Origin of the sequence: Aequorivita vitellina (assembly GCF_022008365.1) — a bacterium.
Lineage (GTDB): Bacteria > Bacteroidota > Bacteroidia > Flavobacteriales > Flavobacteriaceae > Aequorivita > Aequorivita vitellina.
The window spans coordinates 57672-106672 of record NZ_JAIRBA010000010.1; the positions used below are offsets into that span (position 1 = coordinate 57672).

General features: G+C 38.4%; 47 protein-coding genes and 1 pseudogene (1 of these 48 only partly in view). All 48 read right to left on the reverse strand.

Features of this window, described 5'->3' with window-relative positions; genetic code table 11:
• Positions 1-1425 carry the 5' portion of a heavy metal translocating P-type ATPase gene (locus K8089_RS07005; RefSeq protein ID WP_237602570.1) on the reverse strand. 1104 nt of this gene lie to the left of the window's left edge, so the window shows 1425 of its 2529 coding nt (coding positions 1-1425); its start codon is at positions 1423-1425; its stop codon lies beyond the left edge, outside the window.
• Between the two features lie 6 nt (positions 1426-1431).
• The gene (locus tag K8089_RS07010) at positions 1432-1785 is read right to left on the reverse strand and encodes a SpoIIAA family protein (protein ID WP_153267950.1); all 354 of its coding nucleotides are present in this window, start codon (positions 1783-1785) and stop codon (positions 1432-1434) included.
• 44 nt (positions 1786-1829) lie between these two features.
• Positions 1830-2252: a Fur family transcriptional regulator gene (locus tag K8089_RS07015; RefSeq protein WP_073217630.1), complete on the reverse strand. Its 423-nt coding sequence runs from the start codon at positions 2250-2252 to the stop codon at positions 1830-1832.
• 15 nt (positions 2253-2267) lie between these two features.
• Positions 2268-2606, reverse strand: a complete 339-nt coding sequence (locus tag K8089_RS07020) for a P-II family nitrogen regulator (protein WP_237602571.1) — start codon at positions 2604-2606, stop codon at positions 2268-2270.
• Positions 2607-2722: 116 nt separating this feature from the next.
• On the reverse strand, positions 2723-3976 hold the full coding sequence (locus tag K8089_RS07025; RefSeq protein WP_110473894.1) for an efflux RND transporter periplasmic adaptor subunit: 1254 nt from the start codon (positions 3974-3976) through the stop codon (positions 2723-2725).
• Between the two features lie 17 nt (positions 3977-3993).
• On the reverse strand, positions 3994-8409 hold the full coding sequence (locus K8089_RS07030; protein ID WP_237602572.1) for a CusA/CzcA family heavy metal efflux RND transporter: 4416 nt from the start codon (positions 8407-8409) through the stop codon (positions 3994-3996).
• A 117-nt stretch (positions 8410-8526) separates the two neighbouring features.
• On the reverse strand, positions 8527-8922 hold the full coding sequence (locus K8089_RS07035; protein ID WP_226789943.1) for a hypothetical protein: 396 nt from the start codon (positions 8920-8922) through the stop codon (positions 8527-8529).
• 59 nt (positions 8923-8981) lie between these two features.
• The gene (locus K8089_RS07040) at positions 8982-9188 is read right to left on the reverse strand and encodes a GDCCVxC domain-containing (seleno)protein (protein WP_084709024.1); all 207 of its coding nucleotides are present in this window, start codon (positions 9186-9188) and stop codon (positions 8982-8984) included.
• Positions 9188-9753 (reverse strand): annotated as a pseudogene (locus K8089_RS07045) (helix-turn-helix domain-containing protein). Before K8089_RS07045 ends, K8089_RS07040 begins: the two are co-directional and overlap by 1 nt.
• A 58-nt stretch (positions 9754-9811) precedes the next feature.
• Positions 9812-11083, reverse strand: coding sequence for an MFS transporter (locus K8089_RS07050; RefSeq protein ID WP_237602573.1), 1272 nt, complete (start codon positions 11081-11083; stop codon positions 9812-9814).
• On the reverse strand, positions 11084-13201 hold the full coding sequence (locus K8089_RS07055) for a copper-translocating P-type ATPase (RefSeq protein WP_456237143.1): 2118 nt from the start codon (positions 13199-13201) through the stop codon (positions 11084-11086).
• A gap of 80 nt (positions 13202-13281) precedes the next feature.
• Entirely contained in the window at positions 13282-13575 is a 294-nt protein-coding gene (locus tag K8089_RS07060) for a hypothetical protein (RefSeq protein ID WP_045079578.1), read from the reverse strand.
• A gap of 6 nt (positions 13576-13581) precedes the next feature.
• A complete protein-coding gene (locus K8089_RS07065) occupies positions 13582-14226 on the reverse strand; it encodes a hypothetical protein (protein ID WP_008616394.1) in 645 nt (214 codons plus the stop codon).
• Positions 14223-15116 carry a ribose-phosphate pyrophosphokinase gene (locus tag K8089_RS07070; protein ID WP_237602574.1) on the reverse strand — a complete coding sequence of 298 codons (894 nt, stop codon included), beginning with the start codon at positions 15114-15116 and terminating at the stop codon, positions 14223-14225. The genes K8089_RS07065 and K8089_RS07070 overlap by 4 nt, the downstream gene beginning before the upstream one ends.
• Before the next feature lie 10 nt (positions 15117-15126).
• Positions 15127-16629, reverse strand: a complete 1503-nt coding sequence (locus K8089_RS07075) for a thymidine phosphorylase family protein (RefSeq protein ID WP_237602575.1) — start codon at positions 16627-16629, stop codon at positions 15127-15129.
• Positions 16630-16657: 28 nt separating this feature from the next.
• Positions 16658-18034: an MBL fold metallo-hydrolase RNA specificity domain-containing protein gene (locus K8089_RS07080; protein ID WP_237602576.1), complete on the reverse strand. Its 1377-nt coding sequence runs from the start codon at positions 18032-18034 to the stop codon at positions 16658-16660.
• Between the two features lie 15 nt (positions 18035-18049).
• Positions 18050-18304, reverse strand: coding sequence for a hypothetical protein (locus tag K8089_RS07085; protein ID WP_237602577.1), 255 nt, complete (start codon positions 18302-18304; stop codon positions 18050-18052).
• 41 nt (positions 18305-18345) lie between these two features.
• Positions 18346-19188 carry a restriction endonuclease gene (locus K8089_RS07090; protein ID WP_237602578.1) on the reverse strand — a complete coding sequence of 281 codons (843 nt, stop codon included), beginning with the start codon at positions 19186-19188 and terminating at the stop codon, positions 18346-18348.
• 2 nt (positions 19189-19190) lie between these two features.
• The gene (locus K8089_RS07095) at positions 19191-20021 is read right to left on the reverse strand and encodes a universal stress protein (RefSeq protein ID WP_237602579.1); all 831 of its coding nucleotides are present in this window, start codon (positions 20019-20021) and stop codon (positions 19191-19193) included.
• A 19-nt stretch (positions 20022-20040) separates the two neighbouring features.
• Positions 20041-21036, reverse strand: coding sequence for a 2-hydroxyacid dehydrogenase (locus K8089_RS07100; RefSeq protein ID WP_237602580.1), 996 nt, complete (start codon positions 21034-21036; stop codon positions 20041-20043).
• 10 nt (positions 21037-21046) lie between these two features.
• Positions 21047-22312, reverse strand: a complete 1266-nt coding sequence (locus tag K8089_RS07105; protein WP_237602581.1) for an MgtC/SapB family protein — start codon at positions 22310-22312, stop codon at positions 21047-21049.
• Positions 22313-22316: 4 nt separating this feature from the next.
• Positions 22317-23291 carry an ATP-dependent 6-phosphofructokinase gene (locus tag K8089_RS07110; RefSeq protein ID WP_237602582.1) on the reverse strand — a complete coding sequence of 325 codons (975 nt, stop codon included), beginning with the start codon at positions 23289-23291 and terminating at the stop codon, positions 22317-22319.
• On the reverse strand, positions 23281-24198 hold the full coding sequence (locus K8089_RS07115) for an alpha/beta fold hydrolase (RefSeq protein ID WP_237602583.1): 918 nt from the start codon (positions 24196-24198) through the stop codon (positions 23281-23283). The genes K8089_RS07110 and K8089_RS07115 overlap by 11 nt, the downstream gene beginning before the upstream one ends.
• Positions 24195-25538, reverse strand: a complete 1344-nt coding sequence (locus tag K8089_RS07120) for a dicarboxylate/amino acid:cation symporter (protein WP_237602584.1) — start codon at positions 25536-25538, stop codon at positions 24195-24197. The genes K8089_RS07115 and K8089_RS07120 overlap by 4 nt, the downstream gene beginning before the upstream one ends.
• A gap of 8 nt (positions 25539-25546) precedes the next feature.
• Positions 25547-26608 carry a class I fructose-bisphosphate aldolase gene (locus K8089_RS07125; protein ID WP_034892092.1) on the reverse strand — a complete coding sequence of 354 codons (1062 nt, stop codon included), beginning with the start codon at positions 26606-26608 and terminating at the stop codon, positions 25547-25549.
• An 11-nt stretch (positions 26609-26619) separates the two neighbouring features.
• Positions 26620-27633: a type II glyceraldehyde-3-phosphate dehydrogenase gene (locus tag K8089_RS07130; RefSeq protein WP_237602585.1), complete on the reverse strand. Its 1014-nt coding sequence runs from the start codon at positions 27631-27633 to the stop codon at positions 26620-26622.
• A gap of 20 nt (positions 27634-27653) precedes the next feature.
• Entirely contained in the window at positions 27654-29009 is a 1356-nt protein-coding gene (locus tag K8089_RS07135; RefSeq protein WP_237602586.1) for an NAD(P)/FAD-dependent oxidoreductase, read from the reverse strand.
• A gap of 20 nt (positions 29010-29029) precedes the next feature.
• A complete protein-coding gene (locus K8089_RS07140; RefSeq protein WP_237602587.1) occupies positions 29030-29491 on the reverse strand; it encodes a universal stress protein in 462 nt (153 codons plus the stop codon).
• 12 nt (positions 29492-29503) lie between these two features.
• Positions 29504-30118 (reverse strand): lycopene cyclase domain-containing protein, encoded by a 615-nt coding sequence (locus K8089_RS07145; protein ID WP_231556198.1) that lies wholly within the window; start codon positions 30116-30118, stop codon positions 29504-29506.
• Between the two features lie 114 nt (positions 30119-30232).
• Positions 30233-30511: a DUF5676 family membrane protein gene (locus tag K8089_RS07150; protein ID WP_008616426.1), complete on the reverse strand. Its 279-nt coding sequence runs from the start codon at positions 30509-30511 to the stop codon at positions 30233-30235.
• 17 nt (positions 30512-30528) lie between these two features.
• Positions 30529-30717: an SHOCT domain-containing protein gene (locus K8089_RS07155; RefSeq protein WP_237602588.1), complete on the reverse strand. Its 189-nt coding sequence runs from the start codon at positions 30715-30717 to the stop codon at positions 30529-30531.
• Positions 30718-30768: 51 nt separating this feature from the next.
• The gene (locus K8089_RS07160) at positions 30769-30987 is read right to left on the reverse strand and encodes a heavy-metal-associated domain-containing protein (protein WP_008616428.1); all 219 of its coding nucleotides are present in this window, start codon (positions 30985-30987) and stop codon (positions 30769-30771) included.
• Positions 30988-30994: 7 nt separating this feature from the next.
• The gene (locus K8089_RS07165; RefSeq protein ID WP_008616429.1) at positions 30995-31264 is read right to left on the reverse strand and encodes a hypothetical protein; all 270 of its coding nucleotides are present in this window, start codon (positions 31262-31264) and stop codon (positions 30995-30997) included.
• 24 nt (positions 31265-31288) lie between these two features.
• Positions 31289-31768: a hypothetical protein gene (locus K8089_RS07170; protein WP_237602589.1), complete on the reverse strand. Its 480-nt coding sequence runs from the start codon at positions 31766-31768 to the stop codon at positions 31289-31291.
• 75 nt (positions 31769-31843) lie between these two features.
• Entirely contained in the window at positions 31844-32425 is a 582-nt protein-coding gene (locus K8089_RS07175; protein WP_237602590.1) for a helix-turn-helix domain-containing protein, read from the reverse strand.
• Between the two features lie 203 nt (positions 32426-32628).
• Positions 32629-34422: an efflux RND transporter periplasmic adaptor subunit gene (locus tag K8089_RS07180; protein WP_237602591.1), complete on the reverse strand. Its 1794-nt coding sequence runs from the start codon at positions 34420-34422 to the stop codon at positions 32629-32631.
• Between the two features lie 12 nt (positions 34423-34434).
• Complete coding sequence (locus K8089_RS07185; RefSeq protein ID WP_237602592.1) at positions 34435-34917, reverse strand: DUF305 domain-containing protein; 483 nt, start codon at positions 34915-34917, stop codon at positions 34435-34437.
• A gap of 20 nt (positions 34918-34937) precedes the next feature.
• On the reverse strand, positions 34938-35648 hold the full coding sequence (locus tag K8089_RS07190; RefSeq protein WP_237602593.1) for a PepSY domain-containing protein: 711 nt from the start codon (positions 35646-35648) through the stop codon (positions 34938-34940).
• An 826-nt stretch (positions 35649-36474) separates the two neighbouring features.
• The gene (locus K8089_RS07195) at positions 36475-37038 is read right to left on the reverse strand and encodes a DUF3347 domain-containing protein (RefSeq protein ID WP_237602594.1); all 564 of its coding nucleotides are present in this window, start codon (positions 37036-37038) and stop codon (positions 36475-36477) included.
• A 22-nt stretch (positions 37039-37060) separates the two neighbouring features.
• Positions 37061-37513 carry a heme-binding domain-containing protein gene (locus K8089_RS07200; RefSeq protein WP_237602595.1) on the reverse strand — a complete coding sequence of 151 codons (453 nt, stop codon included), beginning with the start codon at positions 37511-37513 and terminating at the stop codon, positions 37061-37063.
• A 92-nt stretch (positions 37514-37605) separates the two neighbouring features.
• Positions 37606-38235, reverse strand: a complete 630-nt coding sequence (locus K8089_RS07205; RefSeq protein ID WP_237602596.1) for a DUF3347 domain-containing protein — start codon at positions 38233-38235, stop codon at positions 37606-37608.
• 58 nt (positions 38236-38293) lie between these two features.
• Complete coding sequence (locus K8089_RS07210; protein WP_237602597.1) at positions 38294-38680, reverse strand: DUF302 domain-containing protein; 387 nt, start codon at positions 38678-38680, stop codon at positions 38294-38296.
• A gap of 5 nt (positions 38681-38685) precedes the next feature.
• Positions 38686-38877, reverse strand: a complete 192-nt coding sequence (locus tag K8089_RS16635) for an SHOCT domain-containing protein (RefSeq protein WP_338149241.1) — start codon at positions 38875-38877, stop codon at positions 38686-38688.
• A gap of 79 nt (positions 38878-38956) precedes the next feature.
• Entirely contained in the window at positions 38957-39484 is a 528-nt protein-coding gene (locus tag K8089_RS07220; protein WP_237602598.1) for a hypothetical protein, read from the reverse strand.
• A 72-nt stretch (positions 39485-39556) separates the two neighbouring features.
• Positions 39557-41959, reverse strand: a complete 2403-nt coding sequence (locus K8089_RS07225; RefSeq protein WP_237602599.1) for a multicopper oxidase domain-containing protein — start codon at positions 41957-41959, stop codon at positions 39557-39559.
• 63 nt (positions 41960-42022) lie between these two features.
• The gene (locus tag K8089_RS07230) at positions 42023-43264 is read right to left on the reverse strand and encodes a TolC family protein (RefSeq protein ID WP_338149242.1); all 1242 of its coding nucleotides are present in this window, start codon (positions 43262-43264) and stop codon (positions 42023-42025) included.
• Positions 43265-43266: 2 nt separating this feature from the next.
• Entirely contained in the window at positions 43267-47067 is a 3801-nt protein-coding gene (locus K8089_RS07235; RefSeq protein WP_237602600.1) for an efflux RND transporter permease subunit, read from the reverse strand.
• Between the two features lie 135 nt (positions 47068-47202).
• Positions 47203-47619: an HYC_CC_PP family protein gene (locus tag K8089_RS07240; RefSeq protein WP_237602601.1), complete on the reverse strand. Its 417-nt coding sequence runs from the start codon at positions 47617-47619 to the stop codon at positions 47203-47205.
• Positions 47620-49001 lie beyond the last annotated feature (1382 nt).

The window sequence follows — 49001 nt, forward strand, 5'->3', positions numbered from 1 at the left end:
GGCACTAAACGGTTCGTCAATGACCAGAAAGGCAAAGAGTAGGATACCAACCAGTATCAGTACGGATGGCACAAAGTATTTTTCGAACTTATCGGTCAGCAGTTGCGTGGGGGACTTCTGGGTCTGTGCCTCGTTGACCAATTTGACCAGTCGGGACAGGGTAGAGTCTTTGGCTTCTTTGATTACCTTTATTTCCAGCGTGTTATTACCGTTGATAGTTCCGGCAAATACCCGATTTTCATCCTTGATATCATCGTCTGCCGAATAGTCCCTGCCTGTATCTTCCACGGGAAGTTTATCCACGGGTACACTTTCCCCAGTAATAGGGGCCTGGTTTACACTGCTTTTTCCGTTGACCACGACGCCATCTGCGGATATTTTACTATTGGGCTTGACCACTATAATATCGCCAATACTCAATTGCTCAATTCCAACTTCTTCGGTCTTGCCATCTTTTTTAAGCAATGCTGTTTTTGGTGCAAGGTCTGCAAGCGCAGCAATGCTTTTTCTTGCTTTGTTCATTGCGTAATGTTCCAAGGCGTGCCCAAGGCTAAATAAAAACAACAACAGTGCACCTTCTGCCCATTCTCCCAGAATGGCGGCACCAATGGCAGCGACCAGCATTAAAAAATCAATTTCAAAACCACCCTTGGCCACAGTTTGAACCGCTTCCTTGGCCGTAAAGAAACCACCGAAAAAGTACGCGCCAATGTACAAAGTAAGACTGACCCAATCCGGGATGGATTCCACATAAGAAAGCCCGAAACCTATCCCGAGAAGTGCCCCACAGATAATGGAAAAAATAAGCTCCGTATTTTTACCGAAAACCCCACCATGGGCGTGCTCTTCTCCTTCCTCGTGGGTCTCGCCCTCCTTGTGCTCGTGGCCCTCTGTGGAAGTTTGCTCTTTAGTATCTTCCTTCTTTGAACGTTCCTGTTTTTTTTTGGATGCTTCGGTGTAATTATTTTCGTTTGAAGAACTCCGCTGAACCTGAAGGTCTTCCTTTTCAATCTGTTTACTTATTTCATCAAAATTTGTTTGCTTTTTATCAAACTCAAGGCGCACCATTCCAGAGGCCGAAACGGAAGCCTCCAAAACCCCATTGATTGCCAAAAGACTTTTCTCTATGGAACGTGCCTGTCTTGTATGTCTGATTCCTTTTACCTCAATGAGCAAATGCCCATATTTTTCGGTAATCTCGGCACCTGTCTGTTCTGCGAGAGATTGAATGCGGTCTATGGAAATGATATCTGGGTCATAATGAAAACAGAGCTGTGGCGTGGTATCTTCCTTTGTATCGGTAACGTGTACTTTTTCGATACCCTCTTTGGCCTGTAGTTCTTGAATAAGCCTTTTAACACAAGTGTCTTTTTCGTTTGGAACTTGCGGTAGGATAACCGGGATTTTTAGTTGTAGTTTTTTCATTTTTCACTATTTTTTTTTAATCCATTCTTTGGCATCGTCTTTTTCTTCTGGCTTATAAAATTTTATATGAGCTTCTGAAAAAGGAAGCAATACCTCGGTAAATTGCTCCTGCCATTTAACGCTACCCACTAAAGCAACACGCTTTAAATGTGTTTCATTCGGAAGATTCAATTCAATGCCCTTCCAATAGGCACTTACCGTCCAGCCTTCAAAATTTTGCATTTCAATGTACCAGAACACTTCCTGATAGGCATTTATATGTTCTGTTAAGACCGGTATCAAGTTCTCATAATCCTTGGCATCCAGCTTGTTTTCAGCCACCATATATACCGTAGCTTCTTTTTTATAGATTGTTATCATTGCTCATTATTTATAAATGATGATTGAATTGAAAAACCAAACGTTTAATCCAGATTGTCGCTGCATTTTTCGCAAATACCCTTTACCACCAAGTTAATGTCCTCGGTAATGTAGCCATCAGGTAAGTTGATATGAGGGATTTTATGCTCTGTTAAACAGACAGTTTCATTACAATTGTTGCAATGAAAGTGTAAATGAAGGTCGTTGCCAACCTCGCACTCACAATTTTCTTCGCAAAGGGCGTATTTTATAACACCTGTCCCATCCTCAATTTGATGTACAATACCTTTTTCCTCAAACGCTTTCATAGTCCTAAATAGGGTGCTTCTTTCACTGACCTTAAAATCCTTTTCCAAATCGCCAAGACTGATGGCCACCTCTAATTCTGCCAAACGTTTGTAGGTCATTAGGCGCATTGCCGTAGGTCGTATTCCTTTGCTTTCCAGAAGTTGGACTATTTTTTCCATTTGCACTAAAATGTTTTATAGGTCGTACCGTTTTAAGGAATCTCCCGTTTTAATCTGAAAGGCATTCTCTATATTGGCTATGTATATGATACCATCTCCTGGTTCTTCAGTTTTACCATTTTTTAAAATTGTTTCAATGGCTGCTTGGGCTTCCTCATTTTGGCAGACCAGTTCCAGCTTAACCACTGGACTGTCTGTAACGTGAAAATCCAGCGACGGTCTTGCACCTTTTGATTTGAATGCACCAGTGCCTTCAGCTTGTGAAAGGGTCATACTTTTGAACCCATTATCAGATAGTGCTTCAATGACTCTTTGGATTCGGTTCGGTTTTATAAATGCTTTTATTTCCTTCATATTATGAATTTTTTAAATTTTTAATCGATTTTGAACCGAGCCTGTTTTCTAATTTTTAACAAACTAATTAAGACGATAAAACAAACTCGGAATCAAAACCTTTGGTTTTTCTTGAATTAATGGTCGTGTTCCAGTTCGCCTTTAACCATTTCAGAAGACAGGTTATAAGCTCCTTTGATGACCACTTTGGCATCCGTTGAAACTTCGGCAGGAAGATTGACTTCAACAAAGCCCAAATCAGTTAGTCCAACCGTTACGGGTACCATTTTAAATTTCATTTTGTTCGCTTCCATTGCTTCATCTTCATCCAAAATAAAAATAAAGGATTGCTCGCCTTCTTTTATAATGGCAGCTTCCGGTACTGCAAAACCTTTTTTCTCGCCCTGCACTATGCGTCCTTCCACGTACATACCCGGCAACAGGTTTTTATCCTTGTTCTCAATATCTGCCAAAACTTCCAATGCTTTTGGGTCAGTATTGAAGGTTTTGCCAACAGACCTAACGGTTGCCTTAAGCAGTTCGTCCGGACGAGAAGCCGTTGAAAAATATATCTGTTGCCCTTTCTTGATTTGCTTTATGTCCTTCTCATATACTTTGAAGTTGACATAAATCTTTGAATTATCGCTTATTGAGAACATTTTGGATTGTTGTGCCACATAATCGCCCAGACTAATCATTACTTCATCCACATAGCCACTTATGGGCGTGATAATGGGAACTGCGGAATATATTTGGCCTTCAGCCACCTTGTCCGGGTTGATGCCCAACAGTCTCAATTGGGAACGCAAACCATTGACGCTGGATGTTGTGGAACGAAATTTTGACTGCGCCATCTGAAATTCCTTGCCAGAAGAAACACCTTTATCATAAAGAGTCTGCTTACGCTCAAAATCCTGTTTCAAAAAGACCAGTTCATCATTTTTTTCCTGATAATCCTGTTGAATTGCAATGATATCTGGATGCTCAATATACGCAAGCACCTGTCCTTTGCTTACGTTATCTCCAGGTACAACTTTTATGGAACTCACATTTCCACCAACAAACGGACTGATGTTCGCCTTGTCCTGTGGGTAAAGTTCCAGCGTACCCGTTACCTTAATGTTGTTCCCTAAATTCCGTTCCTCCAGAGGTTTCATTTCCAAACCGATGGTTTCAGCCTGTTGCTTTGTAAGTTCTACAACGCCTTCTTCCTCACTATGGCCTCCTTCTTCTTCGTCGTGACCTTCTTCGCCGTGTGCATCTTCGCCACCTGCTTCGGTTTTTGATACGCCTTCAGCTTCGTTATGCCCAAGTTCAGATTTTTGGCCATCGTTACAACTCATAAACATAAGTGTAAATAATACGGTACTTACTAATAGTATATTCTTCATTTTTCTTCTTTATTATATTATAGATTACCCAACTGATATTGTACCTCAATAGATTGTTGGTTGTATTGATTGATGTATTCCAAATGTGTTTGCTTTATCCTGATGGCACTGTTAAGGATGGTTATATAGTTGACATAATCTATTTCGCCTTCCTTGGATGCCAATTCTGCGGTGGTTATTTGTTCTTCCGCCAAAAGCAATGCGCCTTCTTCATAATACTGCAATATTTTCCGCGTTTTTTCAAGGGATTTGAACAATTGCGACACCCTACTTTCGGTGGTTGCCTTTTGCTCCAAATATTGATTTTCTGCGACCATTGCATCTGCCTTGGCTGCCTTTACCCTTGATTTCTGCGGAAAAAACCACAACGGAATACTGATACCTGCCTGATAGGTATTAAAGCCTGAAACATCATCCACAACTTGCCGTCCGAACGATAAATTAAATTTCGGTAGGAATTGGGATTTTTCAACGCCCACATTTGCTTTACTTACTTCGGCGTTCTGCAACGCATATTGCAACATTGGGTTGTTTGTCACCGAGGTTGAATCCAACGTTGCCATAAAATCCAATGGCTCGTAAAAACCATCAACTGTTTCGATGGTTTCATCCGTTCCCAAATATTGTTTTAAGGCACGTTTGGCAATTTCAATATCGTCATAGGCTTGTTGTTTTAATACTTGTATTTGCTGATATTCCGAAGATGCTGCAATAAATTCCAATTTCCCGGTTTCCCCTGTTTCATAACGCAATTCAGCAGCCTCCCTAAAATTAATATAAACACTATCCAGCTGTTCTGCAAAACGCAACTGTGCCTTGTAATAATTAATTTGGTCATAGGCTTGCATCACATTGCGCACCAACTGTTGTTCATTGGCCACATAAAACTTTTCTCCCAAGGCAATACGCTCTTTGTAAAACTTCGATTTTGAAAATCCTGAAAGCAAATCAATGTTGCCCTGTTGCACACCAATGGTAGTCTGTACTCCGGGAAGATTATTGCCATATTCTTCCTTTCCCGTAAAAACTTGCGTACTGCCCAAGTCGAAACTTGTGCCTTTCATAGCCTGTTCACGTTCTATAAAGGCTTGACTTTCTTTAAGAGAAGGATAATTCTGTTTTGCCAAAGCGATGGCCTCATCCACGGTCAAGGTTTTTGGAATTGTTCCATCTGCATTGGTGTCTTGGGCAAAAGCAGTTCCAGAAGCCATCAAACCGCCAACCATCAATAATACGGTTACAATGTTAGTTGATTTGTTGACATAGCTTATAGCTCCATCGTTATTGTTTCGTTCTTTTCTCGATTCGAGCCAGTAATAAAGAATAGGAATAACCACCAAGGTCAGAAAGGTTGCCGTAAGCATTCCTCCAATCACTACTGTTGCCAATGGTCGTTGTACTTCGGCACCACCAGAGGTGGAAACCGCCATTGGGATAAAGCCCATAATTGTTGTAATGGCTGTCAATAAAATTGGACGTAAACGTTCGTGCGTAGCTTCGTATATACGTTTTTTTATATCTGTCATTCCACTGTCTTTTAGTTCATTGAATTTGTTTATAAGAATCAAGCCGTTTAATACGGCAACTCCGAAGAGTACGATAAACCCGACTCCCGCCGAAATACTGAAAGGCATTCCACGAATCCACAAAACGAAAACGCCACCTATGGCTGCCAAAGGTACCGCCATATAGATCATCAAGGCTTGTGAAAATGAATTCAAAGCAAAGTAAAGCAGAACAAATATTGTTATTAAAACGATTGGGACTACGATCATCAATCGGTCTGACGCACGTTGCAGGTTTTCAAATGACCCTCCGTAAGTAACATAATATCCCGGTGGCAGTTTCACTTCCGTTTCCAGTTTTTGCTGAATCTCCTCAACCATCGATTTTACATCTCGCCCACGAACATTGACACCAACCGAAATACGCCGCGAGGTATTGTCCCTTGAAATCTGCATTGGTCCTGGTTTGTAACTGATGTCCGCGACTTCCTTTAAAGGCACTTGCGCTCCGTTTGGCAAATCGATATACAAATTCTTAAGGCTGTTGATGTCTTGCCTAAAGTCTTCCGCCAAACGAATGACTACATCAAAGCGTTTTTCGCCCTCAAAAATCACACCTGCGGCTTCTCCTGAAAACGATGCACTCACATAATCATTCAGCTTGTCAACGGTTACTCCGTATTGAGCCATTTTTGCGCGGTTATACACCACGGTCATTTGGGGCAAACCACTTGTAGCCTCTACGTTAAGGTCTGCAGCACCCGGAACTTTCCGTATGACCGCAGCAATTTCCTGAACCTTATCTGCCAACACGTTTAAATCTTCTCCATATAATTTGATGGCTACGTCCTCACGAACGCCAGTCAGCAATTCATTAAATCGAAGTTCAACAGGTTGTGTAAACACAAAGTTTACACCAGGCACTACTGAAATTTTTTCTTGTATTTTTTCTATGAGCTCCTCCTTACTATCTGCGGAAGTCCATTTACTCTTGTCTTTTTCAAGAATAATGTAACTATCCGCAATATCCATAGGCATTGGGTCTGTTGGTATTTCGGCCACACCAATCCTTGAAACTACCGTTTTTACTTCTGGAAATTCATTGATTAAATTCTGAAGTTTTTTTGAAGCCTCAATAGATTCTGTAAGACTGCTCCCTGGTTTTATCAAGGCTTGAAAGGCAATATCGCCTTCATCAAATTTCGGGACAAATTCTGCTCCCATATTGCTAAATACAAATCCTGCAATTAATAGCAATGAAACCGCTCCTATAACCACACCAGCCCTAAAGCGAAGTGCAAAATTAAGTATGGGTAGATACGCGCGATTTAAAAAATCCATAATTTTATCGCTTATCCTATCCATCTGGTTTTCAAATTTGGCAAACCAACTATTTTGATTTTTAGCAGGTTTTAAAAATAAGGACGACATCATTGGTACGTAGGTAAGGCAAAGAATAATTGCCCCTAAAACGGCAAATCCAAAAGTGAATGCCATAGGTCGAAACATTTTTCCTTCTACACCTGTCAAAAACAGAATCGGTGTGAAAACAATGAGTACGATTAATTGACCGAAAAAGGCAGAATTCATCATTTTACTTGCAGAATCGTAGGTTATTTCATCCATCTCGGATTGTCCTATGATAGCCTTGGATTTTTTCATCCGTTGATGTATGTGGAAAACCGTACCCTCAACTATAATTACCGCACCGTCAACAATAATCCCAAAATCAATTGCACCCAATGACATCAGGTTTGCCCAAATGCCAAATTGTTTCATCAAAATAAATGCAAATAATAAGCACAAAGGGATTATCGAAGCAGCTATCAATCCTCCACGGAAGCTCCCCAAAAGCAAGACCAAAACAAATATAACAATAAGCGCTCCTTCTATTAGGTTTGTTTTTACGGTACTTGTGGTTCTTCCTATCAATTCACTTCGACTTAAAAACGTATCTATGTAAACGCCTTCCGGTAAGGATTTTTGGATTTCTACAATGCGCTTTTCAACATTTTCTATAACGTTACTTGGACTTTCGCCTTTCAGCATCAGTATTTGTCCACCAACAGATTCGTGGCCATCTTGGGTAAACGCACCATATCGCACCTGATTCCCATAGCCCACTTTTTCAGCGACATCCCGCACTAAAACAGGGCTTCCGTTTTGTGTGGTTACAACGGTGTTTTCCAAATCTTCAATGCTACGCGCCAAACCTTCTCCGCGAATGAAATTTGCTTGGTGGTTTTTCTCGATATAAGCACCACCTGTATTGGCATTGTTCACTTTCAGGGCTTCAAAAACCTGATTCATTGTAATGCCAAAACTTTTTAATTTATCAGGATTTATGGCCACTTCATATTGTTTCACATACCCTCCAAAAGCATTGACCTCGACGACTCCGGGGACTAATGCCATTTGTCGTTTTACAATCCAATCCTGTATGGTACGAAGCTCCATAGCATCGTATTTATCTTCGTAGCCTTCTTTTACTTTTAGGGTGTATTGGTAGATTTCGCCCAGACCCGTAGTTATTGGTGCCATAAATGGTGTGCCGAAGCCTTCGGGGATTTCTCCAGCAACTTCGGTTAATTTCTCCTGCACCAATTGCCGGGGAAGATAAGTACCTGCCTCGTCCTTAAAAACAATGGTAACCACAGAAAGACCAAAACGGGAAACGGAACGCAGCTCGATAACGTCAGGAAGGTTTGCCATTGCCAATTCTACCGGATAGGTAACAAATTGCTCAATGTCTTCAGTACCTAAATTTGGGGCAACTGTAATAACCTGTACTTGGTTGTTGGTAATATCGGGTACAGAACCCAGATTTATAGTGGCCATAGACCAAATGCCCGTACCTACAAGTGCCACTATAAAGAGCCCAATAATAAACTTGTTATTAATGGAAAATGAAATGATTTTGTTAATCATAGAAAAAGTATTAATTCAGTTTAAACATCGCAATGCAAAGAGATGCAATGCGTTTATGATGCGATACTTACTTTTAAAAGCATCACGGTAGGATATAGCTATCCTAAAAAAACTGAATTATACTTTAGGGGGTTGGAAAAGCGATTCCAGATATCTGGAAGTGAAGTTTACTTTATGTAAGTTAAACTGTTTTTTCTCTTCAAACTTTAGTCGATTGGTTAAAGCCGAATTGTTGTTCGCAATAATTAATACTAAAGGGTGACAACATTGATGATGGGAATGGACTGGTGTATTCTCCTTATCTGGGTTATTATGATGCCCTTCATTTTTTGCATCATTGTCAATGTAATCTTCAACTACATATTCAAGGAAAGAGTCTCCATAAACTTTATGGTCTTGATAATGGGTAATAATGCTTGAAATTTCTTTAATTGGTCCACAAAAGTCCATATCAATGCTAATTCCCTGAAAAAAGAATAAAATTGACATTGATATGGAAAAGAATATTTTCATAAATTTTGACAAAGATACAAATTAATCGATGCACAGGTTGTGCAAAGATTATTCAGATGTTAGCAACAATATTTATTTTCTTGAATTGGTGGACAAGGAACTGTTCCATAAGAACAAAACACACAACAATCTCCATCATAAGGCTTCAAGACTGTTTTACAATTCTCACACTCGTAAAAGAATTGACAAGCGTTTGTTGGCATCTCTTCTACTTTTTTGTGTCCGCAGTTTGGACAGGTAATCTCTGATTTTAATTGAATTTTCATCAAATCTCATCTAATGACTTACGGTTTTTATTAGTACTTTTTTTAAATTCCGAAGGGGTCATTCCTGTTAGCTTTTTAAACTGATTGCTTAAATAAGCGACGCTACTGTAATTCATTCTTAGGCTATTTCACTCAAGGTTAATTCATCATAAACTATTAGTTCCTTGACACGTTCAATTTTTTGGTTGATGATATATTGCTCAAACGTGATGCTTTCTACTGACGAGAATAGGGAACTTAAATATTTGTAATCCAAATTAAGTTCACCACTTATAATATCTGCCCATTTTAAATCGGTTTCGTCGTTGGAATGATGTATTTTCTCAACAACCAAAGTTTTCATTTGCTCAATAAGTTGACTTTTACGGTCGTCAATCAAACTAAAGCCAGAATTTTGAAGAGCTTTGGAAAGATTATTTTTGGTTTTGGCATTCAATGTTGAAAGTAATTTGACCTCCCCCAATTTTATAGAAACATACGGTATTTCAAGAAGTTCCAAAGTATTGGATACTGCCGAAATACATCTCGGGCAGACCATATTTTTGATATGGATAATCTCATTCATAGTGTACTTGTTTCATAATAATGTTAATGTCGCGGCACTATATTCTCTATTTGTTTGTTTAGGGTCCATCGTTGCTCTTTTTTTGTTGGCCCACCAATAAGGCCCCATTCATCCCCCTGCTTTGTTGGTTAAGATAATAAACCAAACCTATGGCAAACAAAACAACCATTCCAGCAATTATGAATGGATAATAAAAACTACCTGCTAGCATCCAAGTTCCTAAAATGGGACCTAAAATCTGACCAATACTATTGGTTGAACTTTGTATGGATATATTTCTGCCTGTATTGTTCTTTGATAGTAATGAAACTGCTGATAATAAATTAGGTGTTACCATAGCAACACCAGTGGCAAAAACAATGATTAATCCATATACCATAAATTCATTATTTAAAAATGGAAAAACAATCAAGGATAATCCAGATATGAACAATCCTAGCGCTATTTGTTTTTTTGTGGATAGAACTTTCTCTCCGTAAGTTGCGAAAACAGGCTGTAGAACAGCCATTATTGCGCCACATAGCATAAAACCTATACCGATTTGATTACTGTTAAATGCCAATTCATCTTTACCATAGATTGAAAAGACAGTTTCAAACAAGGTGACTGCAAATTGAATGACAAAAGATAATAACAGTAATACGATAAAATATTTAGTAAATGTGAATCGCAAGCTCACTTTTTGTGTTGTAAACTTAGGAACACGAGCAGTGTTTTTAAGCCATTTCGTCACAACAAACAAGACAATCAACCCGAGTAGGGAGGCGAATAAAAAGGGAACTGAAAATCGGTCTAAATGTAGCAGACCTATAGTATATTTTATATGAATATCGGTCTGGGACAGAAAGCTTCCAATGGCAGGGCCAAAAATAACCCCAGAGCTAATGGCAACGCCTGACCAGGCCATTATTTTTGTTCTCCGTTTTTCAGAAGTAATGTCGCTTAAATATGCGTTGCTAACTGGAATAACTGCTGATGTGAAAATACCACCAAAAATTCGAGCAACATAAAGCATTGTTAGAGATGTGGCAAGACCAGTGAGCAATTGCATAATTACAAAACCGATTAGTCCACAAATGATTATAGGTTTTCGACCATATTTATCTGAAAGCTTTCCCCAAACCACTACGAATAGTAATTGAAAAAATGGATAGATGCTCGTAAGCAATCCAATATGGAAGTTGATAAGGTCGGTGTCGAGATTGCCCTTTATTGCTAGCCTTTCGGTATAGTAAGGAAGGGTTGGCAATAATATACCATAGCCCAACATCACTACAAATAAACTCAACAGAATTAAAAATATCCTGTTGAGTTTTTCTTTTCTTTCCATTTATTTTTTACCGATTTTTCGCTTTAATAATTGCGCATTAATGGCCACTATAATTGTACTCAAACTCATAAATACAGCTCCTACCGCAGGTCCTAAAACAAATCCTGAAGAATACAGAACTCCAGCGGCTAATGGTATTGCAACAACGTTATAACCCGTTGCCCATATTAAGTTCTGTATCATTTTATTGTAGGTAGCCTTTCCAAATAAAATTAAGTTCGCAATATCCTGTGGATTACTGTTTACCAAAATAATGTCTGCTGTTTCTGCTGCCACATCGGTTCCCGAACCTACGGCAATACCCACGTTTGCTTGTGCCAAAGCGGGTGCATCATTAACGCCATCTCCCGTCATAGCCACAAATTCTCCTTTACCTTGCAATTCTTTTACGATTTCCACTTTTTGGTGTGGCAATACTTCGGCATAATATCCATCCAATCCAAGTTTATCGCTTACGGCTTTGGCGGTTTTTTCGTTATCGCCAGTTGCCATCAAGACTTTTATGTTGTTCTCTTTAAAGACCCTTATGGCTTCGGCAGATTCAGGTCTTATTTCATCAGCAAGAGCAATGTATCCTGCTAACGCACCTTCAATTAACACAAATACGACTGTTTCGGCAGCGTCACTATACGCATCTTCAGGAATGGTGATTTTTTCATCCCTCAAATAACCAGGGCTCACTACTTTCACCTGCTTGCCTTCTACATTTGCCTCTACACCTTTTCCTGTAATCGCATTAAAGTTTTCAGGATTGGGAATAGCAACCTTATCTTCCTTAACCCTTTTTATAATACCAACGGCAATAGGATGTTCCGAGCTTTGCTCCAAGGCACTTGCAAGTCTTAATACTTCATCTGATGTATATTTTTTATCTACCGATTCAATTCGGGTAACGCCAAAATCCCCTTTAGTCAATGTTCCTGTTTTGTCAAAGAGCAGAGTGGATATTTTGCGTGATTCCTCAAATGCGGTTCTATTACGAATCAATAGCCCATTTTGAGCAGATACTGCGGTAGAAATCGCAACTACAAGTGGAATGGCAAGGCCAAGTGCGTGTGGACAAGCGATGACCATAACGGTAACCATTCTTTCTAATGCATAAACGAAAGGGAACCCTAGAATTAACCAAACTGCCAACGTACCAAATCCTATAGACAAGGCAATATAAGTCAACCACTTTGCTGCTCTATCCGATAGATTTTGCATTTTGGACTTGGTCTTTTGTGCTTCCTCAACCATTGTGATAACCTTGTTGAGATAACTGTCTTTTCCTGTATGTACCACTTTTACCTTTATGCTGCCATTGCCGTTTACAGAACCTCCAATTACTTTATCCTTTTCTTCTTTTTTTACTGGTTTTGATTCTCCTGTTAGCATTGATTCATTCAAGTAACTGGAACCTTCAACAATGATTCCATCAGCTGGAACTTTCTCGCCAGGCTTTACTAAAATCACATCGCCTTTTAACAAATCTTCCAAAGGAATGTCTTCTACGGTATCATCCTTTACTCTATGCGCTTCAGCGGGCATCATACTTACTAAAAGTTGTAAAGCTTTGGAAGCACCCAAAACACTTTTCATTTCTATCCAATGTCCCAATAGCATTATAGCAATTAGTGTAGAAAGTTCCCAGAAAAAATCCTCTCCACGTAAGCCAAAAACTGTCGCGGTGCTATAAAAGTAGGCAACACTTATAGCCATAGAAATTAGGGTCATCATTCCTGGTGCACCTTTTTTTACTTCAGACCAAAATCCTGTTAAAAATGGCCAACCACCGTAAAAATAAACTACGGATGAAAGTGCAAAAAGGATATATTGGTTTCCGGGAAGCAAAAACTCATATCCAAAAAAGTCCTGAATCATCGGCGAGAAGAACAGTATGGGAATAGTAAGTACAAGGGTTACCCAAAACCGTTTCCTAAAATCGGCAATCATCATCTTATGATGGTCGTGGCCTGCCATACCCATTGGTATGCTTCCGTGGTCGTGTTTCATCTTTGAATGGTCCATTTTACTGTGGTCCATCTTGCTATGGTCGTCCGATTTTGGGTCTTCCATTTTTGAGTGGTCCATCTTTGAGTGGTCCATTTTTGAATGGTCGATGTTATCTTCATTCATTTTAGAATGGTCCATCTTCGAATGGTCCATTTTTTTGTCCTTGTGATTTTTGTTATTGTCCATATAGTTCTATTTAAGTGTTATCGTAATTTTTTCCGCATTGCTTCAGAAATGTTTTCGGCATATACGCCGTAGGCATCCACCAAAAGACCCTTAATTCCGTTTTTTGATGAAATGGCGTATAAAATGCTATTATCATCGGTACTGCTCATACCTTCAAAACGATAGGTTTTATCTACTTTGAAATCCTCTGGATGAATCTCAATTTCCAGTGAAGCACATTCCAGGCATTCAGGTTTTAAGTTAAAATCATAAGGATATTCACTTGCCTGTAAATCGTTAATAGCTTCTGATAGTGTATCGTAATTTTTCATCTGTCTTTATTTATAGTTTATTGTAAAATAGCTGTTATCTGCTTCTGAAAATTTCTGAAAAGTCAATAATCCTTTTTCATTTAATTTTTCAATAACAGTATAATTGAATTGCTTGATGCGAATACCCCAGGCATAGGCCTTAATATTTATTTTTGATTTAATAGTGTTTTTGCCAGCTTCTAATTTTCGATCGTAAATTTTTATGATGCTTTTTGAACCGAAAAAATTCAACAAGCCCGAGTCAAAACTCATTTCCAATTCAATATTTTTCAGATTATCCAAATTGTATAGTTCTTTAAATTTCTTTGAAGTGGTGTTGATTTCTGTTTTCTTTGATTTTGGATTGGAAAACGGGAAAGCCATTACCACTACACTTGCTTCATCAGGCTTGCAACGATAGGTTGTGGTGTATTTATCGGTCAATTTTTTGTCTTTATCAAACAATTCCGTAACTACCTCAATTTCATAGTATCCATTTTTCTTTATTGTTTCACTGGCTTTGAAAGTTTGTTTATTTAAAAAAGAACCATTTTCATCAAAGTTTTCCCGAATAACAACTCTGCCTGAAATCTGCCCAATGAGCATTTCAGTTTGTCCAGTCATTGTGATGCTGAATAAAGTGATTAGTACTATAAAGCCTTGTTTTCTCATATCTGGTGCATTAATTTTTTCACCTCTTTTGCCATAATATCACTTAAATCTATTCCATTTGTAGGATGCGGGATGGTATTACAAGTCACTATTTTTTCCACCCCGGAACCCAATAAATCTTTATAGGAATTTCCTGAAAAAACGGCGTGAATGCCTACGCAGATAGGTGGTTTCATTCCTGCTTTTTTCAAATGTTGTACGGTTTCAATCATTGTTCGGGCTGTGGAAATAATATCATCTACCAAAATGGGTGTAGCATCTTTATATATATCCACATCGGGAACAGAGACCTCTACATCACGGTCACCGTGGCGCATCTTTTGTAATACTATAAATGGTGCTCCAGCATTTTTGGCGACTTCTGAAACCCATTGTTCACTTTCCGAATCAGGTCCGATAAGTACCGGGTTTTTGATGTTTTCCTTGATCCAATTTGAAATGGCATCGGCAGCGTGAATCACTTTGTTTGGAATTTGATACACTTCACCCAACGAGCTAATTCTATGTAAGTGCGGGTCAACTGTGGTAATGCTATCGGCGAAACCAGAAATCAATTTTCCGAAGAAACCGGAAGTCACTCCTTCTCCTTCATTAAATACTTTGTCCTGCCGCATATACGCCAAATAAGGTGCTACCAAACAAGTACACATAGCGCCTAATGATTTGGCTGTGTGACTTAGAAAATAAAGCGGTAATAGTTTTTCATCCGGTTCGTGTAAGGTACATACCAGTACCACACATTTATCTTTAACATCAGACAATATGCGCGTGTATGATTCTCCGTCAGGGAATTTCCTTAATGTGGCTTGACCCACTTCAGCATCCATTTTTGTAGCCATTAGTTCTGTGAGTTCTTCATTTCCGGGAAGACTGAATAATATTGTTTTCATAGTATGTTCTTTAATTTATAGTTATGATGTCGTTATGGTTGTTTTCATATTCCAAGGCATAATTAAGTTCACCTTTGGATTCAGCATATATGGTATAAAGCAGTTGGTTCTCTTCGATTTGTTCTCCCAAATGCACATTTAGAAGAATCCCTGCCGATTTAGATTGTGGTGCTCCAGAAAGCTTGGCCAGTTTTGCAATTTTACGGTTATCAATTCGTTGCAAAACGCCTGACTTTTCAGCTTTAATTTCAATTTTATAAGGTGCTAAAACTGGTTTTGAAAATTGACCTTGCGCCTTACAAATGGCTATGAATTTTTCATATGCTTTTCCAGATTTGAGAAGTTGATTTGCGGTTACTAATCCTTTCCCTTTTTCTACTTTACCAGAAAGCTCTATTAGTTCAGCGGCTAAAAGCAATGCTCTTTCTGTTAAGTCTTTAGGTGCATCTGCTTCATTTTTCAATACTTTTAAAATATCAATGGCTTCTAAAGTTGGACCGATACCCCTTCCAACAGGCTGCGTGCCATCCGTAACTACAACTTTTACATTCAACCCAACAGCAGTTCCAACAGTTTCCATATGATTTTTTAGTTTTTCTGCCATTTCGGTACTGCGAACCTTGGCGGTTTCTCCCACGGGAATATCAATGACCACGTGAGTAGAACCAGCTGCTGCCTTTTTAGAGAGTACTGAAGCAATGAGCTGACCTTCACTATCGATATCCAAAGCTTTTTCAATTTTAATGAGCACATCGTCGGCAGGACTTAATTGCGCTGTACCTCCCCAGACAAAACATCCTCCTTCTTTTTCGACTACAGCTTTTATTTCTTCGGAAGAGAGCGTTACATTGGTCAGTACTTCCATTGTATCTGCTGTGCCTGCTGGCGAAGTGATTGCCCGTGAGGATGTTTTTGGCATAGTAAGACCATACGCGGCAACAATGGCAACTACCAATGGTGTTGTCCTATTGCCAGGCAATCCGCCAATACAATGTTTGTCGACCACGATATCCTTGTTCCAGTTCAGTTGCTTTCCGGAAGCAATCATTGCTTTAGTAAGGTCACTTATTTCATCAATATCCATTCGGTCGCCAGCACAGGCAGTAATAAATGCCGAAAGGTGGATGTTGGAATAATCGCCTTCCACGATATCGGTTATGATGTTGTTATAGGCCTTATAATCCAGTTTTTTGTTATAGATTTTTGCCCTGACGTGGCTTAAGGATTCAATAGGCTCTAAATGGGAAACATATAATGTATCGTTTGGGGAAACATTGAGTTTTTTCGCAGCAGCATCTGATAGTCCGATTTCATTAGGCAACAGAATATCAGAATTCAGGACATTAAGACTTGCTACGATTGATGTATTTGCATTGGATATTCTTATTCGGGTAAGTGCCTCAAACCCTTCTGAAATACAGACGTGGCAATCTTCGCGCATATACACTACATTTTCGTTTTGGGTATAGATTCCGAGATGTTTATATTTTAATATGTTTGAGTGTGTGTCCATATTTTATTGGTTGTTGTGATTTTTCGATTTATTCTATTTCTTCGATAGTGTATAATTGCGGAATTTCTGCATCCCACCCATAGGTTTCCTTGATGCCTTTTTGCAATGCTTCTGCACTCTCTTTTTCACCGTGTACAATGAAAATACGTTCGGGTTTGTTTTTTATCTTATCCATCCAGTCCATAAGTTCTGCGTGGTCTGCGTGTGCCGAAAGCCCTTCAATTTCTACTACTTGCATTTTAAACGGCACCCATTTTCCATATACTTTTAGTTCTTTTTCACCTTCCAATAATTTTCTGCCACGAGTGCCTTCAGCTTGATAGCCTACAAAAAGTAAGGTGTTATTTGGATTTTGTGCCTGTGTTTCAAGATAGTTTAGCATTCTTCCCCCTGTGAGCATTCCGCTTCCTGCAATCACGATTTTGGGTTTATTATCAGTCCGTAATTCCATAGTTTCTCGATAACTGCTTACAACGGTAAAGTGTGAGCACATTTCATCACATTCATTATCTTCTAATCGATGCCAATCTCTGGTGCGGTGGAACAGCTCCAATACATTCGCTCCCATTGGGCTATCCATAATCATTTGTACTTTGGGTATTTTATTCTCCTTGAGCAATCTCCAGAATATAAGCATCATCAGTTGGGCACGTTCTACCGAAAAACTTGGAATAAATAAGCTGCCACCTCTATTGACAGTATCATTGACCAATTTTTCAATCTGCGGAAGCGCTTCCACTTCATCAGGATGAAACCTTCCACCATAAGTGGATTCAATAAATAGTATATCCGCCTTTTTTGGTTTTAGAGGTTGATAGAGCAATAAATCATTGGTTCTTCCAATATCTCCCGAAAAGACAAAACGTTTTCCGTGTATATCCAACTCGATGTAGGTAGCGCCAAGAATGTGTCCGTTGTATTGGAATCGAGCCCTGATACCATCAAACAATGGAATCCATTGGGATTGCGGAATACCCTTAAAATGAGGGATAGTTTTTTCTACATCCTTTAGGTCGTACAATGGTTCAGCAGGATTATGTTTGGAATAGCCTTCTTTATTGGCACGTTCTGCTTCTTGTTCCTGAATTTTTGCACTATCATTCAAAATGATTTTTGCGATGTCCAAGGTGGGATTGGTGCCGTAAATGGGCCCTTTGAAACCTTGTTTTACCAATCTCGGCAAATATCCTGTATGGTCCATATGGCCGTGGGTAAGCAAAACAGCGTCAATATCAGCAACATTAACGGGTGGATACTCCCAGTTTTTAAGGCGTAATTCTTTTAACCCTTGAAAAAGTCCGCAGTCTATCAGTATTTTTTTATCTCCTGTATCCACTAAATATTTTGAGCCAGTTACCGTGCCTGCCGCTCCTAAAAAGTGAATGTTTATTTTATTGTTTTTCATCTTTGTAGTACTTATTTAGTGTCCTCCACAGCAGGAAGGTGTGTTTCCTTTATCTTGATTTGATTTGCTCAATTCCGCTATCTCATTATACAGATTACGGGAATCTTCTTTGATAAAAAGCGCCAATTTCTTAACGGATTCAGGTTCAAAGTTTACCATCCCCAATACTATTTCAAGGGCTTCTTCAAGTAGTTTTGGATCATCTTCCAATGCTTGGTAAAATGGCTCCAAATCTATTGTGTTCTGTTTTTGGGTTTCATCTGTTTTCATCTGGTTATTTTAAGATTATTGAACTATTATATCATTTACTCTTAAGTGCTTTGGCACAGCTCTTTTGAATCTGCCAAAATATTTTTGTGCCTTTTTTTGTCAACCCCTATCTGCTCTAATAACGCAGGATTTTCGTGAAGCTCTTTACAGAGCACAATTCCCTTGTCCAATAGCTTTGATTTCTCAGCTTTGGTCAGCGTTGTCAATGCGGTCAATGGGTGCAGACCAGCTTTATCTATTCTGTCTTTTAACCCGTTATCCATTGGGTAATCCCAACTTGTCAATAATAACCCAACGCATTTACCATATTGTACCGCATCACTTGTAAATCGTGTATTTGTATAGACGCCTCCTTTGTGAAGTTTAGTATCGTGACCTATTTGGCGTTCCCAATTTTTTTCTACATCTAAAAATCTTGAATTGATGTATAATGGAATCTTCACGTTGCAAACTCGGCCTTGATCGCTATGGTATTTGCATTCAATCATATAATGATTATTGTCTTTTTGCGCTATCACATCTATTTCGTGTTGAACACAATTACCTTGTACAATCACACCAACTTGTGTTGCAAATCCTTCGTGAGCTAATAGCTGGCCTACCAATTTTTCAAAAGGAAAACCCGTTGGTCCCAGTTCCATCAACGCTTTTTTAAGTTTGTATTTTGATGCACTTACTCTCGATTTGGACCTAAGCATCTTGAAAGCCAATTGATAGATTTTCTTGGTGGTCATTCCTTCTTCAATCTGCTCTTGTACTTTCCGGGCTATATCTTGAATAATATCCTCATCTGCCCGCGAACGTCGCAGGGAGTTGATGAGTTTGTTTACATCAAAGGATTCATACTCACCAGAATATTTTTTTATTAAGACTGATTTATTCATTTTTACATTTTAATAGTCATTACTGGTAGTTCGGAGTGATTGGTAATACCCTCTGCGATGCTTTTAGAGAATAAGCTTAAAAAGCCTGTACGTCCGTGTGTACACATTGCAATTAAATCGGCATTTTTATATCGTAAAAAATTGTTTATCCCTGTTTCTACGTCAGGTTCGTTATATACGTTCATTGAGAAGTTATCCAAATCCGGGAATTTTTTCAGGAACTCATTGATGGGGTTCAACCCTTGTTCTATACTGTTAAAATCGGTCTGAGTATTGACCCTCAATAAATGGATATGTGCACCGCATTTTTCAGCAATCGAAATAACCTGCTTAAATGCATCGCTTACATCTTGAAGAAAATCTGAAACAAAAACGATATCCTTAAAAGGAAAGGATACTTCTTCATCCTTGACTACAACAACCGGTACATCAGCTTTCCTAACAATTTTTTCTACGTTGCTTCCCATTAACTCACGTATACCGCCTCGGGTGCCACTACTTCCCGTAACTATAAAATCGTGATGAAAATGACCCGAATGTTTAAGGATATTTGCCTGACCACCATCAAATTCAAGGAAAGTCCTACATTCAAGACCTTGTCGTTCTGCTTTTTTCTCCAGTTCTCTCAGGTAGGCTTTTGCGATGCCTATTTGCTTTACTGTTTCTGGGTACTGTTTTTCTTTTTGTTTATCCAACTTTACCCATTCTACTGGGGTTTTCATCAAATGGAAAAAATGGATTTCGGAATTGTAAAGCTTTGCCATTTCAATTCCGAGTTCTTCTGCTTTATTGCAATTTTTTGAAAAGTCTGTTGGTACGAGTATGTTTTTCATAATTTTTTATTTTAAAATTTTAATTTGTACTAATTTCATTTCCAGAATGTTTTTGTTTTTCAAAACAATCCAAATTATATATGGTTGTTTCAGCAATATTGGTCAAAGCTGTTTCGGTTAAAAATGCTTGATGGCTTGTGATTAATACATTGTTGAAGGTCATCAATCTGGCAATCACATCGTCCTGTAAAATATCATCGGAATGGTCTTCAAAGAACAATCCTTCTTCTTCCTCATAAACATCGATTCCGAAATAGCCAATTTTTTTGGTTTTCAATCCTTCGATAACCGCCTTGGTATCTACCAATCCGCCACGACTTGTATTGATGAGCATTACTCCAGATTTCATTAGTGCTATATGCTCTTTATTTATTAAATGTTTTGTTGAAGCTTTTAATGGCACGTGCAGGCTTATTATATCTGCGTGCTTACAGAGCGTCGCACAATCTGAATAGATTACGCCATATTTATCAATTAGGTCTTTGCTTTCTTCTATATCCTGGGCAAGAATATTGCAGCCGAATCCGTGAAGTATTTTTACGAGTACAGACCCTATTTTTCCTGTTCCAATCACGCCAACGGTTTTCCCATTTAGGTCAAAACCAGTGAGACCGTTTAATGAAAAGTTTTGTTCGCGAACCCTATTGTGCGCTTTAATTAATTTTCGATTTAATGCAAGTATCAGCGCCATTGTATGTTCGGCAATGGCATACGGGGAATATGCTGGCACACGAGCCACTTTTATACCCAGTTCTGATGCTTTTTTTAAATCGACGTGATTGAAACCTGCCGAGCGTAATGCGATGAATTTTATGCCCTGCTTGTGTAAAATCTTCAACACTTCCGAAGAGGCGTCATCACTGGAAAAAAGTGCTATGGCCTTTGAGCCTTCTGCCAATAAGGCGGTTTCCTTTGTTAATCGAAATTCTAAAAAATTCAGTTGATGCTTTCCATTATTGGCGTTTACAATGGAAGGTTTATCGAATTTATGTGTGCTGTATATGGTTGTTTTCATTATTCACTTTTTAAATTCCTAACTGTATTAAAATATATGCTATACCCACGATGACAGCAGTTCCAAAAATCAGCATCACCAGTTTCCCTGTTTTTTTTGAACCTTTGAAATAAGTAATCCCCAACTTCACAATCATATTACTTATGGTTGCCGTTATGATAACATTGGTTGCAAGGGTGAGTTTTTCTTCCAAAGAGCCAAATTTTGCCATACTTATAGTTATCGCATCCGTATCTGCCAATCCTGCAATTAGGGCTGAATAGTATAAACCGCTTTCACCAAAAAATTGATTTCCATAAAACACGGCAAACAGAATTACTACATAAATACCACCAAACCCAAGGGCGTTCCAGATATTTAGCGGATTCCCAAGGTTAATATCCGTCTTTGGAACGTCTGTGTCCTTTTTGATAAATATAAGTGCGCTAATCAAACAGATAAGTGTAAGAATAGTAAATGGAATGGCTAAATAGGATAGTATGGCGCTATTGAAAATATAAGCCAAGATTGCAAGTCTGGGAAACATTATGGCAGAAGCTATAATGATACCAGCCGCATATTTTTTAGAAAGTTCTGGCGATTCTTTACTTCTCGAAGCATATATCCAAGCTACGGCAGTACTTGATATCAATCCGCCTAAAATTGCAGTGAGCAGGATACCTCGTTTAGAACCTACGTATTTTACAAGAAAGTAGCCGATGAAATTCAGAAAAGAGACAATCACTATAATTGCTCCAATTTCAAAAGGGTTTAACAAACCTTCTGGACCATAGTCTTGATTCGGCAAGAAAGGCAAAATCAGCAGTGCAATAATTGAAAACTTAATAAAGGCAAAAAGTTCTTCTGAAGTTATATTTTTAATGAAGGTATTAAAGGTTGTTTTTAATGATAATAAAGTAACCACGACTACTGCGGTAGCGACTGCTTCCTTGTGCAAATGATTGGCAACCATAATTCCTAGAATCAACGTAACGAATAATGCCATATTGGTGGTAATCCCCGTCATTACGTGTTTTTGGGCAATAGAAAGATGACTCAACGAAAGAAATAATAGAAATGCCGCTGCAACAATGATAACCAACCAAGGTGTGTACGTTAGGGAAAGACTTCCTAAAATAAAACCAATGATGGCCACAATCGGGAAGGTTCTTATGCCTGCAAAACCTTGTTCTTCCTTCAATTTATCGTATTCACGTTCCAACCCCAGAATAAGGCCTATGCCCATACTTATGAGTAATCCAAGGATAAATGGGTTGATATTTTTGAAGGTTTCCATCATTTTACTTACCAAATAGTTCCAAAAGTTCCATCAATTCATCATCTACTTGATGTTGTTTGACCACTTCTTTAAAAGGGGTTAGGTGCAATTGGTTGTTTAAAACCCCAGCCATTACGTTCTTTTTACCTTGTGAAAGTGCGTTTACACTTGCCACTCCAAGCCTAATCCCCAACATTCTATCTAAAGCAGAAGGGTTTCCACCTCGCTGGATGTGTCCGAGCCTAGTTATGCGTAAATCAACATTGGGATTGACTTCCTTAATTTTTGAGGAAACAAGTTCGGCACCTATTTCATCGCCTTCAGAAACCACAACCAGAAAGGCATCTTCACTATCGTAGTTTTTAACCTTATCCAATAGATAAATAAAGTCCTTTCCACTCTCGGGAATTAAAATGGCATCTGCTCCTGTGGTAAGTCCTGAATGAATGGCGATGTAGCCAGAATCCCTGCCCATTACTTCCACAATGAATACCCGATTGTGAGATTCCGCAGTGTCCTTTATTTTATCAATATTCTCAATGGCTGTATTTACTGCGGAATCAAAACCAAGGGTATAATCTGTTCCTGAAATATCATTATCTATAGTACCAGGAATGCCGATAAACGGAATGTCGCATATTTCTGAAAAAGTAAGTAGTCCTTTAAATGTGCCATCGCCACCAATGGCAATCAGGGCATCTATTTTGTTTGCATTTAGGGTTTGCAGGGCTTTTTTTCGACCTTCCAGTTCGAGAAAACGTTTGCTTCGTGCGGTCTTTAGAATTGTGCCACCCTTTTGGGTCAGTTTTTGTAATTCGTGTGATTTAAATTGAACCAAGTCACCGTCTATCAATCCTTCATATCCTTTTCTAAAACCACTAACTTTTATACCAGTTGCTTCAGCCGTTTTTGCAATGGCGTACAAGGCTGAATTCATCCCTGGACTATCACCTCCAGAGGTAAATACACCTATATGTTTAATTTTATTAGTATTCATTTAAAATTGTTTTTTGTGATTTTTTATCTGAAACAGAAAAATCTTGGATGGTCTTCCATACAAATTCTGCTTCTTTTAGAAAGAACTGATGGTCTCCCCCTGTAGAGGTAACAGTTTTTACGTTTGTAAATTCTCTTGATAAGTCTATAGCATTTTTGAGCGGTGCAGTAGTGTCCTTTGCTCCGTGAATGAAAAGCACTTTTGTGTTTCTAATCTTTCTTGCAATCCCGTATAAATCTGTTTTTAGGATTATCCTCGTAAGCGAATAATAGTAGCTCTGCCAATGGTGTTTTTTTGCATCTTCATAAACATCATCCGTGAGGTTGTCTGGTTTAAATGCACGCGACATAAAAATGGGATGAATCATACAGATGTATTTAGAGAATCTGCTTATTGATATTCTGTCCACAAAGGAATGTGAGGACATAATTTTTTTAAATTCATCTGCATCCTGATAAACAGGTATGCCGATAAAAATTCCTGCCTTGAACCAATGAGGATATTTCTCTAAAAGTGCTAATGAAATTATCGCTCCCATTGAATGTCCCGCGATAGTTGTTTTTCCATCATTAAACCCTTCTTTTTTTAAAATCAATTCTAAAGCTTTTAGTTGAACTGAAAGCGAATAATCACTTTGTGGTTTTGGCGAATCACCAAAACCCAAAAGGTCTAATAATAGCAAAGTGTGTGTTTTTGAAATGCTTTCTAAATTGCGTTTCCAATAATTCAATGACCCTGTCAAACCGTGCAGCAAAACGAGTTTGTTTTCACCCGCACCTATAATTTCATAATTTAAGAGTGTTTTGTCAGCATCATAAGCTGGGTGCTTAACAATCTTATAATGTTGATATCCTGCTATTGCGACCACAGGAAAAATGAAAAATATGGATATGAGTAGTAATGTCATATTTTTAAAGTTTTATCATTAACCAATATTGGGGTTTTACCATAAAACCTATTAAAAACCATACAAGCTGTGAGGTCACCCGTTACGTTTACAGCAGTCCTGAACATTCCCAACAATCTTTCTACACCAATAATAATGATGATGCCTTCGGCTGGAATACCGACACTTCCCAAAACAGAAGCGAGTATCACCACACCACCTCCGGGAATGGCAGGTGTGCCGATTGAAGCAGCAACGATGGTTACGATGACCACAATAATATTGAGCAAACTCATTTCCAAGCCATAGGCTTGGGCTATGAATAGCGTAGTTATGGTTTGATAGAGTGCAGTGCCATCCATATTGACGGTTGCACCTATGGGAATAATAAAATTGCTAATGGTCTTGTCCACCTTCAATTCTTCTTCGGCTGTTTGAAGGGAAAGTGGCATCACGGCCGCAGAGCTTGTGGTTGAAAAGGCCAATAATTGAACGTCCCTTATTTTTTTTAGGAAATGCATAGGGTTTGCTTTTCCAAGAAGCACAATTAGCCCTAAATTGAAAATTACCAAAAGTAATAGACCGAGCAGGACGACGCCAACATAATAGGTGAGACCGGAAAGAGAACTTAAACCAACACTAGAGGTAAGCTGCGCCATAAGTCCGAAAACAGCAATAGGGACTAATAACATAGACCATTTTACCACCGTCATACAGACTTCCTGAATGGCACTTAGAAGCAGCTTTACTGGGCGCAGTAAATCATTTTCAAGAGATAGCACAGCTACACCAATAATGATTGTGAAAATCACAATACTTAACATTTCACCACTTACCATAGATGCCAATGGATTTTCAGGAAGCAGGTTTGAGATGGCATCAGGAATCGTTTCAACTCCGAAGGAAAGCTCGGGTTCATCAGTTGAAACTGCCGTAATTTCATTATGCTCTTTTAGTGCTTGTTGATGAAGAAAACGACCCGGTCTAAAAATTTGGGATAGTATCGTACCAATGCTAACCGAAACTATTGTTGTGCCCAAAAAATATAGTAAAACACCACCACCTAATTTTTTTAGACTGTCCTTATCATTACTTGCTATTCCAGTAATGATGGAAGCCACAATCAACGGAATCATAATCATTTGAACCAGTTTCAGAAATAGTACACCGGGCAATGCCAGCCAATTCCCCGCGATATCTGCTGTTTCTTTAGAAATCCATCCATTTTGTGGACTCAATAACAGACCAAATCCAACACCTAACAACAAAGCAATGATTACTTTAAGCCATAGACGGCTTTCTACCAGTTTAAGGAGGTAGTGGTTAAGTGATTTTAATGATTTTATCTCTGTGTCAAACATTCTGTTGATTATGCTATACTAATTTTATCGTCCAAATAAACTTCCTGAACAGATTGTAATACTTTCACGCCTTCGCTAAAGGGCTTTTGAAATGCTTTTCTTCCCATTATCAGCCCAGAGCCACCAGCCCTTTTATTGATGACGGCAGTTGTTACAGCTTCGGACAAATCTGATTTGCCTTTGGAACCACCACCTGAATTAATCAGCCCTATTTTACCCATATAGCAATTGGCTACTTGCAACCTGCAAAGGTCAATAGGGTGGTCTGTGGTAAGGGTTTTATACATTTCATCATCATATTTTCCAAATCCTATCTCTTTGAAACCAAAATTATTGGTTGGTAATTTTTGTTTGATGATATCTGCCTGTATCGTTACTCCAATCTGATTGGCTTGTCCGGTTACATCGGCCGATGCGTGATAATCTTCTTTATCGGTTTTAAAAGCTTCATTTCGTGTATAGCACCATAAAATGGTAGCCATACCAAGATTATGAGCTTCTTCAAAAGCCTCTGCTATTTCTTTGAGTTGTCTGTTACTTTCCGCTGAACCAAAATAAATCGTAGCTCCTACGGCAATTGCTCCCATATCCCAAGCGGTTTTTACCTTACCAAAGAGTGTTTGGTCATATTTGTTCGGGTAGGTAAGCAGTTCATTGTGGTTAATCTTAACGATAAAAGGGATTTTATGGGCATATTTTCGGGCATTCAAACCCAAAACCCCAAACGTGGAAGCCACCCCATTACAACCGGCCTCAAGGGCGAGTTTTATAATGTTCTCTGGGTCGAAATAATCTGGGTTTTTATAGAATGAAAAGGCCGCGCTATGCTCAATACCTTGGTCCACAGGAAGGATACTTAAATAGCCTGTACCTCCCAGATTTCCGTTGTTGTACAATTGTGAAAGACTTCGAAGCACCTGCGGATTTCTGTTGCTACTGCCAAATACTTTTTCTAAACTATTTTTGCTTGGCACTTGCAATTCATCCTTTGTTATTTTTTCACAAACGTGTTCTAAATAGAAGTCTGCTTTTTCTCCTAAAAGTTCTACTATATTCTTGTCTGTTTTCATTTTGATAGTATTTAATGGATTCCTAAACTTTCATTTGTTTTGGCTATGGATTTTGTACCATCTGTTTCAATTCCAGTTAAAGCCCTAATAGCATCAATTGTTTCCGGGATTACAATAGCTTGGTTATCGACCACGTAGGCATAAAAGAGTTCGTCTCCCTGTACCTTCAGCATATCTTCCCATAGTGCTACTTCATACATATCGCCCCAAGGCCTTCCCATATCCAAGAACATTTCCTTAATGGTATTGTTAGAAACCAGACCTTGGTCATATTGAATCAATTTAATACGGCTGGACGTTTTGAAAGCATTTAGCACTTCTTGCTTTGTCGCCTGTTTTTTCAATTTCACATTCCAATAGTGCAGATGGCTCAATGTTTCGGGTACTTTTACCGCTGCGGTGATGACATCCAGTTCTGGGTCAACACTTTTAGCATCTGGACCTTGATGGCTTGGGATATCTTTTTCGGGAACCATTGTATTCATAATACCACCTAAATGACTTTCCCAAGGGTCTGTAGCTCTTCTTAAAAGTGTACCTCTGGCATAATCCAATAAATCGGCTCTTTTTAAAGCGGTCAAGGTTCTTAAAATAGACGTAGTATTACACGAAACTACTCTTGTCGCATTCAAGTTTAGAGCCGATTTGTAATTATTTTCTGCACTAAAGGAATGCCCTGTGGTTTCGTGTTTTTCGCCACCGTGTAGAATAAATTTGATGTTTTGCTCCTTGTAGATAACGACATTCTGAGCGGCAATTTTTTTGGGTGTACAGTCCACAACAAGATCTGATTTCTTTAAAAGTTCCTGTAAGCTTCCTTTTACTGAAATTCCTTTTGAGTCCATATCATTGGCTGCTTCTTCGGTAGCTGCATAAATATCATACTCCTTTCTTACGGCATTTTGAATGCGCCAATCGCTGATTATATCGCAAACGCCCGAAAGCTTCATATCATCTTGTAATTTGATGGCATCTGCCACTCTTTTTCCTATGACTCCGTATCCTATAACTCCTATTTCTTTCATATAAATTTTGTTTTAATTAGTTATTCTTCTGTATTATCGATTAATGATTTTGGCTTAAAATTTCTAATAATCAAGCGGTTGCTCTTTTCATAAGTGAAATAGCTAACCGCCCAATTAAAACCAACCATCAATCTATTTCTAAATCCACTTATGGCCATCAAGTGAACAACGGACCACAGCAACCAGGCGAAATAGCCTGCAAATTTAAATTTGCCCAAATCGGCAACTGCCTTGCGTTTTCCTACGGTTGCTAAGGAACCTTTATCTTTATATTTGAAAGGTTTTATGGATTTGTTATTTATGATATTTAATATCGAATCGCCCAGATATTTTCCTTGTTGAATTGCTGCCTGCGCCACCTGTGGATGCCCTTTGGGTCTTTCTTCAGAAATAAGCGCAGCTATATCGCCTATGGCAAAAATGTTTTCGTAGCCTTCTACTTTTAAATTAGCATCGGTTTTAATCCGGTTGCCCCTGACTATGTGTTTTTCATCAATACCATTTGGGAATTGTCCTTTTACGCCAGCCGTCCAGATAAGGTTTTTAGCCAAAATGGTCTTACCACTTATGGTAGTGACTTCCTTTCCATCATAATTGCTTACAGCTTCATTTAATAATACCTTTACATTTAAATCCTCTAAATATTTGAGGGTTTTCGATGATGCCCTATCAGACATTGTGCTTAACAACTCATCAATGGCTTCTATTAAATAAATGTTCATAATGGAAGCAGGATACTCTGGATAATCTTTGGGTAGAATGTATTTACAGAATTCAGCCAATGCTCCTGCCATCTCTACACCGGCAGGACCACCACCTACAATTACAAAATTTGTTAGGGCATCCCGTTCATCATCATCACAGGTAATGGCAGCCTGTTCTAAATTTTGCAACATCATATGGCGAATGTTCAGGGAATCTCGGATATCCTTCATTCCCAAGCTGTTTTCTGCTACTTTATCCATCCCAAAAAAATTGGTGGTTGTACCTGAAGCAATTACCAGATAGTCATAGTGAACTTTTCCTTTAGAAGTTATTAATGTGTTTAATGAGGGCTGAATTTCTTCTACTTCGACCAAACGAAATACTACATTTTTGTAACCATTGAATTGTTTCCTAAATGGAAATACTATGCTATCAGGTTCCAACGCACTTGTAGCCACTTGGTACAGCAAAGGTTGAAATTGATGAAAGTTGTTTTTATCGAACAAAACAACTTGCAACTCTTTGTGCTTCAATTTTTCTACCAATGCCAAACCTGCAAACCCTCCACCAATGATAACAATACGTGGGAATTTGGAATCCGGAAGACAGATTTCATCTGCTACCATACAAGTAGAATCCATTGTTTTGTTATGTGCGTGGCTATCCTTCATTTGTTAGTTTATAATTTAATTTACCCTTCATTCTTATCTCTTGCAATCAATACCGAGCACTTGGCGTGCGTGGCTAAATATTGGGAAACAGAACCTAAAAGGAGGCGGGAAAGCGCACCTTGACCTTGAGAGCCAACTACGATTAAATCTGCCTTCCAATCCTCTGCTTTTTCCAGGATGGCACTTTTGGGTAATCCACTCACAACGGCAGTAGTTATGTTAAGAGCTTCGTTTTTGCTCTTTAGGACATCGCTGGCTTCCGAAACAATTTTGTCGCCCAATTTTTTGGCACCGCTTATGAATTCTTCAAAGTAATTGTTCAAGTTTCCACCTGTAGCCATTAGTTCAGGGCCAAGCATCGCTGGATATTCATAAACATTTATGATGCAGATTTCAGTATGTGATGGTAATGTCATTTTATGGAGTTCTTCTACGGCAGCTTTGCTAAAGCTTGAACCGTCTACTGCCAATAATATTTTCATAATTTGAATGTTTTAGTTGGTTGACATTTCTTTCGATTTTATAAGTTTTCTCCAATACAAGTGTTCATATAATCCAGACCAATACATACCAAAGGTGAAAGCGAATAATAATTCTTCAATTGGAATTCCTAGAACAAGAATATGGGTCAGGTTGTCCAGATTCCAGTACAGCTCCACATATTGCGGATAAAACGGAAGGATGCTTCCGAAATAAATGAAGTACAGTATGGTAAACAAGATTCCTCCAACCCATATCTTTCCTTTTAAATCTGGGCGACAGTACAATGTTGCCAAACCACCAAAAAACATTGCAATGATGCCACAATAGATGTGGTTAAGCGCGGTGAAAAGACTAAATATTACAAATACAATGGCTGGAACAAATAGTATATAAATATGTAGCTTATGTCTTTGGTGGCTCCGTTCGGTATGAGGCATATCTATATAGCCTTTTTTGAATATCAGATTATACAATACCGTCCCTATTCCGCCAATAGCAAAAGAGAAGATAAGGCTCTCAATATCAAAACCTGTTCTTTCCGCTAAATGGAATAGGGAAGGTGGAAACCAATATTCTGGAACAAACAAGGGTTCTGTTAGGCCAAAGGGCATAGTGATAAGGCTCATTTTGAGCATTTCTTTTCTATACCCCTTTTTTGACAAATAGATTATTGCCCAAAGAGCAAGAATTATAAGAGACCATATGAACCAGACATATTGCATAAATTTTATTTTACTCTCTTATTTTTTGACTTTTATTTGCGCATTATAAAAAGCCGCAATACAGGCACCTATTAGCCATCCTAAAATGAATATCTGTACTATTCCCAAACCAGCTTCCCATAGTGGCACATCCATCCTGATAATGCTTGTGGTATCTAAACCGTGCAATAGGCTGTTGAAAAAATCGATAGTGGCTTCTCGACCTGCTGTTGACATAACTATCATACAGCCTAAGTAAATTAGTGCCCCCGTAAGACCGAAAGCAAATCCGAGTTTTTTTACGTTTAATCGATACATAATTTTAAAGTTTTGAGTTAGTTGTCTGATTTTAATATCTTTTTTGATTCCTCAAATTCTTCCTTGGATATTTCGCCTTTAGCAAAGCGGTTTTTAAGAATATCCAGTGGGCTGTCCTTCTTTGTTTTTTGATAAGGGATATCTGCTGGGATAAAGAATATCCAAGCCAATAAAATAATCCATATAATCCACCATATTAGGTGCATACCTCCAAAATGTCCTTCGAAAAATGTATAATTTTTGGTTTTAAGTTGTTGTTAATTTAATTCTGTAATTGTATAACCATTGAGCCCATCAAGTTGCTTTTGTAATTCGGCAACAGAAAGTGCTTCATTCATCGTGATAAGTGCAGCACCTTTTGGTGCCAAAAAGATCTCTGCTTTTTCTATATTGGGATGTTCTTCTAAAGTCTTTTTTACTCTTGATACACATCCACCGCAGCTGATTCCGCTTATTTGAAATTTTTGTTTCATCATTTAGTATTTAATGGTGATGATGCCCTTTGTGTTCATCTTTTGGTTCTGTTTTTGAAACATCTTTACCGTGTTCGTTTTCTCTTTGTCTATTCTGTGAATGATTGTGCCCACCGTGGCGATGTGAACCGTGAGGCATAAATAAGTGACAAGCAAACATAAAGAGGATGAAGATGAATAGAGACGAACTGCTTCCTATACCTAATGATGGTGCAAAAAAGATAAACAGTAATGGTAATCCACAACCGATGACCATCCATATCCAGTGATTATTTTTCATTGTTGTTTATTTTAAAAGTTAAAATTAATGATGCTCGGTATGCTCACCTTTGGTTGGACTATCCATATCGTCCATCTTGTCCATACCCTGCATATCCATTCCTTTTTCGCCCATCATCTTTGAGCAGGATTCCATACAGTCTTCGCTCATCATCCCTTTTTCGTGCATCATTTTCATCATAGTGCCCATCATTTTGCCGTCATTCATCATTCCGTCCATAATTGAGTGCATCATTGTACTGTCTTTCATCATCATTTGCATTCCTTCTCCTTGCATCATTGAGCTCATCATTTTTTTGTTGCCCTGCATCATTTGCATTGCGTGTTGGTTGTCGTGCATACTTTCCATAAACTCCGTCATATAATCGTCATTCTGGGCAATATCATTGAAGACTTCTGTGCGGGTTTCTGGGTTTTCCAGTACTGCTTGAGGGTTTGTTTCTTGTGTGCAACTGTTCAAACTTACAAGCCCAATCATCGATAAAATAATTGTAAGTGCTTTCATAGGTGTTTGTTTTGAATTAATACTATAAAATTATTGGTTTTGTACTATCTTGTTGTACATAACTTTCGCTATGATCTATATAATTTCATCGTAAAAATTTCGTTTCCAGTCTTCTGCATTTTTATAATCGGTCATACTTACTCCTATAACGTCCTTAAACTGTCTAGACAAATGGTTGACACTGCTGTAGTCCAATAGGTACCCTATATCTGAAAAGGAATGTTGTTTAAGCTGAATGAGCTCTTTAACTTTTTCAATCTTTAATTTGATAAAGTATTTTTCAATAGTGGTTTGTTCCTGGGCAGAAAACAATCTGCTCAATGTTTTGTAATCACGATGAAGACCTGATGACAATAATTCAGATGTTTTTACCTTAATATGTAGCGGTAGCTCTTGCAGTTGTTCTATAAGAATAATCTTGATCCTTTCTACGAGCATTTCTTCTTCGTTCTGAACAATTTCAAAATTATTGGCGTGTAGTACAGTTGATACTGCATCGATAATTTCAATGTCGGTCTTTTTTGATGCTTCTACCAATAACCTTCCCAGTTCCAGAGAAACGACCGATACTCCAATTGCCTGTAATTCCTGCGTAATTACCTTTAGGCAGCGACTACAGACCATATTCTTAATCCAAAATTCCTTTTGTAAACTCATCTCCAATTCGATTTAATTAAAATACCTTGCGTCAATAAAACAGTTATCATAATTATAATGGTGTTTCCAATTAGTGTATTCTCAGAATCAAAAACAAACAACTCTCTAATCATCAAACAATTAACACCTGTATCCTACCCCCTACTCATAATCTTAAAACTAAAATTGCTTTATGTATTATCAAGATTGATCGATAATTTATTTTATTCTAGAACTGCTTCTACCTCGCCACATTTTAACATTGCCTCCCCATAGTAAGGGTTGCGAATTTCTTTTTCTAAACTTAACCAGTAAGCACCTTTATCACCATCAGCCATAGGGCAAAACTCGATATATACCTTTTGGTTAATCCCAAAAAGCTGCACACTACTTATCATATGGGCTGAAAGATGCTTAAAATGCCCTCTTTGTGTTGCTATATCTGAACTGTTTTTAATAGCATTGGCAGAGGTTTTTAGTTCCTTCTGAATAGTCATCCAATGGTTATGCGCTTTTTCGTCAGTTAATAATTTCATATCTACTTTTTTCAAGGATTGGTCTATTTGCTTTCCAGCTTGTTGAGCAGATGTGGGATCATCATTTACGAGAGCATCTTTTAAAAGAATATAATCTTCAAAAACCTGCTTTAATTGATTCTGAAACTTGTTAGAAACAACAATCCTTTCTTTCATTTCTGAATGATCGGTTGTACCTGCAGTGTCTCCCGAAGCGTCTGGCTGCATTCCCAAATGCCCCTCATGGCCTGTCATTGTTTTACCCCCTTCAGCATTCATCATACTTTTCTTGCCCTGTAACTGTGCCGCGGCATCTACAGTAAATGTACCATTGGTTACCACTTCTTCCCCATTGGACAGTCCATCAACAATTGTATAATTATCTCCATTTTTAGAACCCAAGGTTACTTCCCGCATCTCAAAAATAGGTTCGTTAGGATTGGTTTTTACATATACCAAAGATCTACTACCCGTCCAAAGTACCGCCGAAGCCGGAACGCTTATTAAGGATTTATTATCAATATTTTTCGACATCTGCACTTTAGAGGTAACAAACATTCCAGGTTTAAAAAGTCCGTCTTTATTGTTTAAAGTTGCTCTTACTGAAACAGTTCTGGATTGGGTGTTCAAAGACGGGTCAATAAATGACACGGTCGCTTCAAACTCTTTATTAGGATAGGCATTTGTAGTTACAGTTATTTTTTGTCCTTCCTTTAGTTGAGAAATCTGATTTTCATAGGCGTCAAACATTGCCCAAACGGTACCTAGGTCACTTACTTTTACTATTGGCTGGCCTTGTTTGACGTAGTCCCCTTCTTCTGCCATTTTTTCTGAAACCGTACCCGATACTGTGGCATAAATTGGAAAATTCTCACGTACTTTCCCCGAAGACTCAATTTGATCGATTTGAGTATCTGATACTTTCCACAGTTTTAATTTATTGCGGACTGCTTTATACAAAGCGGGTTGCGACGTTTTCATAGAAGCAGCGGTTAAAAGTTCCTGCTGTGCTGCAACGAGTGCTGGCGCGTAAATGGTGGCCAACAATTGTCCCTTACGGACTTTTTCTCCGGTAAAACTGACATTCAGCTTTTCTATACGACCTTCAAAATAACTGGCCTGCACCGCATTGGCTTCTTCATTGGGCATAACTTTTCCTGAAAGCAACAAGAAGTTCCCCTCAGCTTCGGAGGCATTGCCTACTAAAACAGTTTGTATATTAGCCAAGGCCATTGCATTATCAGTCATTTTTATCTCGTTCAATGCCAGACCTTCCGCCCCTGATTCAGCAGGGATTAAGTCCATTCCACAAATAGGGCAATCTCCCGGTTCGGGCTGCATAATTTGGGGGTGCATGGAGCAAGTCCACATTTGATTTTTAGCAACCGCTTCTGAATGATCGTGGTTGTCATTGTTTGTCGCAACATCTCCACCGAATAGCAGAAATCCTCCTAGAAGGCCTATAATTAAGGCCACACCTACGTAAATGATATTCTTTTTCATTAGTTTATATATTTATTTATTGTTCTCCAATCGCTTAATCATCATCTTCATTTCCGTAATTTCCTTTTCCTGCGCTTTAATAATATCTTCAGCCAATTTTTTAACCTCTGGATCATTTATATCAGCTCGCTTACTAGTCAATATGGCAATAGAGTGATGCGGAATCATAGCTTTCATCCAGAGTACATCACCAATGATTGGAGCCTGGATTCTCACCAGACCTAAAGCACCACTAAAAAGAATAATACTTCCCAAAACAATTGCTATGTTCTTCTTTTTATTTTGGTACATATTACGCATAGCAACAAACATTATAATGGCCATTGCAGCGATACCTAGACAACTCATATAAAATCGGGTAAGACTAAAATAAACATGGTCTATTTCATAGGTGTTTAGGTACATAGTAATGTACATTGCAATAAAAGATGCGGCGAGCATCAAAATAAATTTTGTGTAATTGCCTTTGCTTTGATGTTGATTTGAATGTTCCATTGTTTTCGGGTTTTTGGTTATTATTTACTTACTTTCTTTTGTATTTTTCTAATCGCGGGAGAGGAAGTGTACCACAGCAGGAATCCACTTAACACTGTAATTAATCCCAGAAGCGAAAACATTCTTAATACAATCGTATTAAAGTTGTCTCGCGTGTCATAATCCATTGTGTGAGTCATCCATAAAAAGTCGAACCAACGCCACGCTCGATGTCTTACGGTCTGGAATTTTCCGTCTGTTACCGAAACATAAGCCTTTAGTGCTTCATCGGTATCATATGAAATAACGTAGGCAGGCAACAGCTTTTCCCGATATTCGTGATAGTCGTCCACTTCGGTTATTTTTTGGATGTTTACCACTTTCATATCTTCTTTCATATAATTTTTGGCTACAGACAAGGCTTCTTCTTCGGAAATATCTTTTTTAGCTTCTCCAGTTTTTGCACTGTACAATTGCTTCTTGTTTACCCAGTAATAAGGAGCTGTGTTAATATCCCTAATCTCAATACTTCTAATGCCTTCAGAATTATTTATTTTTGAAGGGCTTATTAAGTTGTCAAAGGCCTTTGGCTCATACTCTAAATTGCGAAATTGATCCCCGTGAATATCATCTATGCTCGTCCAACTAAAATACATTCCGCTGATGGTCCAAAACAGAAATTGTATCCCTAAAAAGAGCCCCAAATATCTGTGAGCCTTTCGTATTTTGATTGCTGTTTTTCTATTGACCATGGTAACTTATTGATTCTTTTGATTATTATCATTTTGTTTTGAAAAAATCCGGATACATAATTACTGAGTGCCTGATAATGGAAGGGAACATAGAAACTATCCGGTAAACTACATATCCTTTCCAAGTCAGGTCTTTATTAAAAACCAATTCTTTATATTACTTATCATTGATTTCCTTTCCTTTAGAAAAATTAAAACAACAATACTTCTGCATGTTTTTTGGAGTCTTCATCTCTTTCTTCTATTAACTTATCACTCTAAATGAAAATGCCGCCACTATAGGCAAAACAAGCTATTACTAACCTAGCCCCCTGTTAATTGCAGGAAAAATGCACCAGTGTGAATAATAGCTATAATGGCATAAATGAACCATTTTTTTACAACAGATTTTTCTGTTGTGTCTTGATCTCCGTTTTTACAACACTGTTTCATTGTTCTATGTATATTGTTGTTTTATAATTACAAAACCATATAAATAATACTTGAAATGAGAGGTAAACTACTATTAACTAATCAACTAAAATGCTTACCCCTCAAAATCAAGTACACTTCACAAAACTTCTCCTCTTCATTAGGCCGTTATTGCTACATTGCAAAAAAAATGATACTATTATAAGAGCTTATCTTCCCCTTATATTGATGGCCTTTAAACAAAGCTCCTTGGCTGCTTCAAAATTATTTGTGCCTGACACAGGAAGGTTAATATACTAACTATCAACACTGTTTACCTTCCCGCGAAAGGACTTAACTATTCAGATATTCCATAATCTTACAATCCTCCGTTAACTAAAAATCAGAGCCTTGAAAAGATTTTTTTAGGAATCAACTATTGAATAGTTTTTTGAACTTTCCCGCATTTAAGCATGCCACTACCGTAATATGGATTTCTAACTTCCTTACTTGTACTTAACCAAGCACTACCCTTGTCATACATTGGGCAAAACTGTTCGTAAAGTGTGTTTTTTGTTCCGGTTATGGCGACCATATCGGTTATATCCTTGCTCAAGGTTTTGAAATGCTCTCGCTGATGGTCTATGGGACTTTCAGAAATATGTTCGGCGTGTTCCATAGCATCTTCTATGATATCGGCCAGTTCTTTTTGATCCTCTTTGCTGTAGCTTTTCATATCAAAAGCCTTTAGGGAGGCCATTAATTTAGTTCCCGCTTGTGCCGCCTTTTTAGAATCATCTCCTACTAAAGCATCTTTCATTGTAAAATAATCAGCCAGAACTGCTTCTGCTGTAGGATTATTCATCTTGTCCATTTTCATAGTGCTATGGTTCATTTTCATATCACTCTGATTGTGGTTCATTTTTTCCTTTGCATGTGCATTGGTAAAAGAAATTGCTAACAATAGCATTCCTGCTATACTCATTTTTAGATTTTTCATTTTTATTATATTTAATTATTGTTTATAAACTGTTTTTCAATTGTGTGATAAAACCGATAATTTCTTCTGCTTCATCTTTTGATAATATTGCATCCTTATGAATCAAGGTGTATGAGTCCAAAGGCATTTCGCCATTTTCAATTTGCTTGACAATAGACCGTAACTTACTCTTCTTTCTTCGACTGGATAAGGAATCCCATTCACTAAAATTAAGTTCGGCCTTTCCTTCTTTTATATGATCTTCCAAAAACCAAGCAGCTGGTTGAACCTTATTATACCAGGGGTATTGCGTATTATTACTGTGGCAATCATAGCAAGATACCTGTAACTTATTCTGAATAGTTTCGGGAACATTATGAACCAGCATAAAATCAGTTGGTGGAACCGTATCACTTTGATTCCGTTCAGTGGGAATAAATTGAATACCCACAAACGCTACCAGTAATATTATTGCAATAATCTTTAGAATCTTCATAATAAATTTGACTTAAGATGGTATGACATATGACGTAAGACTTTTGGATTGCTTTTTAGTCCTACGTCCTACGTCCATAAGTCCTACGTCATTTAATTTATCTCCTTTTGCACTTCCCCGCACTTCAACATTTTACTTCCGTAATAAGGATTTTTAATTTCTTTGCTCATACTTAACCAGGCACTACCCCCATCATACATAGGGCAAAACAGTTGGTAGAGGGTGTTCTTTGTTCCTGTAATAGCGACCATATCAGTTACATCTTTACTCAATATTTTGAAATGCTCTCGCTGATGGTCTATGTCACTTTCAGAAATATGTTCCGCGTGTTCTACAGCGTCTTCAATTATATCTTTTAAACTTGCTTTTTGAGCATCTGTATAATTTGAAACATCAAGATTTCCGAAGCTTGTTGCTATAATCGCCCCAAGTTCTTTTGCTTTGGCATTATCATCAGCAACCAAAGCATCTTTAAGATTGAAGTAGTCATTTAATACGGCTTCCGAAGTACCATGGCCACCCATTGCCATTTCCGTTTTTTCGCCATCGTGATGACCATCACTGTTATCGTGATTCATTTTTGAATGATCTTCTCCACTATTCATTTCTGATTGGTGACCATCAATGCTTTCCTGTTCTTTTTTGCTGTCTTTACAAGACACCGCTGTTAAGGTTATAAATGCTATCGCAACTATACCTAATGTTGATTTTAATTTGCTCATTTTGCTCTAATTTAAGTTTGCGTTAATTATTCACTATTACTAGTAGTTGTTAAAGACCCTATAACTTTTCAATTATATTTTCTAACATTGAGGTAATCTCTTTCGCCACCTCATGCAGTTTTTCATTCTCCACCGCCTGCATGGATGCCATTGGGTTTACTGCTGCTACCTCAATGATGCCTTCTTCAATTTCCTGTACAATGACATTGCAGGGCAGCATGGTCCCGATTTTATCTTCGGCCTCCAAAGCTTTATGTGCATAAGGTGGATTACAAGCTCCCAGTATCCTATACTTTTTAAAATCCACATCAAGTTTCTCCTTTAAGGTTGCCGTCACATCAATTTCCGTGAGTATGCCAAAACCTTCTTCTTTCAATCCTTGGGTAACCTTATCGATAACCTCTTCAAAAGTGCCTTTCATTATTTTATTGAAATAATAGTTCATCGTTTTTAATTTTTAGAGTTCAACATTCGTTTTTGTTCTTCATATTCCTCTTTGGATATTTCGCCCTTGGCGAACCGGTTGTCCAAAATATCCATGGGATTTTCCCTCTTAACTATATTTTGTCTATTTCGTCCTTTGTACTGAAATACAACAAATACAAGTACAATAGGTATCACTATCCACCACCACATCATCATAATTTTTTAGTTTTAATTGTTAACCAATAGTTTTCGTTTGTAGTTACCCTCATCTTTGAAAATGAGAATTTGCTACCCTTCATTTTTTCATTTTTCCTTTCATCTTCTTCTTCATTTCAGGATTTTTTTCCATCATTTTTTGCTTCATTTCTTCCATCATTTCAGGGTTCTCATCCATCATTTCCATCATCTTTGCTTTCATCGCGTCTTTCATCGTTTTGTTGTTATGGATTTCATCCATTAGCATTTTACGACCCTTTTCGCTCTCCATCATCTTCCCAAGCATTTTTGATTGCATCTTTTGCATCATTTCAGGGTTTTTCTCCATCATCATCTGCATATGGGATTGCATTTTTTCTTTCATTTCAGGGCTTTTCTCCATCATCATTTTCATGTTTCCAGATTCCATCTTCTGCATATGCTGCTGCATCATTATTTTTTGTGCCCCTTCATTCTGCTGTGCTTGCTCGATAAATTCACTGAATTGGCTTGGGTCTGAAATTATTTCCTGATACACAGCATTCCGATTGCCCTGGATTTCCATCGTTTCAGAGGCATTAAATGCTGATTTACAGCTACCCAAGGTTCCTACTGTTGCAATAATCAATAACGTTTTTACAATTGTTCACATTTTGATTTGATTTAAATTATTACTATTTGTTTTTAAAATTATTCCTTTTTAAAATCTCGCCGAAAGCCCCCCACCTGCACCAAAACGGTTGTCGTAGCTTGCCATCAATGAAAAGTCTCGTGATAAATAATATTCTACGCCTGCCTTCCAAGTTACTTCGTTCGAAAAATTATCTCCCATAGGAAGGTCGCTCACCCATCCAAAATCTGCTTGATATTCATATTTACCAAAAATCGCGGTTCGCGGAAAGATTAAAATCTCTCTACTCAAACCAATTTGGGGTCTCAATTTACTGTCTATGCGCATATCTAGATTGAAAAGATAGGGTGTCAAAAATCGAATCCCTGCAATGGCTGTAGTTGAAATTTCATCCAAATTATCTTCCAATTCATTTTCAATATTCACACCACCAAACACTCTAAAATAATCGTGGAGATAACGTTCATAGGTTACTTCGGCTTCTAAGTTTTGATTCCATCCATATTCTGCCAAAACATTAAATTGGTTTCGAAGATTGGAAGCAACAAAATTAAACTCCGCCATATGCGACGCCACATCAGCCGTTGACCACACATAAAACTGATCCGCTTCCTTAATTAGATGTTTTACAGGGTATTTTTCCATTCGTGGGTCGCGAGGGGTTTCATAACTTACAACCCGTGCCATTCCGCTCATCATATGATAAAGTATATGACAGTGAAAAAACCAATCGCCGTTTTCATCGCCATCGTTCCCACTAAATTCTATGGTAACTTGCTCCATTGGCGGAACGTTGACCGTGTGTTTCAAAGGTGAATGCTCCCCATTTTTATTGATGACCCTAAAAAAGTGACCGTGAAGGTGCATAGGGTGATGCATCATCGTTAAATTATTGAAGGTCATTCTAGTTACTTCGCCATTCTTTATTTTAATGTTGTCGGCTTCACTCAAAGGAACACCGTTCATACTCCAAAGGTAGCGTTGCATATTGCCCGTAAGATTCAAAAGAATTTCCTTTACGGGAAGATTTTTATCGTAACTAGTTTTTTCTGGAGATTTTAAATAATCGTAATTGTATTCTGAAAACATGTTCATTCCCTCCATATTTGAATGATCCATTTCTTCTGTTTTTGAAGATGAATCTGAAGTCATTTCCATCTTAGAATGATCCATTTTGGAATGATCCATTTCCATCCCCTTCATCGTTTTAGTTGAATCTGTTTTCTTTTCCGGATTGGAATGGTTCATTTTTGAATGGTCTACTTTCTCGTCCATTGCAGCATCTTTCGGCATTTGCATATCCATGGTTCCTTCTTCCATATTCATTGCTCCCATTTGCATTCCGTATTCATCTTTCATTTCAAAACGCTCATCTTTTTTGGGTTGAAATTTTATGGCGTGTGCCCCCATTTTCATGTCCATTTTTGCCATTTCCTGCATCATCTTTATTTTATCGGGTTTCGGAATAATTTCAGCAGAAAACACTTCTCCTTTTCCAAAATAAGCTGTAGTATTTCCCGAACCGTCTTGCGCCATTGCGCGTAACTCAATCTTGCCATTTTGTGGAATGGTAATAATAAAGTCATAGGTTTCAGCTGTGGCTATAAATGTTTTACTGTGTTCAACGGGAACAACGTCCAAGCCATCGGCAGAGACCAATAATGGAGGATTGCCGCCAAATGTCATCCAAAATTGCGAAGAGGCAGAACCATTTATTATGCGCAAACGCACCTTTTCTCCTGGATTAAAATTGGGATATGTTACAGATTCTTCGCCATTGATTAAAAATGCAGGGTAATACACATCTGCAATGTCTGCTCCTCCCATTCTTTGTCGCCAAAAATCTAGTTGCGCGCCAAACGCGCCACGGGCTATCACTTTATTTAATGGGGTTGCCGTTCCTTTTTTCATTTGATACCATTCGTTGCCACGCTTTAAGTTTCGCAGTACGCTGTGCGGATTTTCATTGGTCCAATCAGACAACATTAAAACTAAATCGTGGTCATAATCCAAGGTTTTTTCCTTGGGATGTATTAATAATGAACCAAAAACACCACTTTGCTCCTGCAGCATTGTATGGGAGTGATACCAATACGTACCCGATTGTCTAATAGGAAATTCATACTTAAAAGTTGTTCCAGGTTTTATAGGTGGCGTGGTTAAATAGGGTACTCCATCCATAAAATTTGGCAACAAGAGGCCGTGCCAGTGAATTGAAGTCTGGACGTCCATTTCGTTTTTCACATAAATAACTGCGTATTCGCCTTCAGTAAACTCCAAAGTTGGCCCTGGAATGGTTCCGTTAACCGTCATTCCTTTAGTCTCTTTCCCTGCTTTATTTACCATTTCTTCTTTGATAACCAAAGTGTATTCCCGAACTGGCAGATTATCAGGATTGCCTTCTACTATTTGTGCAAATCCCTGATTGCAGCCAATTAAAAGCAGGATTATAAAAAATTTAAAATGGTTCATTTTTTAATATTTTTTAGATTATTGAAAATGTTTTTTTACTGAAATAAGACGATTGCATATTTATCATTTTTCAGCTGTATAATAATCAATTATGCTCTTCTGAATATAATAGGCACCTATAGCTTCAATGCGGCTAATTTGAAATTTCAACTGCAGTTCCTGTACATCCAAAACCTCCCTAAAATCTATAGTACCCGTCTCATAGTTTTTAAACAAAATTTCGGTCGCGTTTTGTGCTTGTTTTAAATTGTTGTCCTGCGTCTCCAAACTTATACGCGCAGAGTTTCTATTTCTTATCGCAGTTTGCAGCTGGGTCATTAACGAGTTTTCAGAAGCTTGTTTTTGAATTTCAAGCTCTTCGAATTTCAATTTGTTCTGTCTCGTGACGGATTTATATTTCTTGTTGAATATGGGGATTGAGAGCGTTGCCATTGGCATTAGCATATTCGGTGCCTCATTTAAAAGCATATACTGCACCCCTATTCCAAAATCTGGCGCGCTTTCTTTTTTATTCAGAATATCTGCCTGTGAAACCACCTCGTTCAGCTCGTTAAACTTTGTTATTTCGGGATGTAGCATAAGTGTGCTGAAATCTATTTCAACATCTTTCTCTGGAATTGTCCAGCTATCACTTATAGAAACATCAGTTACTTCCTCTCGATTCAGTATTTTATTGAAAGTGGTAAGTTCCGCCGCATAATTCTGTTCCAATACCAATTTTGTTTTAAGAAGGTCGTTTTGTCGCATCTGAAGACGTAGCACTGACACCGCTGTAGCCTGCCCCACCTCCACAGAGGCTAATGCCATTTGTTCATAAGCCCGCAAAAGCTCAATATTGGAATCCAATACCTCTTGTTTTTTAGTTATTTCATATAAACGGTAATAGGATTGCGACACCGCCATTGCGATTTTTCTTTTGGCTATTTCTATGTCCACAAAATCGGCATCGGCCATTGCAGTGGCATATTTACCGCGCGCAGAAATAGTTCCAAACCAGGGAAGCATTTGCATCACCGAAAATTCCCCCTGCTGCATCATCGGCATTTCGGTTTTACTAAGCGTATATCCCCCTGAAAACTGGGTATCTGGTAACGTGCTGGTCTCCGACACCTTTTCCGTAGCAATAGCGTGTTGCTTTTCAACTGCTTGAATATTGGGATTGTTCCTAACAGCCTCATCAATAAAGGTTTCCAGCTGTTGGCCTTGTGCGGACCAACTCAAGAATATTAGCGAAAAAAGAAATATCCTTGGCATCCAAAATTTCGGATTTCTCGAAAGAAATGTTGTTTTAAAATTTGAATTCATTTCTAGCTTGCTTTAAGGGTTCTTAATTTATTTTTCAATTTTGCTTCTTTTCTCCAACTGAATAAAACCGGAACTACAAAAAGAGTGATCAACGCAATCAACATCCCGCCAAAACTCGGGATGGCCATTGGGATCATTATATCGCTTCCCCTCCCTGTAGAAGTCAGGATTGGGAACAAGGCCAAAATTGTGGTAGCTGTAGTCATCAAACAGGGACGTATTCTCTTCATTCCTGCCTCTACTACGGAAGCACGAATTTCCTTTACATTTTCAGGATCGTTCCTGTCAAAGGTTTGTGTAAGATAAGTGGCCATTACAACGCCATCATCGGTTGCAATTCCGAAAAGGGCAATAAAACCAACCCAGACAGCGACACTTAAATTGATGGTATGCATCTGAAACATATCTCGTAAGTTCTCTCCAAAAAAATTGAAGTTTAAAAACCAATCCTGTCCGTAAAACCAAATCATCAAAAAACCACCTGCAAAAGCTACCGCAATTCCCGTAAACACCATTAATGAAGTGGATACAGAGCGAAATTGGAAATAAAGGATCAAAAAGATAATCCCTAATGCCAAGGGTACTATTACGGAAAGGGTTTTTTCAGCCCGTAATTGGTTTTCATAAGTTCCGGTAAACTGATAGTTAATTCCTTTGGGGACTATAAGTTCCCCGTTATCAATTTTTTCATTAATCAAGGCCTGAGCATTTTCTACAACATCAACTTCCGCGAAACCGTCAAGTTTATCAAATAATACATATCCTACCAAAAAAGTATCCTCACTTTTTATAACCTGTGGTCCCTGCTCATATTTTATCTCCACAAGCTCGCCCAACGGTACCGGATTACCCTTTTCTACGGGTACGTATATATTTTTTAAATCATCGGGATTAGCGCGCAATTCACGTGGGTATCGCACCCGCACTCCGTAGCGCTCCCTACCTTCCACAGTTTGGGTCAAAGGCATTCCTCCTACCGCTACCTGCAGAATTTGTTGAACATCTTCAATAGAAACACCGTATCGGGCAAGACGCTCTCTTTTTATGTCAATTAAAAGATAGGGTTTCCCAACGATGCGATCGGCAAAAACGGCTTCTACTTTTACACCTTCAGCGTGTTTTATGATCTCTTCCAACTCCAATCCAAAAGCTTCAATCTGTCGAAGATCTTGCCCTTTCACCTTAATTCCCATAGGCGCGCGCATTCCTGTTTGCAACATTACCAACCTTGTTTCAATAGGCTGCAACTTTGGTGCGGAGGTTACGCCAGGGATTCTGGTAACGCGTACTATTTCATTCCAAATGTCGTCAGGAGATTTTATCTCCGGCCTCCAGTTTCTGTAAAATTCGCCATCGTCATCGGGGATAAGGCTTTGGTCTTTCACAAAAAATGGATCTGCAATTTCTGATTCATTATAATTGTCCTCATTCCCTACCTCACTATTGGGGTTCAGTACTAGACGGCCATCTCTTAGTATAAATAGTCCATCTTTATTCACTTTAAACCTTTGACGCTTCCCATCTTCATTCAGCGCGTATTCCGACTTGTATTCTATGATGTTTTCATACATCGATAAAGGTGCAGGGTCAAGTGCAGATTCCGTACGTCCAGACTTTCCTACCACCGTTTTAATCTCCGGAATACTCGCTACTGCCATATCCATTTGCTGCAACACGCGTTTATTCTCTTCTACCCCTGCATGAGGCATTGAGGTGGGCATCAATAGAAAGGAACCTTCATTTAAGGAGGGCATAAATTCCTTGCCCGTATTCTGCATGATCAAAACTCCAAGAATGACAATAAGAGTCGGTACCGAAAGAAATAAAATTTTATTGCGCAGAGCCCACCCAAGAATCCGAGTATAATAATGCTGAAACACCCAAAATATGGCCAATAATCCAAAACAGATTAAGCCTACAAATAACAGGTTCGAAAATATACTTCTATCCACGCCTAGGGGTCGCCAGAATTCAGCCAATAAGAAGACAACGGCAAAAGCTGAAATAAATATGTTAATGCTATTGGCGTGTTTATCTGATAGCGTTAATCTGTCGGAGATTTTGGAAGCAAACTTTTCATCTTTTAAGAGTCCGGTGATCCCGAAACCAATTAGGATTAGCCCTAACCAATATCCAAAAACTATGGCTCCAATTCCTATAATAATTAGTATTCCGCTTATTAGATTCCCTGTAGTTTTCCGAATGCTTTTTCTTCGGAATAAAAAGGCTGCAAAAGGAGGAATAAGAAATAGCGCCACCATAAATGCAGCTACCAATGCCATTGTTTTAGTGAAGGCCAAGGGGCGGAATAATTTTCCTTCCGCGCCAATCATTGTAAATACAGGGACAAAGCTGATAATTGTTGTCAAAACAGCGGTGAGAATGGCTCCCGAAACTTCAGCACTTGCCTCATAGACAACGGTATTGATTGGCTGTTTTACACCAGTTTCGCCATAACGCACTTCTTCTTCATCGAGATGCCTGATTATATTTTCAGTGAGTATAATCCCAATATCCACCATGGTCCCAATTGCAATTGCAATACCCGATAATGCAACAATATTGGCATCAACGTTAAAGAACTTCATCGCAATAAAGACCATTAATACCGCAACGGGCAACAGACCCGAAATGAGTATAGAGGCTCTTAGGTTAAAGACCATCACGATAATCACAAAAATCGTGATGAGTATTTCTAGGCTTAAGGCTTCGTCAAGCGTGTTTAAAGTTTCCTGGATAAGTATCGATCGGTCGTAAAAAGGGACTACAGTAAGTTGCGATACCGTGCCGTCTGAAAGCTCTTTGGAAGGTAGACCGGCACTAAGTTCCGCTAGCTTTTCCTTTACGTTGTTGATAACCTCCATTGGGTTTGCACCGTATCGAGCCGTAATTACTCCACCAACAACTTCCGCTCCTTCTTTGTCCAAAATCCCTCTCCGGGGCGCTGGTCCTAAACTTACCTTCGCTATATCCTTAATCCGTATGGAAGTATAATTTTCTGAAGTAACAACGGCGTCTTCAATATCCGATACAGACTTAATATAGCCAAGACCCCTAACCAAGTATTCAACCTGATTGATCTCCATGGTTTGGGCGCCGATATCTTTATTGCTTTCCTTAACTGCCTTGACGATTTCCGAAAGGCTGATATTGTATTGGCGCATCAACTCGGGTTTCACGTCGATTTGATATTCCTGTACATAACCCCCAATCGATGCTACCTCTGAAACTCCACTTGCTGAGGAAAGCGCATATTTTACATAGTAATCCTGAATGCTTCGCAATTCGTGCAGATCCCAACCTCCTGTTACATTGCCATTTTTATCGCGACCTTCAAGTGTGTACCAATAAATCTGTCCAAGTCCTGTGGCATCAGGGCCTAAAGATGGATTAACGCCCTCGGGAAGCAAGCCAGCAGGCAAGGAATTTAGTTTTTCCAAAATCCGACTTCGGCTCCAATAGAACTCTATATCCTCTTCAAAAATGATATAGATGCTCGAAAAGCCGAACATCGAAGAACTACGGATGGTTTTCACCCCTGGGATTCCCAAAAGTGTTGTAGTTAGGGGATAGCTTATTTGGTCTTCTATATCCTGTGGGGAACGGCCCTCCCATTTGGTATAAACAATTTGCTGGTTTTCACCAATATCGGGGATAGCATCTACGGCAACAGGGTTGGTGGGTAGAAAACCAGTATCCCAGTTAAAAGGGGCATTTACAACGCCCATACCTATGAAAAGTGCGAGCAACAAAACTGCGACCAGCTTGTTCTCTATGAGAAATTTTATGCTTTTATTCAGCATGTGTATTGATTGTTAAACAGTTAAACATTGAATAAGATTCTGATGCAATCAGAAAATTAAACACAACGAAATGACCCCAGAATGGTTATAACCATTAGGATAATCTTTCCGATAGTTATCGGAAACTGTTTAAAATCAAATTAAATAAGTCTCGTGTAGCTTTTGTATATCCCGTATGAGAAAGGGAGGAGCGTAATCTCTAAAAGGAACGATGTTAGTGTCTAAATCCTCAAATAGATTTACATAAGAATAAAAGAAAGTAGCAACAAAAGTTTGTTGCTCAAAAGATAAGGTATCTAATGAAATTTTTAATTCGTCCTGCCCTTCAATAACAACTTGTTTATCTGAACAACAGGGTTTTTCAGAAACCCCACTTTCACAACTATTCATAGGCTGTTCCGATTCCATCCCACAGGTCTCTACGTCGTGAACTACAGAAAAATCAACTAGAGCCTCTCCACAATAATGAATATCCACAGTGAACGACATAGTGGTAAATAAAACTATGGTCGCCAGACAAACGGATACTATTTTATGGAAAAATGCTTTCATGACCTTGCAAACTTAATCAAAATTATTCATTTTTCTAAACTATTATTTGCTTTTTAAATTATTTATCGTAAATAACGACCATCCCTTCTAGTAGATATAAAGGCTTTTGTATTTAATAGCTCTCGCTAAGTCAACCATAATCAAAAGAGTTTAGAAAAAATTGAACAACCCTCTATGCGTTACTCAATTTTTTGAAAAATAGCATAATTTCAAATATTCCGTCTGCTCAACTACAATTGGAATTTCAGGTTGTCCATATTAATGATATAAATGGAAAATATAAAAAGCTATTCCCCGAGGTGAAAACTTTATTTTGAATAAATATAATTCAATTCTTAAACTAGTTTCTCATATTTCAGTATCATTAACCACTCCTTTCCATTTGCTACAGAATCAGTTAAATTCGGTTCGCTCTTTTTCTGTCACACTTTTTGTAGTATGATTATACACCCATGTAGCCCATTCCTTTTTTTTTTTAAGCCCATATATTTTAAATAGCGGCACAACAAAAAAGCAAATGTGAAACATTCACGAACACAATATTATAAAATATAAACTAGTGAGTAAAGAGCCACAAATCCGTCTTCTCAAAAACACTCAGTTACGGTGTCCGAACGGAGTCGAGGAAAAACAAAAAATCCGCCAGAAAAGGGAAGTGTCGATAGGGTCTATATTTACATAATGGTCTGTTATAGAAGCAACCGTAAGAAATAAGATAAAAAAACAAAATCCTGCTGCGGTGGTTCTATAACGCCATTATGTAAAATAGCCCAAGCCGCTCACATCCGTCCCACAACCAAGTTTTCACACCTCCATAAAAATTGTCTTTCAGTCAAATTCCTCCTCCCCCAGCCACTCACATTCGGCTATTAAATTATCTTTTCAAAAATATTTTTCATTAAAAGCCGCCCTCCGAAACTTCAGTGAAGAAAGATCCACGTCCTCCGAAGCTTCAGCGTAGGCGGAAACATTCGTCTGTAAAAGCCCACCCACCCCTTTTAGCGGTTGCAGGAATAGGCGCTGTTACAATTAAATGAGGGCACTCCAGGCAGGTATTCAGCGTTATTAAAAAAACATCCCTACTAATCCCCAAATCCCTCATACCTAAAACCTTAAAATACCAGCCTTCCACGCCCCTAAAGGAAGAGTGCAGGGTTTCCGGTGCTATCATATTCCGTCTTCAAAAGAAAGCGCCCCGCAGCCACTGCCACAACTAATTCAATATTTAGAAACAATTCTTATGTCTAAACAGATTATGATTATAAAACCTTTCCCGGTGGCCGCGGAGCACTTTCAACATCCTACAGCCCCAAAAACCCTGCACCCTTCCCTATCAAAATCCTCCTTCCCCTCAACAAACATCACCTATTCCTGCGCGAGTT

Excerpts from the sequence above, each read along its gene's own strand:
- K8089_RS07010 (WP_153267950.1), bottom strand. The coding sequence starts at position 1,785 with ATGATAACAATCTATAAAAAAGAAGCTACGGTATATATGGTGGCTGAA.
- K8089_RS07015 (WP_073217630.1), bottom strand. The coding sequence starts at position 2,252 with ATGGAAAAAATAGTCCAACTTCTGGAAAGCAAAGGAATACGACCTACG.
- K8089_RS07020 (WP_237602571.1), bottom strand. The coding sequence starts at position 2,606 with ATGAAGGAAATAAAAGCATTTATAAAACCGAACCGAATCCAAAGAGTC.
- K8089_RS07025 (WP_110473894.1), bottom strand. The coding sequence starts at position 3,976 with ATGAAGAATATACTATTAGTAAGTACCGTATTATTTACACTTATGTTT.
- K8089_RS07030 (WP_237602572.1), bottom strand. The coding sequence starts at position 8,409 with ATGATTAACAAAATCATTTCATTTTCCATTAATAACAAGTTTATTATT.
- K8089_RS07035 (WP_226789943.1), bottom strand. The coding sequence starts at position 8,922 with ATGAAAATATTCTTTTCCATATCAATGTCAATTTTATTCTTTTTTCAG.
- K8089_RS07040 (WP_084709024.1), bottom strand. The coding sequence starts at position 9,188 with ATGAAAATTCAATTAAAATCAGAGATTACCTGTCCAAACTGCGGACAC.
- K8089_RS07050 (WP_237602573.1), bottom strand. The coding sequence starts at position 11,083 with ATGGAAAGAAAAGAAAAACTCAACAGGATATTTTTAATTCTGTTGAGT.
- K8089_RS07055 (WP_456237143.1), bottom strand. The coding sequence starts at position 13,201 with ATGAATGAAGATAACATCGACCATTCAAAAATGGACCACTCAAAGATG.
- K8089_RS07060 (WP_045079578.1), bottom strand. The coding sequence starts at position 13,575 with ATGAAAAATTACGATACACTATCAGAAGCTATTAACGATTTACAGGCA.
- K8089_RS07065 (WP_008616394.1), bottom strand. The coding sequence starts at position 14,226 with ATGAGAAAACAAGGCTTTATAGTACTAATCACTTTATTCAGCATCACA.
- K8089_RS07070 (WP_237602574.1), bottom strand. The coding sequence starts at position 15,116 with ATGAAAACAATATTATTCAGTCTTCCCGGAAATGAAGAACTCACAGAA.
- K8089_RS07075 (WP_237602575.1), bottom strand. The coding sequence starts at position 16,629 with ATGGACACACACTCAAACATATTAAAATATAAACATCTCGGAATCTAT.
- K8089_RS07080 (WP_237602576.1), bottom strand. The coding sequence starts at position 18,034 with ATGAAAAACAATAAAATAAACATTCACTTTTTAGGAGCGGCAGGCACG.
- K8089_RS07085 (WP_237602577.1), bottom strand. The coding sequence starts at position 18,304 with ATGAAAACAGATGAAACCCAAAAACAGAACACAATAGATTTGGAGCCA.
- K8089_RS07090 (WP_237602578.1), bottom strand. The coding sequence starts at position 19,188 with ATGAATAAATCAGTCTTAATAAAAAAATATTCTGGTGAGTATGAATCC.
- K8089_RS07095 (WP_237602579.1), bottom strand. The coding sequence starts at position 20,021 with ATGAAAAACATACTCGTACCAACAGACTTTTCAAAAAATTGCAATAAA.
- K8089_RS07100 (WP_237602580.1), bottom strand. The coding sequence starts at position 21,036 with ATGAAAACAACCATATACAGCACACATAAATTCGATAAACCTTCCATT.
- K8089_RS07105 (WP_237602581.1), bottom strand. The coding sequence starts at position 22,312 with ATGGAAACCTTCAAAAATATCAACCCATTTATCCTTGGATTACTCATA.
- K8089_RS07110 (WP_237602582.1), bottom strand. The coding sequence starts at position 23,291 with ATGAATACTAATAAAATTAAACATATAGGTGTATTTACCTCTGGAGGT.
- K8089_RS07115 (WP_237602583.1), bottom strand. The coding sequence starts at position 24,198 with ATGACATTACTACTCATATCCATATTTTTCATTTTTCCTGTGGTCGCA.
- K8089_RS07120 (WP_237602584.1), bottom strand. The coding sequence starts at position 25,538 with ATGTTTGACACAGAGATAAAATCATTAAAATCACTTAACCACTACCTC.
- K8089_RS07125 (WP_034892092.1), bottom strand. The coding sequence starts at position 26,608 with ATGAAAACAGACAAGAATATAGTAGAACTTTTAGGAGAAAAAGCAGAC.
- K8089_RS07130 (WP_237602585.1), bottom strand. The coding sequence starts at position 27,633 with ATGAAAGAAATAGGAGTTATAGGATACGGAGTCATAGGAAAAAGAGTG.
- K8089_RS07135 (WP_237602586.1), bottom strand. The coding sequence starts at position 29,009 with ATGAAGGATAGCCACGCACATAACAAAACAATGGATTCTACTTGTATG.
- K8089_RS07140 (WP_237602587.1), bottom strand. The coding sequence starts at position 29,491 with ATGAAAATATTATTGGCAGTAGACGGTTCAAGCTTTAGCAAAGCTGCC.
- K8089_RS07145 (WP_231556198.1), bottom strand. The coding sequence starts at position 30,118 with ATGAGCCTTATCACTATGCCCTTTGGCCTAACAGAACCCTTGTTTGTT.
- K8089_RS07150 (WP_008616426.1), bottom strand. The coding sequence starts at position 30,511 with ATGTATCGATTAAACGTAAAAAAACTCGGATTTGCTTTCGGTCTTACG.
- K8089_RS07155 (WP_237602588.1), bottom strand. The coding sequence starts at position 30,717 with ATGCACCTAATATGGTGGATTATATGGATTATTTTATTGGCTTGGATA.
- K8089_RS07160 (WP_008616428.1), bottom strand. The coding sequence starts at position 30,987 with ATGATGAAACAAAAATTTCAAATAAGCGGAATCAGCTGCGGTGGATGT.
- K8089_RS07165 (WP_008616429.1), bottom strand. The coding sequence starts at position 31,264 with ATGAAAAATAATCACTGGATATGGATGGTCATCGGTTGTGGATTACCA.
- K8089_RS07170 (WP_237602589.1), bottom strand. The coding sequence starts at position 31,768 with ATGAAAGCACTTACAATTATTTTATCGATGATTGGGCTTGTAAGTTTG.
- K8089_RS07175 (WP_237602590.1), bottom strand. The coding sequence starts at position 32,425 with ATGAGTTTACAAAAGGAATTTTGGATTAAGAATATGGTCTGTAGTCGC.
- K8089_RS07180 (WP_237602591.1), bottom strand. The coding sequence starts at position 34,422 with ATGAAAAAGAATATCATTTACGTAGGTGTGGCCTTAATTATAGGCCTT.
- K8089_RS07185 (WP_237602592.1), bottom strand. The coding sequence starts at position 34,917 with ATGGAACATTCAAATCAACATCAAAGCAAAGGCAATTACACAAAATTT.
- K8089_RS07190 (WP_237602593.1), bottom strand. The coding sequence starts at position 35,648 with ATGGTCAATAGAAAAACAGCAATCAAAATACGAAAGGCTCACAGATAT.
- K8089_RS07195 (WP_237602594.1), bottom strand. The coding sequence starts at position 37,038 with ATGAAAAATCTAAAAATGAGTATAGCAGGAATGCTATTGTTAGCAATT.
- K8089_RS07200 (WP_237602595.1), bottom strand. The coding sequence starts at position 37,513 with ATGAAGATTCTAAAGATTATTGCAATAATATTACTGGTAGCGTTTGTG.
- K8089_RS07205 (WP_237602596.1), bottom strand. The coding sequence starts at position 38,235 with ATGAGCAAATTAAAATCAACATTAGGTATAGTTGCGATAGCATTTATA.
- K8089_RS07210 (WP_237602597.1), bottom strand. The coding sequence starts at position 38,680 with ATGAACTATTATTTCAATAAAATAATGAAAGGCACTTTTGAAGAGGTT.
- K8089_RS16635 (WP_338149241.1), bottom strand. The coding sequence starts at position 38,877 with ATGATGATGTGGTGGTGGATAGTGATACCTATTGTACTTGTATTTGTT.
- K8089_RS07225 (WP_237602599.1), bottom strand. The coding sequence starts at position 41,959 with ATGAACCATTTTAAATTTTTTATAATCCTGCTTTTAATTGGCTGCAAT.
- K8089_RS07230 (WP_338149242.1), bottom strand. The coding sequence starts at position 43,264 with ATGAATTCAAATTTTAAAACAACATTTCTTTCGAGAAATCCGAAATTT.
- K8089_RS07235 (WP_237602600.1), bottom strand. The coding sequence starts at position 47,067 with ATGCTGAATAAAAGCATAAAATTTCTCATAGAGAACAAGCTGGTCGCA.
- K8089_RS07240 (WP_237602601.1), bottom strand. The coding sequence starts at position 47,619 with ATGAAAGCATTTTTCCATAAAATAGTATCCGTTTGTCTGGCGACCATA.